Consider the following 57,671-nt stretch of genomic DNA (forward strand, 5'->3'; position numbering starts at 1 on the left):
CCAGCGTCTGAAATAGTCACGCTTGGACGGTCATCATCCGGATCAGGGCCCGGACCACTGCCGTCATCCACAATCGTTGCCGTACCGGTATCGCTGCCTTGTACTGCGCCAATGCCGGTTACCGTCACACTGAAATCTTCAGGGCCTTCGTACACCGCATCATCAATGGAAGCAATGCGCACATCAAACTCAGTTTGCCCTGCCGGCACGGTCACCACACCATCGTTTGGCACTGTCACCCAACCGCTTCCGGTGTTGTATTCTAAGGTGCCTAAGTCACCGGTTTCGGTGTCACCTAAGTTGAGGCCAAGCTCGACTTGAACTGTAGACTCGGAGGCATTCGATAGCGTCACTTTGAAGTTGGCTGTCTCACCCTCATTAATGGTGCCAGCATCTGAAATAGTCACGCTTGGACGGTCATCATCCGGATCGGGGCCCGGACCCGTACCATCATCCACTATCGTTGCCGTACCCGTATCGCTGCCTTGCACCGCCCCAATGCCAGTCACCGTCACGCTGAAATCTTCTGGACCTTCGTACACCGCATCATCAATAGAAGCAATGCGCACATCAAACTCAGTTTGCCCCTCTGGCACGGTCACCACACCATCGTTTGGCACTGCAACCCAACCGCTTCCGGTGTTGTATTCCAAGGTACCTAAGTCACCGGCTTCGGTATCGCCTAAGTTGAGGTCAAGCTCGACTTGAACTGTAGACTCGGAGGCGTTCGACAACGTCACTTTGAAATTCGCTGTATCCCCCTCATTGATGGTACCAGCATCGGTAATAGTCACATTCGGGCGGTCATCATCCGGATCGGGGCCCGGACCCGTACCATCATCCACTATCGTTGCCGTACCCGTATCGCTGCCTTGCACCGCCCCAATGCCAGTCACCGTCACGCTGAAATCTTCTGGACCTTCATAAACAGCATCATCAATGGAAGCGATACGCACATCAAACTCGGTTTGCCCCGCTGGCACCGTTACTACGCCATCGTTTGGCACTGCAACCCAACCGGAGCCTGTGTTGTATTCCAAGGTACCTAAGTCACCGGCTTCGGTATCGCCCAAGTTCAGGCCTAGCTCGACTTGAACAGTGGACTCGGAGGCATTCGACAACGTCACTTTGAAGTTGGCTGTCTCACCCTCATTGATGGTGCCAGCATCTGAAATAGTCACATTCGGGCGGTCATCATCCGGATCGGGGCCTGGCCCAGTGCCATCGTCCACGATCGTCGCCGTCCCCGTATCGCTGCCTTGTACTGCGCCAATGCCGGTTACTGTCACACTGAAATCTTCAGGGCCTTCGTAAACGGCGTCATCAACAGAAGCGATGCGCACATCAAACTCAGTTTGCCCTGCTGGCACCGTTACTACGCCATCGTTTGGCACTGCAACCCAACCACTTCCCGTGTTGTATTCTAGGGTGCCTAAGTCTCCAACTTCGGTGTCACCTAAGTTCAGGCCTAGCTCGACTTGAACAGTGGACTCGGAGGCATTCGACAGCGTCACTTTGAAGTTCGCTGTCTCACCCTCATTGATGGTGCCAGCATCTGAGATAGTCACGCTTGGACGGTCATCATCCGGATCAGGGCCCGGACCACTGCCGTCGTCCACGATCGTCGCCGTCCCCGTATCGCTGCCTTGCACTGCACCAATGCCAGTCACTGTCACACTGAAATCTTCAGGACCTTCATAAACGGCGTCATCAATGGAAGCGATACGCACATCAAACTCAGTTTGCCCCGCTGGCACCGTTACTACGCCATCGTTTGGCACTGCAACCCAACCGGAGCCTGTGTTGTATTCTAAGGTGCCTAAGTCTCCAACTTCGGTGTCACCTAAGTTCAGGCCTAGCTCGACTTGAACAGTGGACTCGGAGGCATTCGACAGCGTCACTTTGAAGTTCGCTGTCTCACCCTCATTAACCGTACCTGCATCACTCATCGTTACCGCTGGGCGATCATCATCAGGATTTGAGCCAGGTCCACTACCATCATCTAAAATAGTGGCAGTCCCAGTAACAGGTGTGCTTTGTTCTTCTGTCGTGCCAGAGAGCGTAAACGTTTCTGGGCCTTCAAATACAGAGTCGTCAATAGAGTCTATAGAGACCGTAAAGTCACTTTCACCCGGTGGGATCGAAATGGTAAAGGTTCCGCTTTCACCGACTGAAACTTCTTCTGTTGTACCATCAGAAAATGTTATGAGGACACGCTCATTGACGTAGTCACTCCCGTTCTCGTCAGCTGAGCCGCCTGTTGCGGTTCCATCAAGGAGAGAAAGAATGACATCAGTGTTGTCTTCAGTTGTTTGACTTAGAGTAATATCGAATACAACTTGGTCACCTTCGTTGATAGTCGGACTAGATATTTCTTGAACTAAGATAGTCGGTGGTACAGGGCCATTAATTACTCTGAAAAGATCCAACAAAGATAGTGCTTGAGTTGTAGATAGTCCGATTCCATCAATACCGACGGTCTCAAAATTCGTACTAGCCAACAATTCAGCGCCAGTACGATCTATTGCACCAGTATTTTGGGGGCTAGAACCACTTTCCTCACCTGCAGCTGGCTCAAAATCCTCACCAAGAGCAGTAGGGTCTTCTCCACTAGCGATAGCCTCGATTAGCGCAGTGACATCATCAGTAACGTTAATTGAACTACCTTGCGGTGTTACCTGTTGTACAATTAATTCTGATGTATCAGAAACTTCCTCAATAATTAATTCACCAGGCTGAGGTAGCTGACCACTTTCAAGACTTCTCAGGTTCCCATCAAGCCCTATAACCACGACATTGCTCATCAATGAACTTAACGCTACTCGATCCATGCTCTTCATCCTTGTATTAGTTTAATTAAAGGCTTGTTACTGCACTAAACACGTCTATAGTTTAGACAAAATATGAATTTTTCGTTTTATTCCAAGAGGATTTAGTTTTTTGAGAGTAATAAGGAAAATAACCGAAGAATTTGCCTTCATTTAAACCAGTTTCCGCTATGCTCTTAAGATAAAAAGGTTTTCTACGAAAAAATCGACCACTTACCAAGCAAGCTTTGCCTCGTATGCTAGAGTTTAGAGAGTAAGATTGTTGTTTTTTATTGAATTAAACATTTAAACATCAACAAGTTGATAATACGCACTAAGAAAATTCATTGTTTGTAACTTCTCGTCTCAAATATGAAACAGAATAAGAGCGACATGATTTTAGGAGAACTAACGTGAGATGGAATCGAGTACATATAGCCTGCTGTTGCTTAATAGTGTCTTCACCAGTTTTCGGTCAAACTCTAGAGCAAGCGGTTGCACAGACGCTACAAAATAACCCCGATATTAAGAGTGCATTTAACGAGTTTATGAGCCAGAAGTACATAAATGAAGCTTCATCAGGTGCTTACCTCCCCTCTGTTGATCTAGATGCTGGAATTGGATATGAAGGATTAGACCCGTCAGATGAAGTTGGTCGAGGAGACACGGATTACACTCGAAAGGAAGCTTCAGTGACACTGACCCAACTAATATGGGATGGTAGCGCTACATTAAATGATATTGATCGAACCGCAGCTGATGCTGAATCTGTTAGATTTCAACTCTTAGCAGATGCTTCAGATAAGGCACTTGAAGTGACTAAAGTGTACTTGGACGCTGTTAAAGCGTATGAAGTCCTAAAGCTTTCAGAAAACAACCTTGCTGTTCATAAAGATATTTACGATGACATTAAAAAACGAGTCAACTCGGGTATCGGCTCTACTGCTGACTTGACGCAGGTAGAAGCACGTTTGGCAAAAGCACACGGAAACTTAGCTGCTGCTCAAAATAACCTGTATGACTCTCACACGATGTTCACTCGTTTAGTCGGTCAAACACCACAAGGGTTAATCTTTCCGAGAGCGGACCAAAACTTTATCCCGTACACGGTTGATGAAGCGGTAGGCTTGGCATTTGAACTTCATCCCGTTATTCAAGTGGCGCTCGCAGACGTAGACTCGGCTAAGTTTCAATACAAACAGTCTAAAGGTGTTAATTACCCAACCATTTCAATTGAAGCTTCGCAAACATGGCGTGACGACGCTGATGGTTTAAAAGGTCGAAGTGATGAGACACTTGCCATGCTGCGTCTACGCTACAACCTATTCAATGGTGGCAGTGATGCAGCGAACTCAGAAAACTTTGCCTACCAGCTAAATAAAGCAAAAGACTTGCGTGAAGGTGCCTATCGCAATGTTGAAGAAGGGTTAAGGCTTTCTTGGAGTGCGCTTGATTTAACATTACAACAAAAAGAGTTTCTATCAGATCATGTAGACTCTGCGTCTGAAACCGTAATTGCTTACGAGAAGCAATATCGCATCGGTAAACGAACACTGCTTGATCTATTGAACACTGAAAACGAGCTCTTTGAGGCGCGTAAAGACTACTTAGATTCTAAATACGCAGAGCAGTACGCCAAATATCGAGTGATGAACGCAACTGGGCAACTGTTGAGTGCATTAAGGGTTGAAATGCCTAAAGAATGGCTAGAAGAAGTGGAGTATTAATTATGAAACACATAGCTTTTATTACACTCTCATTAATGCTCTCCGCATGCAGTTCATCAGATCGTGGTGATGAATATGATTACATAGATACCCCAATTGCCGATCAGTGGGCTGATCATATAGATGATGACTCTGACGGAGTCATTAACGAGCGAGATTTGTGCCCGGGTACACCTTTGGGTGCCGAAATAGACAACGACGGTTGCGGTTCGTACGTTGACTCCTCACAAGAAATGCAAATTCGAGTACTATTTGCGAACGATTCCGATGTGATCAACCCTATCTTTACGCAACAAATTCTTGAACTATCCGACTTTTTGAAAGAGTACCCGAACACGTCTATAGAGATTCAAGGTTATGCTAGTCGCACTGGTACTGCAGAACATAATCTTGACTTATCTAAGCGCCGCGCTGAAAACGTTAGAAAAGAGCTCATGAAGAACGGCATTAGTGGAGATAGAGTTACCATTGTCGGCTATGGAGACACAGTACTTGCGACACAAGGTACAGACCAAGTTAGTCACGCATTGAACCGTCGAGTAACCGCAACAGTGATTGGCCACAAGGGTGAAGTGAAGAAAGAATGGACCGTTTTCACAACACTTCCAAAAAGCTAGCACAACAATAAACAGACCGTAAAAATAAAAGGTCTAGCAAATTGCTAGACCTTTTTGATTTTAAATTTGACTACAGTTTAGCGCTACTACATGTCTTTGTACTGAGCTTCTAAACTCGCAATTAAGCTTTGAGTCACATCATCAACACTTGCACCGTCAAAATGGATGTCCAATGTCGAGCTCCCTTTTGTAATACTCAGGTTTGCCTCAGATCCCCCGTCTGGTGCCACTTCTACATGATACTCTCCGACATCACCAGTATGATCACCTGATTGAAGATCATTAAGAAGCTCTCCAATTTCATCTTTAGATAAGTCGTCAAACAGATCTGAGAAGTCTAGAGCGTCTTCATTTTTATTGAAGTCAGTGACAGTATCAACATCGTTAGTGACTTCACTCCACTTAAAGATGTCGGCCCCTTCTGACCCTGTTAAAGTATCACTACCTAAACCACCAATCAGAATATCATCCCCTTCACCGCCAACGAGTATGTCGTTGCCACCATGACCAAATAGTAAGTCATCACCAGCGCCGCCATATAAATTATCCGATTTATCTCCTTGGTGAGTTTGGTTGAATTCTTCCAAGTTATTTCTAACGTACTCATGTATATCTTCGCCGTCAACGGTAGACACATCCTGACCCGTTTGCTGCGCCACATGTGATTGAATCGCACTTAAGCCTTGTTCATTACCACCAAACTCAATTAAGTCACCTAACAAGATATCGTTACCTTCACCTCCTTGAATAGTGTCTGAACCTTGTTTGAGAGGTACATCTTGACCCAATATCGTTTCAGCAAGCTTAGTAACATCAATATCTGACTCTACCACACCATCAGTGTCATACTGCTTGAGTGTATGTTCATCAACGCCACTCCCAAGACCTATCGCTTCTATAGAGGACAATGCCGCTAGTACTTGATACATGTGTTGAGCTTGTGTCGAGCTATTCCCTTCATCGTAATAACGGATAGAGCCATAATATCTGTCGATATCGCCAAGGATTCTTCCTGTTAGCGGTGAATAAACCTTACCGTAACTATCTATAACGACATCACCTTTGTAGGTAACTGTTTGTCCGTATGAGTAATTGTTTTTACTCGCAATATCTTGCAGGGTAACAAGCTTGCCAGAATTATCGACGTCCAAAATCACTTTCGAGAATTCACTCGGTGCTACACCATAGAGGTATGTTGCTCTATTTGGTTGACCATCCGTAACAAAGTACGTGATATTTTGGCCATTAGGGTTAGGTTGACTGCTGAACCATTCAACGGCCGACTGTAAGCCCGCCTCATAGTTTGTGCCGCCAGAACCCTCATCATCAATTACACGATTCAACTCTTCTACAAACTCTTTTCTTGCTGTAAGAGAACTCAAGTCAACAGAAATCACCGCTGATGCACTTGAAGCAAATTCACTAAGGTGAATATTCACTGTCCCTGGCTTCTCTCCTTGATTTACCGCACTTAACAGCTCATCAAACACATCTAGCACTTCTTGCTTCGCAGTTCCTACCCAGTTACCCATGCTCCCTGAAGTGTCCAGAACAAATGCGATGTTGTAGTCCTGACCTGCAATGATCTCCAATCCTTGAACATCACCAACAATAATATCGTGATCGTCACTACCCGTTATCTGATCATTCCCATGCGATCCCGACTCCAACACATAGTCACGAGCTGTAAGCTCAACGGATTCAGTTGTTGAAGCTGCGTCATTATTTGATCCTTCAACAGACGTAGCAGTAACGCTTAGCGGGAACTCTAAGCTGCCTTCATAATCGAATGGCACTCTGATATCCAGGGAAAGCTTACCATCTGTACCAAGAGTGACAGGGTAATCTCCATTTGAATCTTGCTTAATTGCGACCCCATCAACATACACGTCAACACCGTCTGGTAGATCTTGTACAAGAGCAGTCTGCGCTAAATCCTCACTTCCATCGACATCAACTAGATCAACATCCACATCGACCGAAATCCAGCGATCTTGAAGCACTTCATAAGTGCCATCAGGTTTCAAATCAACAATTTTGTCTGCAAAAACAACGCGTTCAATTTCATATAAATGATCACCTCGGTCATCACTACCTGTATGATCGTTTACCGAATCGATAGAACGACTATCTAATAAAATCCAATATGGAACTTTACCTCCATGATCGTCTTTGAAGGTCATTTTGTAGTCATCAAAGTTCCCTGTTAAGTAGACTGTATCTTTACCATCATGCAGAGTAAGACTGGTCGCGTCATCACCATAAAACGTATCATTGTTACCACCGCCAACAAATACGTCATCGCCACCGCCACCATAGAATACATCGTTGAAATCTGTCCCAACAAACAAGCTGTCGGTGTCACTTAAGTCAGTATTGACTCCCAACACAACACCAGCGTGTGTATTAATTTTAGGTACTGCATTATCCAACCCAAGGTTGGCTGCGACAGCCTCATTTTCGGTATTGGTATTATTTATTGCCGATGTAGCTAAGTGATGGTTTGGATCAATAGCATCTCGTTTAACTAAGTCGCCAACATTGATCGTGATCGTAGGTGCATCTGCGATAGCAACAACATTGATATCAAGTGTATTTGTTACGCCAGTATTTGTGGTATAGCTAATTAATGGAACGTCACCTGACCAATGCTCAGCAGGTTCAAATATGTAACTACCATCTCGGTTTACTAGTAACGTACCACTAGTCAAAGAAACACTTTCGCCTACCTCGTAATCAGCACCATCGATAGTAAGATGATCTACCATCAGAATATTGTCGCCGTCAGAGTCATTAAGCAATACATTCCCTTGTAGAGTATTGTCTTCTATGGTTTCGCCCAAATCACTTTCCGTTTCCGTCGGTAAGTTCTCATGTACTACAACATTGATCGCCAAGTTAGATTCTGCTGAATCACCATTCGAGCTTTCTGTACTCGTTGCAGTCAAATTGATAGTGAAGTCATCATGGGAGCCCGCAGGTGGAGTCACAGTAAGTGCATCTAATGCCCAACTTGTCACGTCCAGTTCTTCATCAATAGTTGCGACAGTAATAGAACTATTTCCATCTGAAAGGATCGCACCTACAGGTAAGCCAGTTAGCGTGACTTTAAGTGATTCAGAGCCATCTGTATCATTTAAGCTTGCTTTAATTTCAGAGAGCGGTATCGCAGTATCTTGTAACCCTTCGTTCAGCTGGTATGTTTCGTAAAACGCAACACCATTAACTTCTTGTAGTTCAGACGTTCTGATATCAGTTGCTTCTAGTGCACTTTCATCACTAACTACGTAAAGACTACTATTGCTCAGGTTGACAGGCGCTTGTCCATTAATGGATACATCCACATTAAAGTTACCCGGACCACTTTGGTTATGGTGATAAATTTCAATTGGATAAAAGCCAGATACCGAAGGGGTAAAGCTAGCTCCCTTAATATCACCACTGTCGCTCCCCCAACGAGCTTGATCAAGTAACGTACCACCCAACTTAATTGCAAGGCTATCATCGGCTTGACCGACAAAGTCGTAACTCGAGCCAGCTTCGAGATAAACAAGAGATGTGACTAGAACGGCCTCATTTGCCAAGGTTGCATGAGTCCCTAAATCTTCCACATTTGCCCAACTCAATCGAGTACCATCGGCTTCATTAAGAGCGTTGATCGCTGAGATTAGAGTCTCTCCATTGACCCCCATACCATCACTAGAACCAACTTGAACATTACTCCATGTCGTAACGTTAAACTCTTGTTGAGGCAATGAGTTTAATGGCGTCACTGCAATTAAGTTCGGTTTGTCAGCTACAGGGTTCACGTCTATTGTCAGTGTCGACTCTTGACCAGAGCTCTGCCCATCTGTCGGTTTAAAACCAATTTGAGCGTAACTAGATTCCTGATCTCCGACTTGATTTCCGCCGAAGCTGTCACTGCCTGATTCATTTAATTCAGGTACAAAACAAACACCGTTTTCCTCAAAAAGCGATTTATCGAGGACTTGATCGATTTGTACAGACTGCCAATCGCCTTGCGAATCTCTGTACTCTAATGAGCCATCGCTAGGAAGCGTTGTAATTTGGACGGATAGATCTGATACATCAGAGTCCACATCGCTAATACCGAATGATGACCAATCAAGCATCACTTGAGTATCTTCATTCATCTCAACCACTGAAGGCGAAGATTCAGGAGCATCATTCACATTTACCAGAGAAACATTTACCTCGGCAGTATCAATCCCGCCAGTTCCATCGATAACCTCAACCTGAAGCGTATAATCGCCCAAGTCAACATCATCGATTGTCTTGTTCAATGAAATCTCTCCACTTGTCGGGTCGATATCAAAAATACCATTAGTGCTCGAGCCATCTGCAAAGCGGTATACAAGCACGTCATTATCGTGATCTTCAGCAACGACCGTGCCGATAACGGCCCCACTCACCGTGTTTTCGTTAACTGACCCGAAGTCGTAAACATCATCATTTGGTTTGTCACCAGCACTATCGCCGCCAGAAATAAACTCTGGAGCGTGCTGAGCATCTATAATAGAGACTGTTGCTTCATTCGAGTCACTTGCAAGCGTCGAATCTGCACCAACCGTATCAATTAGAGTCACGGTTAGGTTTTCAAGATCTTCGTAAATACCATCATCGAGAGTTTTTATATCAATCGGCGCCGACGTTTTACCCGCTGGAATCGTGACTGTGTACGTACTTGGAGCAATATAATCTTTGTCATCAACATTCCCTCCGATTGTGAATGTTACCAGTACATCTTCATCTGCTTTTTGGTCAATGTTGACGATAAATTTTGCATCACTACCTTCATCAACTGAGGATTGATCTGAGCTAATAGTCACTTTCGGTGCACTTTGGGCATCAACGATCACAACACTTGCGCTGTTATTTGAAGCAATGCTCGCATCAGCGCCATCCACCTCTTTAATGGTTACTGTGAAAGATTCTGCGCCCTCATAAATACCATCGGTGACCGTCAGTAAGTCAAGAGCAGCTGAAGATTGACCCGCAGGAACTTCAACACTCAGAACGCCAACAAAATCTTTTCCATCTTGGGCCACGCCACTATATTCGACATGAACCGTAACACTCTCATCTGCAACTTTATCAAGTGTCAGCGTAAAGCCTGCCGTTTCACCTTCATTTACGCTGTTTTGATCGGCACTAATACTAACTAAAGGTGCAGGATCAGAATCCACAATATTTGCGTTACCAGTTGCAATACCATTACTGGTGACACTACCGATTTCCGTAACCGTCAGACCAAAGCTCTCATCACCTTCATGGACATTATCTAGTTTGGTCGGGACTGCGACTTTAATTTCAGCGACACCTGGAGGTATGGTAACGTCTCCATTAGGCGCCATATCTAATGTTTGAGTTTGACCATGAGTATCCACATAGGTCACTACCATAGTGCCTAAATCAACATCTTCCGCAGTATAGCTATCATTTGTTGTTGACTTCAGATTGACGACAACGGCCTCTTGAACAGGGTTAGAGAGTAAAACGGTAAATATTGCGTCAGTTCCTTCAATGACATCGCCGGCATCTACTACGCTAAGTTTTGTACTGTCATTATCAAGAACTGTTGCCGTCCCCGTTTCACCGCCGATCTCAAGAACGATCGTTTCGCTGCTTTCCACAACCAAGTCATCAATAGTCGGAATCGATATTTCGAAGCTACTTATACCTGCAGGAACAATCAAGTAACCACCTAAGAAAACAACACCATTTGTATAGGTTGCATTTGATAGATTTACGTCATTCTTATCAACTGAAGAACCTTGAGCAAGCATATCAACTTGGTACTTAACGGCAGTGCTGGTGGTTTCATTTAGAACAACCGAGAACGTGACATTGTCACCCTCAGTCACGCTATCACCGACCACAGACAGGCTTGGCCCATTTTCAGCAATATTACCATCTAGCATTTCATTAACGATATTGACTGTAGATGGATCGCTAACGCCATTTTCAGAGTCGACTGCCACATATCCAAAGCTGTCTTCGGCAGGTACACCTTCTACATAACGTAACTCCCAGTTCCCTTCATTTTTCGTAGAAAAATCTAACTGAGTAATGACCGAACCTTCAGGAAGAGCTAGATCTTTCCCATAACCAACGCTTGTTTCTTGGAATAGCATGAAGTTGCCTTCAGGCTTCAAAAACTCGAACGTTTGAGTCTGTTGGACATTATTTGAATCTAAGTATGTAACCGTAATAAGTGCTGCGTTGTCATCACCGTAATCAAACAATCCACCTAATCCATCTAAGCCAAGGTTTACGCTGCCCACAGGGTTATTAGACAAATCGATCGTAATCGTTTCACCTTTCTCAATACCCTGCCCATCATTGTCAGCGATACCATTGCCGATGTGTGACACCTGGCGGTTGTACTGCGCAAGCTCACCGCTATCAGAAGAAATGGTGATAGAAGCTCCATTTGCTAAATGCTCAGTACGGGAGTGTGATGGACCTCCGTCCTCACTTAGCCCCCAATTATTGAAATCTGTTGTAGACTCGGAACTATTTGGTGTATCTGGGCGATCCTTGATACCTAATAAGAAACCCACATTATCAGCTTCATAGTAAAGGCTGTCTTTGTCATAAAGCGTATCGCTTACTTCTTTAATTTCGTGCAACTCACCATCACTATCTTTAAAGAACAACGTACCTGAGGTTGGCAGTTCAGTAATTCGGACATGTAGATCGTTGCCTTTTAAGTCGTCTTCAACATCCGCGATATGATCTTGAGAGTCACCGCGACCCAGAGGCTTCGTATCGGTATCAAACACAACGTGCGTAAGCTGATCATCGGCCACATGCGTAAAGTCTTCACTGTCAGGTTTGTCGTTTACTGGCGTGACATCGACGTTAACAATGGTGGATTCACTGACACCACCGGAGGTGACGATGTAGGTGAAGCTGTCTGCCCCGTGGTAGTTGTCGTTTGGTGTATAAGTGACGCTGCCATCCGAGTTGACCGAGACCGTGCCGTTCGCTGGACCGTTGTTGGTATCCAGCGACACCACTTTGTCGTCGCCTTCGAACGTGTCGTTATCTAAGACCTTGATGATGGTCGGCGTGTCTTCCACGACCGTCGCTTTGTCTGCCACGATGTCCGCCACAGGCGCTACTGTGAAGTTCACCGTTTGGCTAACGCTCTCGCCGCTTGGATCGGTAGCAGTAAACGTTAGGGTTTCTGAGCCGTTCCAGTCTGCCGTTGGGCTAATGGTCGCGATGCCATTTTCAATCGAAACCAACACGTTGCTGTTGCCAGAGACGCTAAACGTTAACTCACCATCAACGTTATCCACGTCGCTGAAAGCGGTATTCAGATCGATGGTGTATGGCGTAAAGTCTTCCGCCAAGGTTTGGTCTGCGATGTTGCTTTCAACCACAGGCGTGTCGTTCACCGCATTCACGGTGACGTTGACCGTCGCTTGGTCAGTCAGTGCACCATCGCTAACGGTGTAAGTGATTTCAGCGTCACCATGGAAGTTCTCAGCCGGTGTGAACACCAACTTGCCGTCAACAATCTCGACTGTACCTTGTGCTTCAGGTACAGACGCCGATTGGATAGACAGCGTATCACCATCAATGTCAGTATCGTTTGGCAGAACATCAATCGTCACTGGCGTGTCTTCGTCAGTAACGGCATTGTCATTGGTCGCCACTGGCGCGTCGTTCACTGGTGTGACATCGACGTTCACCGTGGTGAATTCCGATACCCCACCGGAGGTAACGATGTACGTGAAGCTGTCTGCCCCGTGGTAGTTGTCGTTTGGCGTGTAAGTGACGCTGCCATCCGGGTTGACTGAGACCGTGCCGTTGGCTGGACCGTGATTGGTATCCAGCGACACCACTTTGTCGTCGCCTTCGAACGTATCGTTATCTAAGACCTTGATGATGGTTGGCGTGTCTTCCACAACCGTCGCTTTGTCTGCCACGATGTCCGCCACAGGCGCAACCGTGAAGTTCACCGTTTGGCTAACGCTTTCACCGCTTGGATCGGTAGCAGTAAAGGTCAATGCTTCTGAGCCGTTCCAGTCCGCGGTTGGAGTGAACGTAGCAATACCGTTGACGATCGCCACTTGAATGTTGCTGTTGCCAGCAACGCTTAAGCTCAGATCGCCATCTACGTTATCCACATCACTGAAAGCGGTATTTAGATCGATGCTGTATGGCGTAAAGTCTTCCGCCAAGGTTTGGTCTGCAATGTTGCTTTCAACCACAGGCGTGTCGTTCACCGCATTCACGGTGACGTTGACCGTCGCTTGGTCAGTCAGCGAACCATCGGTGACGGTATAAGTGATTTCGACATCACCATTGAAGTTCTCGGCCGGTGTGAACACCAGTTTGCCGTCAACAATCTCGACTGTCCCTTGCTCACTCGGCACAGACGCCGATTGGATAGACAGCGTATCACCATCAATATCAGTGTCGTTTGGCAGGACATCAATCGTCACTGGCGTGTCTTCGTCAGTAACAGCGGTATCATCTTTTGCCACTGGCGCATCGTTCACTGGCGTGACATCGACGTTCACCGTGGTGGACTCCGATACCCCACCCGACGTGACGATGTACGTGAAGCTGTCTGTGCCGTGGAAGTTGTCGTTTGGCGTGTAAGTGACGCTGCCGTCCGGGTTGACCGAGACCGTACCGTTCGCTGGACCGTGATTGCTATCCAGCGACACCACTTTATCGTCGCCTTCGAACGTGTCGTTACCTAAGACCTTAATGATGGTCGGCGTGTCTTCCACAACCGTCGCTTTGTCTGCCACGATGTCCGCCACAGGGGCTACCGCGAAGTTCACCGTTTGGCTAACGCTTTCACCGCCTGGATCGGTCGCAGTAAAGGTCAACGCTTCAGAGCCGTTCCAGTCTGCCGTTGGGCTAATGGTCGCGATGCCATTTTCTATTGAGACATTGACATTACTGTTGCCTGAGACGCTAAACGTTAACTCGCCATCCACGTTATCCACATCGCTGAAAGCGGTATTCAGATCGATGGTGTATGGCGTAAAGTCTTCCGCCAAGGTTTGGTCTGCAATGTTGCTTTCAACCACAGGCGTGTCGTTCACCGCATTCACGGTGACGTTAACCGTCGCTTGGTCAGTCAGTGCACCATCGGTCACGGTGTAAGTGATTTCGGCGTCACCATGGAAGTTCTCAGCCGGTGTGAACACCAACTTGCCGTCAACAATTTCAACTGTACCTTGGTCACTCGGCACAGACGCCGAATCAATGCTTAACGTATCACCATCGATGTCAGTATCGTTTGGTAGGACATCAATCGTCACTGGCGTGTCTTCGTCAGTGACAGCGGTATCATCTTTTGCCACTGGCGCGTCATTCACTGGCGTCACATCGACGTTCACCGTGGTGGACTCTGACACCCCACCTGACGTAACGATGTAGGTGAAGCTGTCTGTGCCGTGGAAGTTGTCGTTTGGCGTGTAAGTGACGCTGCCATCCGGGTTGACCGAGACCGTGCCGTTAGCTGGACCGTTATTGGTATCCAGCGACACCACTTTGTCGTCGCCTTCGAACGTGTCGTTATCTAAGACCTTAATGATGGTTGGCGTATCTTCCACAACCGTCGCTTTATCTGCCACGATATCCGCCACTGGCGCTACTGTGAAGTTCACCGTTTGGCTGACGCTTTCACCGCTTGGATCGGTAGCCGTAAACGTCAGCGCTTCTGAGCCGTTCCAGTCTGCCGTTGGAGTGAACGTAGCAATCCCATTGACGATCGCCACTTGAATGTTGCTGTTGCCAGAGACACTAAACGTTAACTCACCATCGGCGTTATCCACATCACTGAAAGCGGTATTTAGATCGATGCTGTATGGCGTGAAGTCTTCCGCCAAGGTTTGGTCTGCAATGCTGCTTTCAACCACAGGCGTGTCGTTCACCGCATTCACGGTGACGTTGACCGTCGCTTGGTCAGTCAGTGAACCATCGGTCACGGTATAAGTGATTTCAGCGTCACCATGGAAGTTCTCAGCCGGTGTGAACACCAACTTGCCGTCAACAATTTCAACTGTACCTTGGTCACTCGGCACAGACGCCGAGTCAATACGTAATGTATCGCCATCAATGTCGGTGTCGTTTGGCAGGACATCAATCGTCACTGGCGTGTCTTCGTCAGTAACGGCATTGTCATTGGTCGCCACTGGCGCGTCATTCACTGGCGTCACATCGATGTTCACTGTGGTGGACTCGGATACCCCACCGGAGGTAACGATGTAGGTGAAGCTGTCTGTTCCGTGATAGTTGTCATTCGGCGTGTAAGTGACGCTGCCGTCCGAGTTGACCGAGACCGTGCCGTTAGCTGGGCCGTTATTGGTATCCAGCGACACCACTTTGTCGTTGCCTTCGAACGTGTCGTTACCTAAGACCTTGATGATGGTCGGCGTGTCTTCCACAACCGTCGCTTTATCTGCCACGATGTCCGCCACAGGCGCTACTGTGAAGTTCACCGTTTGGCTGACGCTTTCACCGCTTGGATCGGTGGCAGTAAAGGTTAACGCTTCTGAGCCGTTCCAGTCTGCGGTTCGAGTGAACGTAGCAATACCGTTGACGATCGCCACTTGAATGTTGCTATTACCAGAGACGCTAAACGTTAACTCGCCATCCACATTATCCACATCACTGAAAGCGGTGTTTAGATCGATGCTGTATGGCGTAAAGTCTTCTGCCAAGGTTTGGTCTGCGAGGTTGCTTTCAACCACAGGTGTGTCGTTCACCGCATTCACCGTGACGTTAACCGTCGCTTGGTCGGTCAGTGCACCATCGGTCACGGTGTAAGTAATTTCAGCATCGCCATGGAAGTTCTCAGCCGGTGTGAAGACCAGTTTGCCATCAACAATCTCGACTGTGCCTTGCGCTTCAGGTACGGACGCCGATTCAATCGACAGCGTATCGCCATCAATGTCGGTGTCGTTTGGCAGGACATCAATCGTTACTGAGCTATCTTCCTCTGTAATTGTTGTATCATTAGAGGCAATAGGCGCATCGTTAACTGAGTTTACTGTTACCGAAACTTGAGCTTCATCCTCTAACTCACCATCTGAGATGGTGTAGCTAATCGTTGCATTACCGTTGAAATTTTCAGCCGGAGTGAAAACAAGCTTACCATCGATAATCTCAACGATACCTTGCTCTTCTGGTACAGAAGCAGAGGTAATGATTAAATCATCACCTTCAATATCACTGTCGTTAGCGAGCACATCAATTACAACCTGGGAATCCTCGTCAGTTTGAATCGCATCATTAGTTGCTATTGGCGCGTCATTAACAGGCGTAATATCTAAGTTAGCAGTGCCATTAATAACACCGCCATCGTTATCAATAATGTCATAGGAGAATGACACTTCAGTGTCATCGTCAGCCTCTGGAATGTAAGTCCAAGATCCATCGCTGTTATCAATTAAGGTGCCATTCCCACTCTCAATAGTGACGTTTGTAATGACAAGAGTATCGGCATCATCAATATTGACGTTCGATAGTAATTCTTCAGTAGTTATCGTGATTGGATCGCTATCTTCCTCAACAGCGCTTAATGTCACTGGAGAATTAGTAAGTGGCTTACTTGAGCCATCCCCACTTGTCTCGATACCTGTTGTGAAGAAATCATTTAAGGTCAACGCTTGAGTTTCAGATAAGCCGAGGGATTCTAAGCCAATAGTTTCAAAGTTTGTTGAGGCTAGCACTTCAGTACCATCTCGTACAATCGTGGCACTATTTTGCAAACTGGAGCCACTATTTTCACCCGCTGCAGGTGCGAGTTCTTCATCAATAGCAGAAGGGTCTTGACCTTGCTCAATAGCACTAATAATCTGTGCTACATCGTCTGAAATATCTTTTAAACCTTGCTCTTGAGCAAGCTGAATTTTCAGGTCTTGAGGCGCAGCATCTGTCATTGCCACTATCACTTCACCTGGTAGAGGCTGCTGTCCTTCTGCAAGGACTCTCAGCTGCCCATCCAAACCTATTACGACGACTTGATTACCGAATGGCACTAATGCTGTACGATCCATATAAACCTTAACCCTAAATAACTGTCAAGTTTTTGACTAATAATACTAATTTGCTATATATTGCCCGAATATATAGTGCAATAACAGCAATTTGATGCTCAATGAAGTAATTATGTGTCATACATCAATAAGAATCCAGATGCATAAGTGTTTTATTTTATTAAAATCTGGACACTCGTTTCTAGCCATTACCTCCATCTTTAATTTGAGATCTTAATTCAAGTTTTAGGCAGATTTAGTAGGTTGATTTATCAAAATTGAAACAAATGAACAGCGAATCAACAGGTTACTTCATCGCATATTAATGTTATTGTGCGCTAAATTATTGACGCCCTTATAAGTATTCCACTTATAAGCCCTATCACCTCGAGAATTTTTACCATTATCTAGGAGAATCACAGTGAAGTGGACTCGTGCCAACGCCTTTTGTATTGGTATGTTCACCGCTAGTCATGCTTTTGGGCAAACGCTAGAGCAAGCGGTTGAAAACACATTAAAAACCAATCCTGACATCAAAAGTGCGTTCAATGAATTCGTTAGCAAGCAGTATGTGAATGAAGCATCTGGTGGTGCTTACCTCCCATCCGTAGACTTAGATGCCGGTATCGGTTACGAAGGAATCAAACCCGCAGAGTCAGGGCGAGATTCAACCGATCTGACAAGAAAAGAAGCCACCGTGACACTAACCCAGCTAATATGGGATGGCTCAGCGACACTTAATGATATGGATCGAACAGCAGCTGATGCTGAATCGGTCCGTTATCAACTTCTAGCTGATGCCCAAGACACCGCTCTAGAGGTCGCGAAAGTTTATTTAGACTCAGTAAAAGCTTATGAAATTCTTACACTTTCCGAGAATAACTTGAAAGTGCATAAGAAGATCTATGAAGACATTAAAAAGCGAGTTAACTCAGGTATCGGTTCTACAGCAGACCTAACCCAGGTAGAGGCTCGTTTAGCAAAGGCTCATGGTAACTTGGTGGCAGCTCAGAACAACTTATATGACAGCCACACCACCTTTACACGCCTTGTCGGACAGTCACCACAAGGATTGATTTTCCCAAGAGCGGACCAAAACTTTATTCCCTACACCATCGATGAAGCGATTGACTTGGCATTCGAGTCACATCCAGTCATCAAAATTTCGGTAGCTGATGTGGACTCTGCAAAGTTCCAATACAAGCAATCTAAGGGAACTTACTACCCAACGATATCGGTAGAAGCGGCTCAAACATGGCGTGATGATGCAAGCGGTATCGAAGGAAGCAGCGAAGAGACAACAGCAATGTTACGTATGCGTTACAACCTCTTTAACGGTGGTAGTGACGTAGCCAACGCTGAAAGTTTTGCCTACCAACTAAATAAAGCAAAAGACCTAAGAGAACGTGCATACCGCCAAGTAGAAGAAGGTCTTCGTCTATCTTGGAGTGCGTTAGATTTAACACTTCAACAAAAAGAGTTCCTAGCGGATCACGTAGATTCGGCCTCAGAAACTGTCATCGCCTACGAAAAGCAGTATCGCATTGGAAAACGCACTCTGCTGGACTTGTTAAATACTGAAAACGAACTTTTCGAAGCGAGAAAGAACTACTTGGATGCTCGATACTCAGAGCAGTACGCCAAGTACCGCGTTATGAACGCGACTGGCCAATTGTTAAATGCCTTGCGTGTCGATGTACCTACAGAATGGAATGAAAAGGTGGAGTACTGATCATGAAACCAGTGAAGATTCTATTTGCATTGGGTATGCTCGCCATCACTCAACACGTTGTTGCTGAAGACGAATATGAGTATCGTCCTGTACCAAATGCAGAACAAATAGCAGATTTGCAAGATGACGATAACGATGGTGTCATCAATGCTCGAGATATGTGCCCAGGTACACCTGAAGGCTCAGAGGTCGACAACGACGGTTGTGGAGAATACATTAAAGCATCAGATAACATGCAAGTGCGGATACTTTTTGCTAACGACTCTGATGAGATCAATCCAGTCTTCAGAAGACAAGTCCGAGAGCTTTCCGACTTTTTAAAAGAGTACCCTACTACTTCGATAGAGCTGCACGGCTATGCTAGTAAAGTTGGTGGTTCAAAGCATAACCAAGATCTTTCTGAAAGACGAGCACGCAATGTCCGTGAAGCCCTACTAAGCTACGACATCGAACCGAGTAGAGTCCGCATTGTTGGTTTTGGTGACACTCACTTAGCACAGCAAGGGACCGATGAAGTCAGCCATGCTTTAAATCGTCGAGTAACCGCATCAGTCGTTGGTTACAAAGGCGAGATAAAAAGAGAATGGACAATATTCACAACTCTTCCAGAAAGGTAAAGTACCTGTTTTTGTTTGCTCTGCAAGCACAAAGCAAACAAAAACGAGTGAATACTTAACCTCAGAAAAGGAGCTTCGGCTCCTTTATTTTTACTCATTTCGACAACCGTATTATGCTTTAGGAATCGGCACTTTAGTGTTACTCTAGCCACGTCATAACAACGAGAGTTTTGAAATGAGCAAACTTACATCAGATATCCAAGCGAACCTTGACCTTTTTGTTGCAGAAACGAAAGAAAACCAATTGGTTTGGGGTTTACGCAATGAAGAAGGTTGGCTATCTTGCGATTCAACTGAATTCGAAAACAGCGAAGTCATGCCTTTCTGGTCTTCTAAAGAAGATGCAGAAGCACATAATGTTGAAGAATGGGCAGATTTTACTGTACTAGAAATCCCATTAGATATCTTTGTTGAAGATTGGCTTTTGACTCTTGCTGAAGATGGTGTTCTTGTTGGAACTAACTGGAACGATCAGTTAGAAGGCAAAGAAATGGAGCCTCAAGATCTAGCAAAGCTTTACATTGATTAAAGATTTCTGACCTCAACTTTATGTTGAGGTCTTTCTTTTTTATGCCTCTTCTTTCAATATCTCGACCAAGTGCATAGTTTTACTACTCTTTTTCTTAGTACACCCAACTTAATCACAACGCTGATGCGTTAAAAGCGCTATGATAACTCAACTTTAAAGGCACCTTAAATTAAAGGCTCGTTTAAACATGCGCGTGCTCTATCCCTTGCTTGCGTCACTTTTGCTCACTCCAGTATATGCAAGCGACACTCAAGATATTGAACCAAACCAAAATATCACACAGTGGCACTCTGTCTACCAAACCACACTACGAAGCAACCCTGAGTCGGCATTGAGCATGCTTCAAGATCGCTACCATACAGCGAAATCGGACAGCGAAAAGCTCTACGTAAGTGGATTGATTTATGAATATATGTCAAACATAAATCAGCCTTACTACGGCAGCAGTCAAGTCTTAGACAACCATTTTTCTCAATTAGAATCAGAATATATTCTTGCCTTAAATGAACGTAAGCATGGTAGTTACGAGGCCTCAGTAGATAGCTTTTCTTCTTTGCGACAGACAATGAAGAAAATATCCGATTCCGAAGGCAAGGCTCTGATGAACTATCAACTTTGTTATACGCTGAATCAACAAGGTCGTTATCACAAAGCAAACTTTTATTGCTCATCCTTAGAGAGCCACTTAAATCATAAGCATCAAGAAAACTTCCCTGTTGATCTTGCTTTGCGCGTGGTAGCAAATAACTACAATTACCGCGGTGACTATGAAAAAGCCTTAAGTTTGTATCGACAGTTGATGGCCAACATGTCGACGCAAAGCGATCCTTCAGGGATTTACAATGACGTCGGCAATTTACTTGCAGAGCTGGGGCAATTTGAACAATCAGAGCAATATCTCATTCAAGCCTTACTGGTTCGCCAAGATGAAGGGACACCTCTTGAAGTTGCGCAAGTCGAACATAGTCTAGGAGCGATGTACAGAAAATCCAAAGAACTCGATAAGTCCATCAGCCACTACAAAAATGCATTAACGATTCTCGAACAACTTCATTACCCATACGGGCAAGGGTTGACCTATTTAGGGTTATCTGCTGCTTTGGCCGATTCTGGGCAATTGGATACCGCGGTAGATTACATTGGAAGAGCATTAAACATTGCCCAAACTTATGAGAATACGCACCTTGAAACAGAGGGTCATTTGGCTGCTGGATTGGCATATTTAAAGAACCATACACCCGAAAAATCGATTGAACACAGTACAATAGCGTTAAGATTAGCGGTAAAAAACGCTAGGCCCTTATTGCAAGCGCAAGCCCAATTACTCCTCTCAAAAGCATACCAAGCTCAAAATGATTACAAAAAGGCGCTGGAGCATCACAAGGCCTACTCGACGATTGAACTAACGAACCGAGACGCGAGTAATATCAAGGCGTTAGAGGCACTAGATCTCACTAAAAAAGAGTATGAATATGATCTACAAGTCGCGCAGTTGAACAACGAAACTCTTCTAAGTCAGTACCAGTTTGAAAAACTCACAGACCAACAACGCACTTATAATTTTGTTGTTTTCTGTTTATTGGTTCTCCTCGCTCTGGCATTGATGGTTCAGCGACAAACACGCTTAAAAGCCAAAATAGACAGCTTAACGTGTGCATTAAACAGAGCGGCAATTATAGAGACGATTAAAAGCCAAACCTCCAAAGCTGAAGGAGACTTCCGCTACGTTCTAGCATTAATCGATCTAGATGACTTTAAGGCGATTAATGATCAGTATGGTCATCCGACTGGCGACTTAGTACTACAACAGGTATGCAAAGCGCTTAAAGCTAAACTTAATAAGGGAGATTACTTGGGTCGTTTAGGTGGAGAAGAGTTTATCTTGCTATTGAAAAACGTCGATGAGATTGACGTTCCCTTTAGAATACAAAGTCTGCATAAAACAATTTCAGAAAAGAGTGTACATTCGCTTAATAACCATCAATTGAATATATCTGCGAGTCTGGCCTATCTATCAACCTCAATGCCACTCACCAACTTTGATGAGCTCTATTCGATATTAGACCAAGCGTTATACAATGCTAAGAAGCAAGGAAAAAACTCCCTTGTGGACGCATACAACGAGCCGATCAGTTTAAGTGCTGAGTATATTCTCTAATAAAACCAAACCACCAGCGTAGTGGTTTGTTATAGGTGGAAGCATCAGTAAGCCATTCAGATGCAACACCATCATCAAGGAGTCTTTGTGCCCAAGGCAAGAAAAAACATTCAGTCTCTAGAGCGAGGTTTTCTAATCCTCGAGTTGCTCTCGATGAGTGAGTCTCCCCTATCATTACAGACGATCAGTAATGCGATCCAGTTAAATAAGACGACTGTTCACGGGTTACTTGCGACTCTACACTCTCTTGGATATGTATCCAAACACAACCATAGCTACAGCCTAGGGTTTAGATGCTATGAACTGTCTAAGCCGATTGAACAAAAAAACGAAGCTATCCGACAACATTTTGTTCCATTGCTGAAAAAAATGGCCCAAATGACTAACAACACAGCTTACCTCGCTGTACAAAGTGGCGCTAAAGAGTACTTGTATATCGATGCTATAGAGCAGGATAACCCTCTTACTATCCGTAGCCCGAGAGGGAAACGAGAAGGACTCACAACATCTGCGATCGGCAAAGTTTTTCTTAGTTTTGATGATGAGCTTCGTCGAACATTACGCCTTGAAAACCAAATATCCCCCACGTTAGAAACTGAACTTAATCAGGTTGTATTATCAGGTTACGCACTCGATTTAGAAGAGGCAGAGCCAAACCTCAATTGCTTAGCGATCCCCCTTTACTTGGATGGTAAAGTCGTTGCTGTTGCAGGTGTTAGCGGTGCTGCCTCCGAACTGACGGTCACTAGGCTAAAACACTTTGCAAGAATCTTTCTCAAATTTTAAGATTTGACAATGTCGAATCCTAGGCCATTTTTATACTGTTTTGATTACATGCTTATACGTCGCCTCTAATATGGTCGTTGTTCAACTCAACAACGTAGGAGAAGCGATGTCTACTGTATTAATCACTGGCGCTAACCGTGGCTTAGGCTTGCAATTTGTCCGCCACTACCTTGGAAAAGGTTGGCAAGTTATCGCAACTTGTCGTTCACCAGAAAATGCTAAGCAGCTCAATGAACTAGTAACCCAATCCAATCAACTTCAACTGATGGCTCTAGACGTCACTAACCAACAAGATATCGATCAGTTAGCCACTCAATTAGCGGATCGTCCGCTCGATCATTTAGTTCTTAATGCAGGTGTATTAGGCGAAGAGTGTGCAAAGCTTGGCGAAATGACCCAGAAAAAATGGCTAGAAGTACTAAACATAAATACCGTCGCACCTGCCCTGCTAATTCAAGCCCTACAAGACAACGTTGCGAAAAGTCAGCACAAAACCATCGTGGGAATCTCAACCCGAGTTGCGAGTTTAAGCGATAACAGTTCAGGTAACATGTACAGTTATCGAGCATCTAAAGCAGCGCTTAATCAGGTTCTAGTATCAGCAGCACGCAATCTCGAATCGCGAGGAGTAAAAACTGTCGCAGTTCATCCCGGCTGGGTAAAAACCGATATGGGCGGTGAGGACGCAACCTTTTCTGCCGAGGAAAGTGTTGCAGGCATTGTTTCGGTCGCAGAACAGCTAACACTTAAGCTATCCGGAAGCTTCCGCGTATTTGATGGCTCTACAATCGAATGGTAACTGTTCTCTAAATGACGTCTCCCGGCCAAATTGAAGGCCGGGAGAATACAGTAAACTAATAGGCCAAAAAGATAAAAGCTCGCACTATCGTCAGACAAGCGAGCCGTTATCGTCTATGGTGTTGTACTACCGTCAAACGCTGAGGAAGTCAGCGATTGCAGAGGTGTCATTTAGACAATGATTTCCCATGAAACTCACTCAATCATCCCACTCAGGCGCTAGCCCTTCAGGGTTTACTTCGCGGCCATTTCTTTCCAACGCATCTATCTTTGCAATCGTCTCTTCACCCAGATTAAGTTCAAGTGCTTTCAGGTTACTTGCCAAATTCTCTCGTTTAGTTGAAGACGGGATCACCGCGTAACCTTTTGACAAAGCCCAAGCAAGCGCGACTTGAGCTGGCGTGGCCTGATAGTCCTCAGCAATACCTGCAATAGTTGGGTCCCCAAGTACTTTCCCATATGCCAAGGTCATGTAAGACGTTACCTGAATATCGTTTTCCTGCATGAAGCTGACCAACTTACGATTTTGCAAATAAGGGCTAAGCTCGATTTGGTTAGTAACAATATTCTCTTTACCGACCACTTCTATCGCTTGTTGCAACAAGTCAATATTAAAGTTGGATACGCCAATATTACGGGTTAACCCTTGCGATTTAGCTTCAAGTAATGAAGCCATGTATTCGTTCAAGTTATTGTTATTGCCAGGCCAATGGATCAAGGTCAAATCCACATAATCTGTATTTAGCTTTTCTAAGCTCTCTTTTAGACTTGGAATGAGTTGTTCCGTGTTCATGTTATCAACCCAGATCTTCGTCGTAATGAATAGCTCATCACGTGCAATACCGGACTGTGTCAATACTTCACCGATTTCTGCCTCATTACCGTAAATCTGTGCAGTATCAATTACGCGGTAACCCACTTCTAACGCATTACGGACTGAATCCTTAACTACTTCACCCTCTAAACGAAACGTGCCGACGCCAAATGATGGTACTTTCATCTAAATCTCCTGAATTATCGATTTTATAGTTGATTCGAAGCAAAACTTTACGCCGCAAGAAATTTTCCGTAAAGTTAACAATACTCAAATCTAATTTGAAATATATTCAACAATGAAAGCTACTCTAGATGAAATGCGCACCTTTATGGCCGTGGTCGATACGGGTTCAATCAGCTCTGCGGCTGAACTGTTATCGATGACCGTCTCGGCGGTGAGTCGATCGGTATCTCGGCTAGAAGCCAAACTCGAAACGACCTTGTTAAATCGCACAACCCGTAAGTTAGATGTTACTAATGAAGGAACGATATACCTCGATAAAGTCAGACATATTGTAGAAGCAGTAGAGAATGCCGAAGCACAACTGAAAAGCCAGAAATATAAGCCTTCTGGCCTCCTACGAATAAACGCAGCTACCCCCTTCTTACTGCACGTACTAACGCCGCACATTGCTAAATATCAGAGCTTGTATCCAGAAGTCGAAATCGATCTCAATTCCAATGAGGAAAATATTAGCCTTTTAGGAACAAAAACCGATATTGCTTTTCGTATCGGTGAGCTACAAAACTCAACCATGCGCGCGATATTTCTTGGTAAAAGTCGGATTCGAATCGTCGCGAGTCCAGAGTATTTAAGACAACATGGTACTCCAACCTCAATAGATCAGTTACTCAATCACAAGCTACTTGGATTCAACAAGCCGGAGTATCTTAAGGAATGGCCGATCATGGATGATAAGAACAAACTTCTGCGTATTATGAGTAGCCTAAGATCTGATAATGGCGAGACGCTAAGATGTTTAGCCTTACATGGTGCGGGGATAGCTTGCCTGTCTGACTTTATGACCTACTCTGACCGACAAGCTGGTCGCTTAGTGGGCGTGCTTAGTGAACACACGCATAATGTCGAACAGCCCGTTCATGCGGTGTATTACAAAAATGCCAGTACCTCACGCCGGATCAGCTCTTTTATTGACTTCATCAAGCAAGAAATCAAGGTAGAGAACCACCAGTTCCTTTAAAGACCACCGCTGTTTGTGGCAAAACACTTTTGTCTTTTTGCCGCTTTTTCTCACAACAAAAATCTCATAGTGTCCTGAATATCAGGGAGGCACCTTGCCTCCTAGTACTCAAAGTAATAGTCAGGCTTCATAATGCATAAAGATTTAAGTAACAGATTCACCATCGGTGTTGAGCTCCCCCTAGATAATGACTGGACCCAAGAAGGCCAGAAAAAACGGCTGCTCCAACGAAAACCGTTCGGCGTACCAGACATGAGTGCACATAAACAGCGTATTATGTTAGCCGATAAGTTAGGCTTTAACGTAGCGTGGGTGAGAGATGTCCCGTTGTACGACCCTAACTTTGGAGACGCGGCACAAATTTATGAACCGTTCAGTTATCTTGGCTATCTCTCTGCGTGCACCGACAACATTCTACTAGGGACAGCAGCGATAGTATTACCGTTAAGACAACCTTGGCTAGTGAAAAAAGCCGCTGCGACCATCAACGAGTTAAGTGGTGACCGCCTGATACTCGGTGTGGCTAGTGGAGACCGTCCTAGTGAATATCCCGTTTTTAACGCCAACTTTGACAGCCGTGGCTCAGCTTTTCGAGAAAGTGTAGAGATTTTGAAAGATACGCAAAATGATAAGCTGGGTAACGATCTACAGTTATTACCCGAGTTTGCTGATATTCCTATCTATGTCGCAGGGTTAGCGCAGCAAAGTCCACAATGGATAGGAGAAAACCTAGACGGCTGGCTCGCCTACCCAGGCACACCTGATGATCATGAACACCGCGTTGCACTTTGGCGCTCCGTAGCGGGAAACAAACCCTACGCCAGCTTTATTCATCTTGATTTAGTCGATAACCCAAATGCACCAGTCGTTCGGCATCATTTTGGTATCCGGGCCGGAGTCAATGGCTTGAGCGATGAGCTAGAAAAAATGCAAGAAGCAGGAGTCAATCACATCGGGTTGCATTTCCGTCGTAATAGCCAACCAATTGAGAAATCAATGGAACAGATCGCTCAGTACGTGTTGCCACGCTTTAACTAAGATCAAATAAAAATATGTGCCACCTTACTAAGGGGGTGGCACGCTAGGCTTGGCACTTGGAAAAACAAAAGCTGCAATAACGACAAAACTCTTTTGTTAAAACAACAATAATAGAGTTATTTTAAAGTAAGTCTTGGTTGAATAAAGTCGATGAACGCGGAAATACGTTTAGAGACTGAAGAAGATTTGTAGAAGACAGCATTGACCTGTTCTCGTCCAGTATTTGTGATTTTTTCCGATTCAAACAATGCCACTAACCGTCCAGAATCAAGATCATCTTTCACCATAAAGCCAGATAAACATGCAATGCCGTTCCCTGCCAGCACTAACTGTCTAACCGTTTCACCACTGCTGGATAGGGTATCAGGCTCTATCATCTCAAACCCTCGTAATGGCCACTGATTTAACACTTTAGCGCCAGAAAAACCGATCAAGTTATGACTGCGCAAATCGCTCACCGCTTCAGGGAAACCTCGTTTAGATAAATAACCAGGCGTGGCAACGATAAATAGTGGGCTTGTTCCTAAAGGTTTAGCATGCAGTGTTGAATCCGATAATCGTCCAATACGTATCGCCACATCGGTTCTTTTTTCCAATAGATCCACAAAACCCTCATTAGAGGTAAGATCGAGTTGAATATCAGGATAAGCCTCTTTAAATGGCTGAATTAACGGCACGAGTTGATGTAAAACAAATGGGCTAGCGGCATCAACTCTTAAGCGCCCCTTGGGTAATTCACCTCGTGTGATGATCTCTTCTTCAGCTTGCTGTATTTGTAGTAAACCTAACCGAACCGCTTCAACAAACTGATGCCCTTCCTCAGTAACTTCCACTCTGCGCGTCGTGCGATTCAGCAAGGTTACCCCCAACTGTGATTCAACTTTACTAACCGCACGAGACACCCTAGCGACTTGAATACCTAGTGCATCAGCAGCGGAAGAAAATCCACCACTATCCACAACTGCCATGAGAATCTCTAATTCATCTGATCGGGTTAACATTTCATCCCCTTTCTTAACTGCGCATTTTAATCATTTATAACAAAAGTATTTTGTAATAAACACCATTTTTCGCAACGAATAACTCTTTAATAATACACGACATGGAGACGGGCTATTCGTTTATCCATTCATATTCAATGATTTTAAGAGAGAGTTGTTATGCCTTTAGCTTTACTTGCATTGACGCTTAGCGCCTTTGCTATTGGAACCACGGAGTTTGTAATTGTCGGTCTGATACCGACTATGGCCTCCGACCTCAACGTATCATTACCTTCAGCGGGTCTTTTAGTTAGCCTGTACGCACTTGGTGTCGCGGTTGGTGCTCCCGTTTTAACAGCGCTGACTGGTAACTGGAAAAGAAAGTACGTTCTGCTTTCTGTGATGGCACTGTTTGTTCTTGGCAATCTGTTAGCCTGGCAAGCACCTGGATACAACACACTAGTTACAGCAAGGATACTGACCGGGCTTGCACACGGTGTGTTCTTTTCGATCGGCTCGACTATCGCCACTGGCCTAGTGTCAAAAGAAAAAGCCGCTAGCGCGATTGCTATTATGTTTACCGGTCTCACCGTAGCTCTAGTGACGGGCGTGCCACTTGGCACCTGGATTGGCCAGACATTTGGTTGGCAGGCAACCTTCCTAATCGTCGCGATCCTTGGAATCATCGCACTGATAGGAAGCGCTCTGCTAGTGCCGAGTAATCTGAAACAACCACCAGCAACCAAGCTGTCATCGCAAGTAAAAGTCTTGACTCAACCTCGTCTACTTTTGGTGTACGCAATCACCGCGCTCGGTTACGGTGGTACGTTCACAGCCTTCACTTACTTGGCTCCTATTTTGGAAGAAGTTTCGGGGTTTGGCTCTAGCGCTATCAGCCTAATTATGTTGGTTTATGGTGTATCAGTCGCATTCGGCAACATCTGGGGCGGAAAGATGGCCGACTCTATGGGGCCAATCAAAGCTCTGACAGCGATTTTCTCGGGCCTAATTGTGGTATTGCTCGTGTTTAGTGTCACAGCATTTAATCCAATTTCTGCAGTAGTGACCATTCTTGTCTGGGGTGCCTTTGCCTTTGGTAACGTTCCAGGACTTCAAGTTTATGTTGTCAAACTAGCAGAGAAATATTCACCTGATGCAGTCGACGTCGCTTCCGGCCTCAACATTGCTGCATTTAACGTAGGTATTGCACTGGGTTCTTGGGGCGGTGGCCTTATCGTGGCCAATGCTGGGCTGATGCACACACCTTGGATTGGCGCGATCGTAGTATTAGGTGCTCTACTACTAACCCGTTTCAGCGGAATGCTAGACAAGCGTGGAGAGCAGCACGCAACGGCACACTGATTCACGTTCCGAATCTATAAAAATCACTTAAATTAGCCCGGCATTACGTCGGGCTTTCAATACAGAGTTTAAATACACCATTGACTGAGGTAGAAAGTTTATTCTACCCTTGGGTAAAACAAACGTTCTACCTGGTATGTCAAATAGTGAAAGAAAAAATCGCAGCAAGCCTAGAAAAAGCATTTAGTCAGTATGGCTTCGCCGAGCCGAGCGTACCCCAACTCAAAAACGCCTGCGAAGTCAGCCTGAGAACCCTGTACAAATACTACCCCTCCAAGGAAGCGATGATTGTTGCAGCTCTCGAGCATCGCCATCAAAGGTATTTGAGTTTTTTGCTCGAAGACGCCCCTGCCAATGGAACACCGGCTGTATTACACCTATTCACTCGCCTCGAGGATTGGATGAAGGAGTTTACACCGAATGGCTGCATGTCCATCAATGCATTAGCAGCCTATCCAGAAAATCTATCGATTAATCAAGCAGTAAAACAACACAAATTGGCGGTTCGTCAGCTTATGGGCCAACTAAGTCAGCGAGAAGACCTCGCAACCACACTCTTCTTGTTACATGAAGGTCTATCCAACGCATGGCCGGTTCTCGGTCACGCTGCCTTTGCATCCGCTGAACACACTCTGCTAGAACTAATGAAGGAGAACAATCAATGACCACAATCCCGAAAGTCATGAAAGGCGTCCAACTTATCGGTCATGGTGGGCCAGATATGCTTCGTTACCGCGATGATCTACCTGTGCCAGTCCCCTCGCCTGATGATGTATTGATCCAAGTTGCCGCCGCCGGAGTCAATAACACCGACATCAATACCCGAACAGCATGGTATTCTAAAAACGACGCCAATAGCATGGATGCAAGTTGGTCAGGAGACGCGCTATCTCTCCCTCGAATCCAAGGTGCCGATGTATGCGGTACCATCGTCGCTGTTGGTGAGAATATCTGCCCATCACGAGTCGGCCAGCGCGTGCTCATCGAACCATGTATTACGCGCTTCCACAGTCAAGCACTTAGCTCGCCTTGGTACTTCGGTTCAGAATGTGATGGTGGCTTTGCTCAGTTCACTGTTGTTGACAGTAAACATGCATATGCAGTGAAGAGTAGTTTATCGGATATCGACTTGGCCTCCTTCCCTTGTTCTTATTCAACTGCCGAGAACATGCTTGTCCGCTCTAATGTCACAGCGAGCGATACCGTACTGATTTCAGGGGCATCCGGTGGTGTTGGCTCTGCCGCAATCCAACTGGCGAAGGCGCGTGGAGCATACGTCATTGCTATCGCCAGCCCAGAAAAGAAAGAACAGATCACGGCATTAGGAGCAAACCAAGTTATCCCTCGCGATGCAAATTTAACGGCGACTCTCGGAGAAAACAGCGTTGACGTAGTGATTGATCTGGTCGCAGGAGAGCAGTGGCCACAATTTCTTCAGGTACTAAAACCAGGATCAAGATACGCTGTTTCCGGCGCCATAGGCGGCCCAATTGTCGAGCTGGATGTAAGAACTCTTTACCTTAAAGACCTAGCGTTATTTGGTTGTACCGTTTTGGCACCAGAAGTATTCGGTAACTTGGTTCGCTATATCGAACAGAACGCAATTCGCCCCTTAGTCGCGGAGTCATTTCCCTTAAACCAGATAGGTCAAGCGCAAGAAGTATTTTCACGCAAGCAACATACTGGGAAACTGGTTTTGGAAATCACATAGCTTTTCGATTAACAGCGGCCTATACAAGTCGTTGTAATTTGAGAACACTTTAAGCATCCTAAAAAGTTCTCAATACTTAGAAGATCGCTACGGTTGGCTTAGCTTGTTATCCCTTTTCATCACGCTAAGCCAGCTTGTAAAAATATGTGTGTTTGCTTCTGAGTTATAAATGTTTAATACCAACATTATCTTACTTCTGGCGTTCATGAACAGAACCGAGATCTGAACGACTTCGGTGTTAAACCTACGATCCTATTAAATATTTTCCTGAACGCGCTCACATCTTGGTAACCCACTCTAAATGATATTGCGTCAAATGTTAGGGTTGTCGACTCAAGTAAATCACAAGCTTTTTGTACTCTTAAGCTTTGTATGTATTGGTTAACATTGAAACCTGTCGCCTTTTTAAAGCGTCGCTGCAATGTCCTTTCTGTTAAACAACTCAACTCTGCAAGCTCTTTATTGCTCAGTTTTCCTTGATAATGATCGTTTATATAGTGCTGTATTTGAACAATTACCTCATCACCATGTTGGAAGTTTGGAGTAAACTGTTGATAAAAGCGTTGCTCTCTCGGACCAGTATCAATAACCAACATTTTTCCTAACAGGCGCATTACTGCCGGTGACGCAAATAAGGAAACCAACTCCAAACCTAAATCCAACCATGACATCATACCCCCAGCCGTAATGATCGTTCCTTCGTTAATAAGGATGGCTTCTTGTCTTACGTGGATATCGGGAAACTGACTCGCTAATGAAGGAGCCAAGCCCCAGTGTGTCGTACAAGACTTATTGGTCAACAACTGGGTTTGAGCAAGAATAAAAGTACCAGCGCAGGCGGAGGCTAAAATCGCACCTTTACTATATTGGACTTTTAACCAGTCGAGTAGCTCTGGCTCTGGTTCTAAGTAATATTGACCAGTGCCGCTAGGCGGAATCATTACCGCTGTTTTCACATCGAAGTGCGTGTTTGACCAGTGATCCAATATCTCTACTTCAAAGTGTACATCAACGCCCAATTTAGCCGCCGCACGGTTTGCCATCTCGAAGAGTTCGCTTAAACCATATACGGAGGCTTGCGAGCTATCTGGGTAATTAACGAGTGCTATTTTCATTTATCTTCAAGTGTCGCTTTTTGACTCTTTTGTGTCATTTTAGACTCTAAAGAAGGTAGCTAAAAGTCTTTATATTATTCGTACCGCAATGATCCTCAATAAAAGGAAAAGAAAATGACTCAAAAAGCCCTACTTGTAATTGATTTGCAAAACGACTATTTCCCAGAAGGAAAGTTTCCTTTATGGAATACAGAATCGACTTTAGACAATGTTAAGAGAGCAATAACTAAAGCCAATGAGCAAAACATTCCTGTGATTCATATTCAGCATATTGCCGACCCTGCCATGGGTATTGCCCCATTCTTCAATGAAGGCAGCGACGGTGCCAATATTCACCCAGAAGTTCTTGCTTTAGCGCCGAATTCCGAAATCGTGGTAAAGCACTTCGCAGATAGCTTTGAAGGAACACGTTTAGAAGAAGTATTGGCAAGCAAAAATGTAACGGAGTTACTTGTATGCGGAATGATGACACAAAACTGCGTGACACATACTGCTATCTCAAAATCTGCGGACAAGTATGATGTTTCGATCTTAATGGATAGCTGTACCACGGTCGATGAAATGATTCACAACATTGCACTTCACGCTGTCTCAACGAGAGTTCCCCTCGTAACTATTGAAGATAAGCTGTAATACACGTAAAACCTTTCGCTCACACAATGCGGGCGAAAGGTCACACATATATGCACTTTCATTGATATTTACTTACTTTGTGTTAAACATTGGTTTCCAAACAGTTACAAGGAAACGTTTATGAAATGGATAGTCGTATTGTTTATTAGCTTATTTTCAGTTTTCAGCCATGCGAAAGAGTGGAAACAAATTCGCTTCACTGTTGAAGGGGCTTACCCTCCATTTAGCTGGACGACAAAAGAGGGAAAGCTAGAAGGGTTTGAAGTCGACCTCGCTAACGCGTTATGCAAAGAGTTAGAAGTAAAGTGCGTTATCTCAAAAATGGATTGGGATGGCATCATCCCTTCTCTCCTTAGTCGCAAGAACGATGCGATTATTGCTGCAATGACAATCACAGAAGAACGAGAAAAGAAAGTCGATTTCACCGTCCCTTATGCAAAAGTACCGACTCGTTTTGTAATGAAAAATGATAGAGAAATCAACATGGATGACGGCAGCCTAAATCGTTTATCTATTGGAGTTCAAAGAGCCACAATTGGTGATAAGTACCTTTCGGCCTTGTATCCAGATATTGATATTCGTCGTTATGGTACGTTCGATGAGGCATTTACCGATCTACTCAATGGACGGTTAGATGCTGTATTTGGCGGCTCAATCGGTTTAAGTGCTGGTTTTCTTGAAACTGCACAAGGTCAAGGCTATCACTTTACTGGACCAGCGTTTACTGAGGAAAAGTGGTTCGGTCGTGGCATTGGCGTAGCAGTGAGAAAACAAGACAAAGAATTAAAAGCATTACTCGATAGCGGAATACAAAAATTGATCCAGAGCGGTAAGCATAAAACCATCGCCAGCAAGTATTTCTCCTATAGTATTTACGAGTAACCTCTTTATCTTTTTATAGCCTGCGCGGTATAGGAAACTTCCCTTTCCCTATATGGCGACAAAAACGGAGCCCTCGAGCAGTCGCCCGAGGGTTATTTTTATAAAAAAGCCCACGTATATAAGTAACCCGCTCCCATGGCCATCGTTAAGATAACGATTAGGAAGGCAGCGATCATTTGGTTCTTAAAAATTGATTTCAACAAAATCACTTCTGTAAGACTTGCGCCAGCACTACCAATAATAAGCGCCATAACAGATCCAAGAGCCATACCTTTTTGTACTAGTGCCGCGCTAAGTGGAATGACCGCCTCTGCACGGATGTACAATGGAATACCAATGATTGCTGCGACCGGAATCGCGTACCACTTCGCTTCACCAGCGAACTCCGCAATGAACTCCGTCGGGATGAAGCCATAGATAAATGAACCAATCGCAATGCCCATCATGAGATAAGGGAACACTTGCTTAAAGTCTTTCCAAGTTGATTGCCAAATACGTACCCAGCGGCTAGGTTCTTTCTCTTCCACGACTGTCGCTGTTGCACTACCGTCTGATGAGCAGCAAGACACTTCCACTTTAGGTTCAGGTTTTGGTGCATCACCACAACAAGATGTTTTCGCCGCAACTGGCGTAGGTTCATTGCAGGCGCTGGTACCACAGATTGATGCTGGTCTCGCTTCTTCTTTTTTCTTGCTTGAATCGCCACAAGAAGTACCGCACGAAGAAGAACCTACCGCTTGATATGCTTCTGGTTTGACGTAACGTTCAAACCCTAGTTTTTCAAGTACATAGCCTGCTACCACTGATACTGACATCGCGATAGCAAAGTAAAATACCGCAACTTTCCAACCAAAAGTCACCACAAACAAACCAATAATCACTGGGTTAAGCAACGGGCTTGCAAATAAGAACACCATCATAGGTCCAAAACCAGCTCTTGCACGCAACAAGCCTTTTAAGAAAGGAATGGTCGAACACGAACAGAAAGGCGTAATCGAACCTAGCAACGCAGCAATGAAGTAACCTTTACCCTTTTTCGAGCTGAGAATAGATTGAATTTTTTCTGGCGTTAGAAAATCTTGCAACACACCGACAATGTAGCTAATTGCCAGAAATAAGATGATAAGTTCGGTTGCTAGAAACGCAAACATATCCAGCGCTTCTTTAGCCATAGTTATAATTTCTGTATTCACATTTACTCTCCTCGTCATTTTTCGCTAACAAGCTTACCTGATAGACAAGTCTTTATTTCGATATTTCTGGAATTATAGAATAACAAAACAAAAAATCAACAGAATATTTCCATAAAAATGGAATAATAAAACTAGTCATTACTTATCATAAAGTTACATGTCGTTAGCTATGCAGACTGGTTGTCTATGATAATTTCAGAGCATCTCGAATCCTTTTTATCAAACATAACCTAAAATTATCAAAATAAGAAAAAACCATAATTATTGCAGCGGCACCCTCTGAGTTAGTATGACTTTCGACCATTCTTAATAATAAGGAAAACCTATGAGAGCGATAACTTACCAACGAGATAACGATACTTTCTCTTTATCCGAATTACCTACACCAAAACTAGAAACCCAATTTGATGTATTGGTTAAAGTTAACGCTGTTGGTTTGAATCCTGTCGATGCAAAAATTCATTATTGGTCAGACATGGTCACTAACATGGATAACAATTTTGTTGGCGGGTTAGACGTATCAGGAGAAATAGTCTCTGTAGGCGATGCGGTCGTTGATTGGAAGGTTGGCGATAAAGTGTTGTATCACGGAAACATGAGACGCCATCACGGAGGATTCGCTGAATTTGCTATCCATGATTCAAGAACGCTTATAAAGCACCCTCAGGTTCCGGTTGAATTAGCAGCATCTACACCTTGCGCAGCCTGGACCGCATATCGCGCTTTGGTAGACAAGCTCGATATTTCAAATCGAAGCAGCATTTTTATCGCCGGAGGTGCTGGCGGCGTTGGAAGCTTTGCTATTCAGTTAGCAAAGACATTTGGTGTTGAACAGATCATTGCTACTAGTTCAGAAGCTAATCACGCATATTTGTCCTCGTTAGGAGCAACCCATATGATTGATTATCATCATGAAGATGTAGTTCAGCGAGTAATGGACATTACCGGAAATCATGGCGTTGAGGTTGCACTCGATTGTGTAGGCGGTGATAACGACCGAATTGCAGCCTCGGTGTTAACCTTTGAGGGAGAAATGGTGGAGCTCGTCAAGACTGTCGACCCTTCTCAATATCCAGATGCCTTCTTAAAAGGCTTGGGCTTCCACCAAATAAGTTTGGGCTCTGGTCATGTCTTTGGCGAGAGAGGGTTTGCAAGTATCGTTAATGCCGGAAAGGAAGTGTCTGAGCTATTAGAAAATGGAGAATTGGAAGTACCGAAACTGAAGATCATCGGCTTAGAGGATGTAGGTAACGCACTCTTGGACATGCGAAATCAGAGAACAGTTGGAAAGATTGTCGTTAATCTGAACCAAAAATAATTAATAAAGATCTCGAGGCAAACTGGCAAAGTAATGAGCAAGTTAAAGCATCTTGTTACTTTGCCAGATATGAAAGACCTTTATTTTGTCTATAACGATGAATGAAAAACAAAACCTCTTGCCATACTTCCCTGCGCTTCACCAAAATTAGGCGTTTTCGAGAGTGTCTCTCCAAGTCGCTAGCAATTTAATATGACGTGGTTCAATCCCACAGCAACCACCAATAATGCTTGCTCCCTGCACATGCCACTTTTTAGCATACTCAAGATATTCAGTCGGAGAGAAATGACGAACTTCCTGAATGGTCTCGTTGGCTTGGTGCGCTTGCTTTATCGGAGCAAAGCTATTTGCGAAAACACCTATCGTCAATTCTCTACCTGACTCACTCAATACTGCTTGTGTATCAATGATCGCTTGCTCGACAACTTCAGGAATAGAGCAATTGAAAAAGATACCTGAAACATTTGTTTTCAACAGCGTATTAACCGCGACTTTAAGAGATTCCCCTGAGCGAAGGCGAGGCAAAGAGTTAGGGTCATCCATTAAGGTGAAAGCAAGATAATTGGGCTTATCTGTTTTGGCTAAAATTATTGATAGAATTTCAACTTCAGCAAGGCTAGACACGGTCTCAGCTAACCAAATATCAACATATTGATCTTGAGCTTCAAATAACTCAGAAGCCACTTCCAGTGCCCTTTTCGGCTCGAATAATTCAGGCCTGTAAGACCCCATTACAGGAGGAAGAGACCCCGCAACGAGCACTCTATCGTTAGAGCTGGTGACTACATCTCTGGCAATTTTGGCTGCAGATTTTGCTAACTCAGCCCCTTGCTTTGCATAGAGTTCCTCTCCTAAGTGAAATGGAACACATGCATAACTGTTAACAGTGATAATCTCAGCGCCAGCGTCTATGAAATTCTCATGGGCCATTTTTACATATTGTGGTGATTCAATTAGCGCTTGTGCACTCCAAAGCGGCTGAGAAAAAGGGGCGCCAATACGTTTCAACTCTCGCCCCATGCCACCATCTAAAATTGTTACTTTCTTCATTTAGACATCCATACCGCCAAACATCCATAAGCTCTATTCAAACACAATTTTTATCAATTCAAAATGAAATTGTTATGTTTAAAGTGAACAAAGACTTAATGGCTGATTAAACACTCTAGTATTTACCAGACCTTTCATTCGGACCAAGCTAATGTTATCGCCATTAACTTCGAGTAAAAAGCCCATTATCTATGTCTCTCGGCGAGGCGGGCGTTACGAGCCACAATAGTGCATGAAGTGATTGAGGGACTAACCCTCAATCAAATTTTCTTTTTATTATAAGACCTTAGATAAAAACTTCTGTAATCTAGGATTGGAGGGGTTATCAAAAAATCGCTCAGGAGAGTCAGAAACCAAAAGCTCACCATCTTCCATAAACAACACCCTATCAGCGACCTCTTTTGCGAAACCCATTTCATGAGTAACCACGACCATGGTCATTCCGTCCTTGGCCAAATCTTTCATCACATCAAGAACTTCTCCAACCATTTCAGGGTCTAGTGCTGATGTGGGTTCATCAAACAACATAATGTTGGGCTTCATTGCTAACGCACGAGCGATTGCGACGCGCTGCTGCTGTCCGCCTGATAAATGATTAGGATAATTATCCATTCTCTCCGACAGACCAACTTTATAAAGCAAATCTTTTGCTTCTTTCTTCACCGATTCAGGGTCACGTTTAGAAACCTTTAAAGGTGCTAACATGACGTTCTCTATCGCCGTTTTATGTGGAAAAAGGTTGAAGCCTTGAAATACCATGCCCACATCAGCGCGTAGTTTATTGATATCCGTAGATTTGTGGTACATATCGATACCATCTACGATAATAGACCCACTATTTATTGTCTCTAATTGATTGATCGTCCGTAAGAATGTTGACTTACCAGAACCTGACGGTCCTACGATGACAATCACTTCCCCTTTTTCTACATTTACCGATACGTCCTTGAGCGCATGGCAGCCATTAGGGTAAATTTTATTAATTGTTTTTGCTGAAATAATGTATTCCATTAATGACTCCACCATTAATCACTTGCTGCCAATTTCTTTTCTAACGTTTGTATTGCCCAAGATAAGGTACTAGTCAGAAGCAAATAAAGGGCCGCTACGGTAAACCAAACTTCAAATGGGGCAAAACTACCACTTACGACTTCCCTGCCCGCTTTTGTCAGATCAGTAATCGAAATCACGGAGACAAGTGAGGAATCTTTTATCAGGTTGATAAACTGCCCGGCTAAGGGAGGTAATGTCTGCTTAAACGCTTGAGGTAAAATGACATAAATCATCGCTTTGGGATAATTCATTCCTAGTGAACGCGCCGCTTCCATTTGTCCTCTTGGGATTGACTGGATTCCTGACCGCACAATTTCTGCGACATAAGCGGCGGTAAACACGGAGAGCGCTATCACTCCCGCAGTAAAACGCTCAAGGTCAAGCACAGTACCAATAAAGAAGTAAACGATAAAAATCTGTACTAAAAGAGGCGTTCCACGAATGACCTCGACATACACAAGCGCCAGCTTTTTTAATGCCGGATTGCTGGATATACGCATTAGTCCGACAACTAAGCCCAACGCTAGAGCAATGATAAGTGACCAGAGCGAGATTTTAATGGTCGTCACAACACCATCTAAAATTGGGCCAGAGCGCCACTCTTTTATAGTTGCTAAGGTATCTCCTTCAAAAATAAGATCACCTTCATAGACGTCCACAGACTTATATTGGCTTAGTTCAAGAACAATATCACCATGAATACTCTCCAGAGCCAGTTGGTTATTCTCGTCGAGAATGATGTTCCCATCGACAGGCGCGGTAATGGATGAAGCAGCGTTAGTGGCAATATAAGGAAGGACACGCTCCCAATTCCAGCTGTAATCGATTCGCTTACCTGACAGATAGACAAGACCGCAAATTGATAGCAAAACAAGAACAAAAACAGCGTTCCACAATAGGGATTTAAAGTTATTTTGCATGTGATTCCGAGAATGACTTTGATTAAAGTTGGTTGGGTATTTGAATAAAGAAAAGCGTTAGCTTCACAGCGCGAACCGTTTGGTTGGCGATGAACCGAGCCAGAAGCTAGCCGCTCCTCTACAATAACAAAATGATTACTTAACTTGCTTTAACCATTTATCGTCGTTAAACCACTTATCGTAAATGCGATCGTAAGTTCCATCGCCCTTAATTTGACGTAAATAGTTGTTTAAGAAGTTAAGCGTATCTGGATTTCCTTGCGGCACAGCCCAACCCAAAGGCTCGTAAGTAAACGGTTTAGCCAAGTGCATTAACTGCCCTTTGTTTTCCGCCACATAAATAGAGTTGTAAGGAAAGTCATAAACAAACGCATCTACCTTTCCGTTGGCAACCTCAAGTACCGCTTCAGACTGAGTTTCGTATAGATTTATCTTAGCTTTCGGAAGGTATCGTTTTACCGCTTGCTCACCCGTTGTCCCAAGCTTAGTTGCAACAACATATTCTGGACTATTGAGATCTCGGTAACTAGACACTTTACCTTCATGTTTGAGATCTACGAGAATGGATTGACCAATAACCACATAGGGATCAGCGAAATTCACCTGAGTATTTCGCATAGGTGTGATAGTCATCCCGCCCATAATCATGTGACACTTACCAGTCAACAGTGTTGGGATAATGCCATCCCATGAAGTGTTTACCGGAACAAACTTAACATCCATGGCACGCGCCATTTGCTTACCCAAATCGATATCAAATCCGATGTACTGCCCATTTTTTGCTGTCATTTCAAAAGGCATATACCCAGAATCAAAGCAGACTTTTAGCTCCCCTGTACTTTTGATGTCGTCTAAAATTGGGTCTGCATTAACCGTCGTCGAAACAGCTAACCCCAGTGCAGCAAAACACAATAACTTTTTCATGGATATTCCTTTATCATTTGTTGTAAAGTTTTTTTATACACGACAAAAGAATAAAAAACCACAAATAATGACTTTTTAATCACTGGAATTTGTAGGATCGTTACTAAGCTGGAAGATCTGAATGAAAATCTATACCAAGCCATTGCAATTGAATTGCATGCATTAAGTGATTAAGTTGTAGGCAGGTCACTATAACGACAAGAAACATACGCTTTGACTGAATAGTCAGCGTTTCCGAGAGTGGTTTAATTATTAACGAAACCATACAGATATTCGCTTTTTCACATTGACCATAATGTCAAAAGTGCTTGAGTTTTATTGTTGACAATTCTTCCATAGTCAATGGTCACAAATGTGATGTACAGCACATTTCTATAATGGCACTATCACCTTTGTCGAGAGATATTAACAAGGATTCGTTGGACATCTTGACTTTGTAATACAAATAAAAAGGTGACTATATGAAAAAACTAATGACGCTCTCATCACTATTATTATTCAGTTTATCTGCTACTGCTGGTATTCATGTCGAACACTCTACAAACAAAGTTGTTCTCAATGACTTTACGACAAAAGATGCCGCTTATAGCTCTGCGTTTGATCTTGTCGATGAATACCAAACGCTATCAAAACATGAACTTAGAAATCGTCTAAACATCATTGGAAGCGGTTTCCCTCGTGATATTGCAATCGATGATAGTAAGGTGAGAGTTGAAGAATACGCACTTAACCGTGATGAAGTTAAATATCGTGCAATCATAAACTTCGATTATCACTTCAGAACAAGTGACGGCGGTAAAAACTAAAAAATCATCTGCACCTTTACTTTCTTAGAGCCCTTCCTATTTTAAGAAAGTAAAGGTGTCTAATCATATTGAAACGACTGCTTTTCATAAATCGCTCTCTCCTTACATAAACAGTATCAATCCCTACCTCTATCGTTTACATAAAAATAATTTTTCCAATCTTCATTGAGATACATTTCGTCGTTTGGCGCTTTATCATTCACTTGGTTCGCCATATGGATTCCACATCACTTAAATGAAAAAGACCCTTGAAATTGAGTTCACTTTTTTATGAAGATTAACTCAACCTAAGATTGACAATTTTCGTTATATTTTTCTCGTTTATAGCAATATAAAAAAACTCTTTTTGTTTTAATTAACCATAAGACGTAAAAAAAAGGCAACAAGATACTTCTTGTTGCCAAAGAAAAAAATCATTATTCAAAAAATATGAAAATGAAAACTAGCAGTGGACTAGCTAACAAAACAATTATATCCAAAACACTTTAACAAGTAACGATCAATATAATCCATTATATATGGATGAAAATCAGCACTTATAAAATTACACCGATAAATAAAAAATCCTGAAAATAGTTTCAGGCTTTTTATATTTATTATGTGCCGTCCTAAATAAGGTTGACACTTTCCACCCCCAAAATTGGAGAGTGTTATGAAATCAACAACTAAAAGAACTCAGCGCGATTACTCCCTCGCTTTTAAACTCACTGTAGTTGATGAGGTTGAAAAAGGAAGCCTCACTTACAAACAAGCCCAAGAGAAGTATGGCATCCAAGGTTGCTCTACGGTTTTGGTTTGGCTTCGTAAGCATGGTCGACTAGATTGGTCTAAAGGGACACCTAACTTTATGTCCAAAGGAGACTCTATGACCGAGTTCAACTCACCTCCTACACCAGAGCAACGTATTAAAGAGCTTGAAAAGCAGCTCGAAGATGCTCAACTCAAAGCCGACTTCTTTGAAGCTGTCGTGAACGTTATGGAACGTGACTATGGTGTTAGAGTGACAAAAAAGCACAAAGAAGCGTTGTCCAAGAGAAAACCATAGTAGGTTTGAGCGTTACGAAGTTTTGTCAGTTAGTACAAATCTCTCGCCAAGCTTATTATAAGCAATGCCAAACTCAATCTCGTTGTGAACATCATGAGCATACTGTCATTGGCTTTGTCCGTGAAGTCAGGCTGAAGCAGCCACGCATTGGCACGCGTAAACTGAAGTTCTTAGCAGCAACAAAGGGCATTCAAATAGGTCGCGATAAGCTCTTTGAACTTCTCAGAAAGCATCGGCTGTTAGTGAGAGCAAGACGAGCCTATCACCGAACGACTGACAGCCGTCATCGATTTTTCTGTCACCCAAACAAAGTGAAAGATGGGCTGACACCAACGAAGCCAGAACAACTGTGGGTTGCTGATATTACTTACTTGCCAACTCAAAATGGAGAGAGTTATCTCAGCTTGGTTACAGACGCTTATTCAAGGAAGATTGTTGGTTTTTATGTGGATGACAACATGAAAACTCAATCAGTTAAGCGGGCATTTATCTCAGCTCTCAGGCAACGGCAGAGTGAAGAAAAGCTAATACACCACTCAGATAGAGGCTCACAATACTGTTCGAAGGAATATCAAGATATCCATAAGAAACATAGAGTGACTTGCTCAATGACAGACGGGAATGACTGTTATCAGAATGCTTTAGCTGAGCGTGTAAATGGGATACTCAAAATGGAGCTCTTGCTGAAGAAACCGAAAGATCTGAAAGAAGCAAGGACGATGGTAGCAGAGTCCGTAGATATCTATAATCAAATGAGGCCTCATACGGCTTTAAAATACAAAACGCCCGATGAAGTACATCGAGCGTTTTAGTTAAAAAGTGCCAACCCATATCAGGACGGGTCAATTAATTTTTTAGAATGAATATCTCGCAGCTATTGCAAGAATATCGTCTTCATTGTCTACATCTGTAATTCTGTATTCTGCTAGTGCTTTAAAATTAGAAGTCAAATCGTACTCTGCACCTAGTGAGTAGTAATCGACGACATCTTCATCATCACGCTCTAGATTGTTATAGCCAACTAGTGCCCAAAGCTTATCTGTTACTTCATAAGTGGCAACTGCTTCAATACCGGTGTAATCAATATTACTTTCAGAACCATCTTTAGCCCAGTTTTCACCATCACTGTATAAAACAGAGGCATAAAACTTGTCGTATTCAAATGCAATAGCACCCGTTAGCAGCTCTGCATCTTCTGCACCCGATTGCCCTTCACCTTCGTTGTAACCAAGCGCAACTTTGAAGCCATATGGCAACTTGTAGTCCGCCGCCGCACCATAAGAGGCTGCATCTGTTGACACTTCATCGTTTTCAGCCTGATAGCTAACATGAATATTCAAACCTTCATAGCTTGTCGTTAGCTTAAATACTGAATCGGAGCGACCGGTACCATATAGATCCGCACTTACACCAGCAGCATCATTACCAAACTCCGGGAAAATATCCGTGTAGTCAGATACTAAAGTGACCGCACCGTATTGACGTCCATAACTTACTGTTCCGTAATCTGCACCAACTCCTACATAGCCTTTTCGGATATCAAATTCATCATCTTCAACCCCATCAGCATCTCTGCGATTAGACTTAAATTCCAACTCATATAAGCCGAATGCATAAAGATCTTCATTTATTTTAGACTCACCTGCAAGTCCTACACGAATGTAGCTATTATCTCCGTCTGCATTTTTATCATCAGAGAAATAATACATCCCTTGCGCTCGGCCATGAATATTTAACACTGATTCTTGATCTTCATAAACTACGGCTGAATTTGCAGCACTTGCAGAAAAAAGTGCTGCGATTGCGATCGACGTTCTTGTCATTTTCATTTAATTACCACTACTTATGTTGTTTGAATCGAGTGAGATTATGAACAGTGGCAATTATTTTTAAAGTGCAAATTCAACCATATTCTATGGATAAATATAAACAAGCCCTCAATCTAAAACATTATGTCCTAGTACTCATATTAGTCGAGATAATCCATCCAAACAGGAGGCGTTCCTATTATTTTTTGAACAGTATCAATGAACAGTTTGGCTAATGGTTGTTGATTTCGGTGAGTATACATTGCATATATTTCCCCTATTGCGGGAAGATTATAATCAGGAAGCAACTGGACAAGATCTTGTTTACTCAAACTCTCCTGAAGAAAGAACTGCCCTATTAAAGCATACCCTAGATCAGATTTTACGGCATCGAGCATTAACTCAGTTTCATTCACGAAGTACTGCCCGTTGATATTATACGTTCTAACGTCGCTTGATGACTGGCTTGGCGCTATACGTAGCTTATCCGCCTTAAAGTTAGCATTAGAGTATATTACTGCTGGCATTTTTATAAGCTCTTCTGGAGAGCTCGGAGTTCCATACTTGTCAATAAAACTCTTTGATGCAACCAGTGCCATATTATTGCTTGCCAACTTACGTACTATCATGTTGGACTCTCGGATTGGTCCGATACGAAACACAACGTCAAAACCTTCGTGGATAACATCGACTCGATTATCATCGAGCAGCAGCTCTACAGTAATGTTTGGGTACTGTTTTATAAACTCTTTAACTGCCTGATTTAAGTATGCTCTGCCAAAGAAAGTGGAGCTTGATATTTTCAAGTTACCCTTCGGTTCATCCTGAAATGTAGCAGCAATACTACGAGTTTCGGTTAGAACCTCTCTTACTTTCTTGGCTTGCGCCACCATCTCAACACCTGCATTGGTCAGGGATAGCGAACGCGTGGAACGGTTTAACAGCCGTAAGCCCAATTCATCCTCTAGCTTTTTGATCTGTTTTGACAAAGCTGAACGATCTATATGATTTCTGTCAGCAGCTTTAGCAAAAGTTCCGTATTCAGAGACATCCAGTAGTAATTCAAGTTGGCTTGCGAGATCCACTGCACAATTCCTTATTTAGTTTTTATTCTTTATGTGATGGGAAATGGATTTTACAAAATTAATTTCAATTTTTTATGGTTCAAATTGCATCAGTGAATTGCAAATAATGCACGAATTAAAAACGCTTTAATTTTCGTCGCTATCTTTAGCTTCTGTTTAGTTATTCCTATCTATTATGGCTTATTACATTTAACAATACTCCACGTCTTTAAAACCCTAAACTGACCTTTTTCAAACCAAAAAATGAGCATTTTGACCAATATTTAATCGTGCATTTTTATCACTACTCTATGTTCGCTGAGGGCCTATTTACCCATAGGTACAATGAATACAATGCCGTTCCTTTTAGTATGAACAGAATCATTTAGGGCGCGACAAATGTTAAAGAAAGTTTTCGGCATTGGCCTTTTATCCGTTTTAGCTGCTTGTGCAGACGAAGAGATAACCAAACAACCTAATACTCCCTTACCTACGATAGACGTCTCCAAAGTTATCTATGAGCCCGTTCAATCGTGGTTCACCTTTACAACAAGGCTTCAAGCCCCAGAGAAAGTTTCTTTAATGCCACGCGTTTCCGGAGTTATTGAAACGGTAGAGTTCAAAGACGGACAGAGTGTCAACAAAGGCGACTTACTCGTCACTCTTGATGATCGAACCTTCAAAGCTCAGGTCTCACGACTTGAAGCGCAAGTTAAGAGTGCTCGAGCTGCGCTAGAGCAAGCAGCAAACGAACAAAAGAGAGCCGCTCAACTTGTTAAGCGAAAGGCCATCTCAGCGGAACAAGCAGAGGCCCGAGATACCGCAGTAAAACAACGCTCTGCAGAACTAATGGCCTTGCGTGCTCAGTTAGAATCCGCAAAGTTAGATCTTGAGTTTACGAAGATATATGCCCCTATTAGCGGCACTATTTCAAGAGCATTCATTACTAAAGGAAACAATGTAAACGCAAATCAAAGCGTTATATCAAACATTGTCTCTAACGATCAGGTATATGCATACTTTGATGTCGATGAGCGAACTTGGAACCGTTACTTCTCGACAATCAATGCCGACTCTAACTTACCTACTCGTCTTGAACTATCTGGACAAAATGGGCAGGAGTTTTTTGGACGCGTTGACTTTGTCGACAACTCCATCAACGAAAACACCGGTACTTTGCAGGTTCGAGCGGTATTCGATGCAACAAAATCAAGCTTAAAAGTGGGATCGTTTGGCCGAGTTCAGATATCAACAACCAAACCAGTTGAACGAGTTCTCGTTCCAGAGCGTTCTATTGGCACAGATCTAGAAAACCGCTTTGTATTAACACTCAATGAAGAGAATACGTTGCAATACAGCATCGTAACCTTAGGCGAACGTTACGGAACATTTCGTGCCATCGAGAATGGCTTGAACGCCGACTCAGTTATTGCGGTAAATGGCCCAGCAAAAGTTGGCCCAAATAGCAAAATCTCACCAAAAAATGTCACGCTAGATATTAGCAACACCTCATTGATTATGGCTTCAAACTCAACATCGTTGCCAAATAAACGTTTAGCTCAAGACTAAGAAGACAACCGAATGAAATTTGCACACTTTTTTATTCAAAGACCCATATTTGCCTCTATGTTATCGCTATTGATATTAATAGTAGGCGCAATTTCACTTTTACAGTTGCCTGTGAGTGAATATCCAGAAGTTGTCCCTCCTACAGTCGTAGTTACAGCAAACTATCCTGGTGCGAACCCAAAAGTAATCGCAGAAACAGTTGCTACGCCTCTGGAGCAAGAAATTAATGGTACAGAAAACATGTTATATATGTTTTCACAGGCAACCAGTGACGGCAGAATGACATTGACCGTAACCTTTGCTTTAGGTACGGACTTGGACAAAGCTCAGGTTCAAATTCAAAATCGCGTCACTACAGCTTTGCCCCGATTACCAGAAGCCGTCCAACGGTTAGGAGTTGTTGCCGAAAAAGCCTCTCCTGATCTCACCATGGTTGTGCATATATATTCTCCAGATTCTAGCCGTGAAGTCAGTTATTTAGCTAACTACGCTAATTTAAACTTGAAAGATGAGATAGCTCGGCTCGGAGGCGTTGGTGATGTGCGCCTTTTCGGTGGTGACGAGTACTCAATGCGCTTGTGGTTAAATCCAGATGAGCTCGCTTCTAGAAATCTAACCGTAATGGACGTTGTCTCCGCCGTCCGATCTCAAAACCAACAGGTGGCAGCAGGCTCATTAGGTGCGCAACCAGCCGCTAATGAAAACCAATTCCAAGTTTTGTTGAACGTAAAAGGCCGCTTGGAGAATATTGATGAATTCAACGACATTGTAGTAAAAGTTGACGAAACAGGGGCTTTGACACGTCTTAAAGACGTTGCACGCGTAGAGCTAGGTCAAAACTCTTATGCACTGCGCGCCTTGTTAAATGGTAAACCAGCGGTGGCGATGCCCGTATTCCAGCGCCCTGGTGCTAATGCTATTGAGCTATCTAATCAGGTTCGTTCAACCATGGACCGTTTACAAACAGCCTTTCCAGCTGGAGTTTCATATGAAATAGCCTACGACCCGACCGTCTTTGTTCGTGGTTCGATAGACGCGGTGGTTCATACTCTGCTAGAGGCAATTGTACTTGTTGTTGTCGTAGTCATTTTGTTTTTGCAAACATGGCGCGCGTCTATCATCCCTATCATTGCGGTGCCTGTTTCATTAATCGGTACGTTCGCCGTAATGCAAATGCTTGGGGTATCGATTAACACGCTTTCGTTGTTTGGGCTTGTTCTCGCCATAGGCATCGTCGTCGATGACGCCATTGTCGTCGTCGAAAACGTGGAACGGAACATCCATAATGGACTTGCACCACTAGAAGCAACGAAACAAGCAATGACCGAAGTTACCGGGCCAATTATTGCAATTGCTTTAGTGTTATGTGCGGTGTTCATCCCGACGACCTTTATTACAGGGTTATCCGGTCAGTTTTATAAGCAGTTCGCACTAACAATTACGATCTCGACGATTATTTCAGCAATTAACTCGTTGACGTTATCGCCTGCTTTATCAGCACTGCTATTACAAGATAAGAACGCAAAACCCGATCGGCTAACCAAGCTCTTGGATGCGGTTTTTGGTAAGTATGTTTTTGCGCCATTCAATAGAATTTTTGAGTATAGCTCGAACCAATATCAAGCTCTGGTCAAGAAGCTGATTCGCTTTAGCCTTGTTGTTGTGGTGGTATACATTGCGTTACTCGGGGGAACGGCTTCTCTATTCAAAGCGGTTCCTGGAGGATTCATTCCTCAACAAGATAAGCAGTATTTAGTTGCGATCGCCCAACTTCCAGATGCAGCAAGTTTAGATCGAACAGAGTCCGTTATTAAAGAAATGGAAAACCTCGCGCTGGCAACACCTGGCGTAGCACAAACCATTTCTTTCCCAGGCTTATCGGTCAATGGTTTTACTAACAGTCCGAATAGTGGCATCGTTTTTGTTACGCTTGAGGACTTCGATAAACGAAATGATCCAACTCTCGGAGCAAATGCGATTGTTGCATCTTTGAATAAGAGCTTTTCAATCATTGATGAAGCCTTCGTTGCGATTTTTCCACCACCACCAATCCAAGGACTTGGCTCTACTGGCGGCTTTAAACTTCAAATCGAAGACCGTGCGAACAAGGGGTTTGATGAGCTCTTCAAGCAATTGAACTTGGTAATAAGTGAGGCATCAACAAGACCCGAGCTGATGGGATTATATTCCACATTTCGTATACAAGTGCCGCAGATGGACATCCAAATAGATCGTGAACAAGCGATGCTGCAAGGTGTTCCTCTAGAGCAGGTTTTTGATGCGCTTCAAGTTTATTTAGGATCATTATACGTCAATGACTTCAATATGTTTGGTAGAACATACAAAGTGAATGCCCAGGCAGACATGAACTATCGTCTCGAACCTGACCAAATACTTAATTACAAAGTAAGAAATGCTGCCGGAAAAATGGTTCCTCTCGGCGCTGTACTGGAGATCATACCCACGATTGGGCCTGACCGCGTGATGCACTATAACGGCTACCCTAGTGCAGAACTAAACGGCAGTCCTGCTTTTGGTTACAGCTCTGACCAAGCCCAAACGGCTATTGAGGAAGTACTGGATCAAAACCTAGCAGAGGGAATGGTTTATGAATGGACTGATGTAACCTACCAGCAGATTTTGGCTGGTAACACGATGGTGTATATATTCCCACTTGTTGTTTTGTTAGTTTTCATGGTGCTAGCTTCGCAGTACGAGAGTTTAAAACTGCCATTCGCTATCATTTTGATCGTTCCCATGACCATTTTTTCTGCACTAGCAGGTGTTTGGTTCATTGGTGGTGACAACAATATATTCACACAAATTGCTTTGATTGTCCTTGTGGCTCTAGCGTGTAAAAATGCCATCTTGATGGTGGAGTTCGCTAAAGAACTTAAAGACAATGGCCAAGATACCTTATCAGCGATTTTGGAAGCATGTCGTTTACGTCTTCGACCGATTCTAATGACATCAATTGCATTTACCGCTGGTGTTATTCCATTAATGATTGGTACAGGGGCCGGAGCGGAAATGCGACAAGCAATGGGTATTGCCGTATTCTCGGGTATGGTAGGCGTAACGGTATTTGGATTACTACTCACACCTGTTTTTTACATGTTAGTGAGTCGAAACAAAAAACGTCAAACACTATAACCATAATATAAATACTCATTTAAATTCATACTAAAGGGAGCTATTGCTCCCTTTTCTTTTGGTTATTAAGTATACTAATAATTTCTAGACAGAGCAGAAGTTATACATGAAACTAATACGCTAATATCTAACGTGGATAAACATTGTGGATTTAGCAAATAAACTACACCTGCTTTTAGAAGTCTCTAAAGCTGGATCTTTTGCAAAAGCAGCAGATGGGATGAATATCGACCGCTCTGTTTTGTCTAAACACATCAAGCAGTTAGAAGAGCACTTAGGCGTTAGGCTATTAAACAGAACGACTCGCTCTCTTTCATTAACACAAGTCGGCCAGCAAATAGTAGAAAAAGCAGACCAAATATCTCAACTCCTTGATGATACTCAACAAATAGCGGAGAACTTTCAGACTGAGCCTTCAGGGAAAGTACGAATTTCAAGCTCAACATTATTTGGAAAACTCTATCTACAACCTTCGATAGAGAAGTTTTTACATAAGTACCCAAAAGCAAGTGTTGAACTAATGCTAGATGATCTTCATGTAGACGTGATTAGAAGTAATTTTGATATTGCTTTTCGAATCGGACCTATGAGGGATTCATCAATGGTAGCAAGAAAATTAGCAAAAAATACGACTGCAATCATTGCTTCTCGAAATTTAATTGAAAAACATGGTAACCCAGAAACGCCGGATGAGTTAGTTAAGCTACCTTTTATTATTTATTCAAATGGTAATTTTATTGTCGATAAACTTAAATTCTACGACAAAGAAAAATCAGATGGTTTAGATACATACCCAATATCAGGGTCATACATGGTAAATGAAGCTGAGCTAATAATTGAAAGCGTAAAGTCAGGTCTGGGCGCAGCACTTATAGGTCAATTTATGCTTCCTAAAAACCTAGAGTCTTCTAATTTAGTCCAACTTTTACCAGAATATGAAACTCAAGATTTTGGTGATATTTATGCCATGTACTCACACCGTCAGCAATCACCATTGGTTAGGGCATTCATTGATATCGTTCAAGAAGAAATTGGCATACCACCAATATGGGAAAAGCATTTCAATAAAAGCTAGGCGATTCTATTTAACCAAAATTAACAGAAAATCAAATAAAATCAACAATTTAAAACAGAAATGTTTAAGATCCATCGAAGTTTAATGTTAGGTGAATTAAGTTCCATTCTAAATGGCGCTTAATTCACTAAATATAAAACACTCTTGATTTATAATACTAACAAATCCATCACCTATACAAGTTACGATGTATATTAAAGAAAAACACACCTCGGTCACTAGTTTGTTAGTATATAAAATATCTTATCTTATTTTTTTGGTTATTTATACGTTAGCAACGATTTATTTTAGCGTACAAATGGACAAAAGCACATCGGAGAACTCTCTTATAGAAATGACTCAAATAGCATTTGTGCTTTTTTCATCGTTAATGTGTTTGTATAAATCTAAGGAATATCTTGAACTCAAACACATATTAGTAATAATGTCTTCATTTTTTATGGTTATATTCGTTAGAGAAATGGACTACCACATAGAGCAGTATTTCTCTCACGGTTCATGGAAGTACCCTGCTTGGATTATAATAGTCTCGGTCTGTTATTTTTGTTTTAATAACATAGTTAACATAAAAAATGAGGTCAAACTTTTCATTTCTCATTCTAGCTTCACGACATTAACGATTGGCTTTTTCATTGTTTTCTTATTCTCACGCTTTGCAGGGTATGGTGATTTTTGGGTCGAGTTCATGGGGAACTCATACAATAGAGACGTGAAAAACTTGGTCGAAGAAAGCTTAGAGTTACTAGGTTACGCGATACTTTTAAACGGTGTTTTACTTATTAAAGTAGAAAACCACTAAGTATAAACAAAAGTTCAGAGCTTGTAGTTCAAGCTTTGAACTTTTTTTGGTTAAAAAAAAGCAGCAAATATAATTTGCTGCAAATGATGAAAAAAACAATATGCGTAAGTTAACTTCCTAGCAATGGATGCGTTAACGAGTTAATAATAACGAACCGTAACAATTAAGTCTCGTTGAAAATAATCCATAAAGAATGGCATTTATTACACTGTTAATTATGTAACCTTATCTAATCTAGTTATCACACGCCGTCGTTTTGATATCTTATCTCTTTCCGTCAATAAATAGCTCTTCACATCAGATCCCATTTATCATCCCACAACAGTCGGATTCACAACAAAGCAAAAAAAATCAATAAATTAGAAGTGGTCACTTAAAAAATAAAAAGGAGTAAAAACGAAACTATGTCAGATAGAACATATTAAAGATCACCGACTCTGAGTAGAAAACCGTTCATACTCGTTACGCATACAATCAATAAAGACTTCCATCGCCGGCGTCACACACTTCCCAGCATGATAAGCGCAGAGTGGCTCGATCATCTGTGAAAATTCGGTGAACTCAAGCTCTAGTAAACTGCCCTCTTGCAACTCTTTTTCAACCGTAAAACGAGGTAAGTAAGAGATACCAATATTACTCTCAACGCAATTTTTGATCGTATTAATACTGCTAAGTTCGATCATGTTGTCGATGCTAATATCACGCTCTTGAATAATGCTCTCAAACATCTGTCGAAAAAGGCACTTAGGGCCATTGCTTATAAACCCTAAATCAATATGTTGCTCTCTCTTCTTTAAATCTAGCCCTTTTAAAAGCGGTGAAGCAACTAATACCAGTGGCTCGTGCTCAAACTCGTGGACCTTGAGCGTATCGTCATTACCTACTCGATAAAACACACCTAAATCAGCTTTATCCGCTATCAACTCATCTCGAATCTGATAGCAATTTTGTGATTGCAGAGAGAGTCGGACATTGGGCGCTCTGATCCTGAACTCTTTTAAAACATTAGCCATCTTATAAGCAAGTTGAGTCTCAGCAATCAGCACTTTCAATTCACCGGTCGGCTCCGAGTTTTCTTGCTGTGCTGTTCCCTCAATATTTTCCATCACTCGCGCCAGTTCATAGACGTAAGGCAGTATCTTTTCTCCTGCTTGAGTCAAAACCATCTTACGCCCTATTTTTTCGAACAGCTGCAGAGACAGATCTTGTTCCAACTGCTTGATTTGAAAGGTGACGGTTGATTGCGTGCAATAAAGCTTCTGTGACGCTTTTAGAAACGATCCTTCTTCAACAATAGCTTTAAAAGTAAGAAAGCGTTTTAGATTCATGACTAGACTCCACAACCAACAGTTCAATAAATTAAAAGTCTAAGTTTTAATTTATTCAATTTTTTAATCAATTGTAGCGAAGTATAGTGCAGTAAAAACAGGAGAGATAGAGATGACAGCCATCTACACCGCATTTTTTACTTACGTAATCATTACTTCAATTACACCAGGGCCAAACAACATTTTATCGCTCAGCATCGCGACGCAATATGGACTAAAACGCTCAACAAAAGTGATTTCGGGGATGTTTTGTGGCTATGTTGTTTTGATGCTACTTTGTGGCGCTTTCACGTATAACATGATCAGCCTCTTGCCCGTGATTACACCTTGGCTAACATGGATTGGAGCAGCTTATATTGTTTGGTTGGCTTGGGGGCTTGCTACGAGTGAGATCAAAACTTCATCGGATAATTCTAAAGGTATCAGTTTCTTAACAGGTTTCGGTTTGCAGTTCGTTAATGTGAAAATCATTCTTTATGGAATTACCTCTATTTCTACGTTCGTACTGCCCCACACTCAGAATATCTACTGGATCTTAGCGACTAGCCTCATTCTTGCTTTGATCGCACTTCTTAGCAACGTAGTTTGGGCCGTTGCAGGAAAGCTACTTCAATCGCAATTCCAGAGATATGGCAAAGTCATCAATATGAGCTTAGCAGCAGCTCTGATCTATTGTGCGACACAGTTATTTACTTAAGTATATAGTTGATCATCAAGAACAATATTGCTCTTCAACTTAGACGACTACGTTTATGTGAAGAGCAAATTCTGCTCTACAAATCGCTGCGGTTTCTCCTGCCCTTACTCGCTCCTCCCGCGCCTCCATAGGGCAGTTTTTGAAGAAGTAGATTCAACGTAACTTAATCAACCTAAAGATACGAAATCTTGTTTAGCTATACATACACGGCCTTGGCGACCTCGGCAATAACTAAGTATTACTTAGTATACACAAATCAGAAAAACTAAGATAATCTTAGTCATCCAAGTCCTTCGTATGAACTTTAAGTGTTGTTTAATAACCCACTCCCAGCCCGCCTTAAGCATGCGCGTAAACAAGCGAATCTGTCCCAAAAAGCACTGGGCATCCGTATCGGCATGGATGATAGTTCTGCAAGTGCAAGGATGAATCAATACGAAAGGGAGCGCCATACTCCCGACGTAAAAACGCTCAAACTTATCGCAGATGAGCTAAACGTGCCTCTAAACTATTTTTTTTGTGAAGATGAAATCACCGCTGAACTTGCTGTGAATCTCCACAAGCTGTCAAATGATGACAAGCAAAGAGTGCTTGAGAGCACAGCCCAGCTGATTGCGGACGCAATCGCCACGAAGTCGAGTACGTAATTGGGATTAAACGCCTAAGAATACGTATCAATACCAAAGAATCAAAGAGCATAACTAAGGGTTCAACATGGCTACAACAAAAGCACTTGTGGTTTTTTCCGGTGGGCAGGACTCTACGACCTGCTTAATCGATGCATTAAATACATATGATGAGGTTCATGCTATAACGTTTGATTATGGCCAGCGTCATTCAGATGAAATAGATATCGCTATCGAATTAGGTAAGCAACTTAACATCAAAAGCCACAAAGTCCTGGATGTAAAATCAATTAATGAGTTAGCGATAAGCTCGCTGACAAGAGACAACATTCCGGTATCTAATGACTTAAGCGACGCTAACGTACCCAATACATTCGTTCCAGGGAGAAACATTCTCTTTCTTACTTACGCATGTATCCATGCTTACCAGCTTGGCATTCAAGACATCATTACGGGAGTCTGCGAAACAGACTTTAGTGGTTACCCTGACTGCCGAGACAACTTTATTCGCTCTCTAAATCTCTCTTGCAATTTAGGTATGGATAAAGCCTTCAACATTAAGACTCCTTTAATGTGGCTTACTAAAGCCGAGACCTGGGCTCTAGCTGATAAGCACAATATGTTGGAGTTTGTCCAAAACAATACTTTAACATGTTACAACGGAATCGTTGGTAAAGGCTGTGGTGAATGCCCAGCGTGCCTACTGCGACAAAGCGGCTTAGAAGAATACTTAGCGAGCAAATAGTCTTTGTTAGCGGTAATAGCGCTGGGATAAAACCTTTTGCGTTAGCTTCTAAACGTTTTATCTCAGCGTGAAACTCCAGCCAACAGAGCTTCATTTTGATGCCGCCAGATTGGTGGCATCAATTAAATGCGAAACGATTGTCGAACCAAAGATAGCACCACACCACAGCAGCCAACACTGCTTAGCTTTTACAACGCTATAAATTGTTTAGATATATCGACAATGTTTCGATAGCAAAGCTACCAACGGCATTACTCGCGAAACCGGAATTAGATAGAAAAGCTACCTCGAATGATGACGAGTCTCTCGTCTAAGCAATACTCAAATATTTATGAGTTTGAACAGACAAACGCCAATTGCGGGCAATGCACGTATCAATACACAATTGCGTAGCACGAGGCTTCTGGCTAATTGGTTGTAGTGCAATGATAGTCTCGGCCGCTACGTTCGCATTTGCTAAAAGGTCATCAAGGTGGTCGATGTCTTTCTGGGTGCCGACTGGATGCTTAATCTCATTTGCTCGCTCTAACGCGCTATTAAGCACTGGCAATTTACCTTTCATTGCCACTTTTGGTGACACTGTCACCCACGTATTTTCTGAAGTAATCACTTCTGATGTGCCACTGGTTTCAATTTGGCATTGGCACCCCATATCTTCAAACGCCTTTGTTAAAGGGCGTAGATCATAAATACAAGGCTCTCCACCAGTAATCACGATATGCTTAGCATTAAAGCCTTGCTGTTGATATTGCTCTACGATGTTCTCGGCAGATGCAACACACCACGTCGGAGAGTCTTCCGTTTTCACCAGAATATCGCCTATTTGACGTTGATCATTCTCATCTGCATACCACGTTTGTTTGGTATCGCACCATGAGCAACCAACCGGACACTCTTGAAGCCGAACAAAAACAGCAGGGACTCCAGTGAAAACCCCTTCCCCTTGGATGGTTTCAAACATCTCATTTAGCTTATACAACGCAGAACTCACTCAACTCATAACATTTCGAGGCGAAGACCATAATGGACACGCGTGTCTAGGTCAATTTAAACCAAAAATTAATTGTTAAAATAGACCATTTTGTAGTTTCATAGCGTAATGAATATAGGTTTCTGGTTAACGTTAAACCAAGCCTTATTCACTGACAGCTCCCAAAAAACTTTAAGGTAAGAAATGATGTATAAACTGATCGCACTAGATATGGATGGCACGCTACTCAATAGTGATAAAGCCATTTCTGAAGAAAACAAACAAGCGATCGCAAAAGCTCGAGAAGCAGGCGTTACTGTCGTTCTCGCTTCTGGTCGCCCATTAGAAGGAATGCAAGACAAGCTCGACGAACTGAATATCCATTCCGATCGAGATTTTGTTCTTTACTACAACGGTTCGATGGTCAAGAACGTAGGCACAAACGACATCATCCACCAGCAAATCATAGATGGTAAAGCTGCAAAATTGGTGGCGCGAAAAGCCGAAGAGCTAGGTGCGTACGTCCATGCTTTTAGTCAAGTTCATGGTTTAATCACCAACGAACACAACCCTTACACCGATATTGAAGCAAAGATAAATGGCTTAAATGTCACCGAGATGAACTTCGAATCACTAGAAGACGATCATCCAATCATCAAAGCTATGATGGTTGCAGAGCCAAGCAAACTAACAGAAGTTATAGCAGCACTGCCAGCTGAAATGCGCGAAGCGTTTACCGTTGTTCAAAGCGCTCCGTTTTTCCTTGAGTTTCTTAACCCTGCGAGCAACAAAGGTATTGGTGTTGCCGCAATTGCCGAGTATCTGGGAATTAAACCGGAAGAAGTTATCTGTATGGGTGACGCAGAAAATGACCACCACATGCTGAAATACGCTGGCCTTGGTATCGCGATGGCAAATGCAATGGAAGAAACCAAGCAAATCGCTGACTACATTACGGCAAGTAATGATGAGCACGGTGTCGCTAAAGCTATAGAAAAGTTCGTGCTCAATGCATAGCCCTTTCCGCCATGTCTGTTGCGTTAAGCTTCTTACGTTTAACATCCCTAGCCGTCCAAGATAGGCAAGCGGCGTTGTTCGTGGACTAAACGTGTAAAAGCCTTGCTGTAATGCAAGGCTTTGTTTTTACTTAAATACTAATAGATAACAAATACAGCCATCAATCTAGCAACGTTTTGCTCGGTTGGTTTTCACAAGTCAGCTTCCTTGCAAGCAGCATAAATAACAACATTAATAATGGATAATGTAACGTCGACAAGACTAATGACCACAAACCGCTAAACGATACGATATTAGCCGAGTACAAATAGAGTTGATCAACAAGCAACAATGCCAGCGTCACAAAGATCATCTGCCGAGTATCTAAATGTGCTTTCGACTCTTTAAATGTCATGACCAACGCTGATGCAGTGATTAAAATTGCTAGCCAGCGACCAAACACAGGTAATGGCCAGATGACGGAGATGACCGCTGTTGCCGCAGTCATAATGAACCAGACGCCTTTTGAGCTTAGAACTTGATCAACGTTCACATCTTGATTTGTTTCCAATCGAAGAACATGCCAAGCCACCAAGCTGCCTAACAGCGCGCCAAATAACATATCTAAAATAAAGGCACTGCCGAGGAAAAACTTACCTAACACCACTGTAAGAGTGATGAACACGAAGACTGCCGTTGTTCCATTCAAACCGAAATACTGGGTTCTATGAAACAAGAACGTCAGAACACAAAACCACACAGCGATAGGCAAGCTAGGAAAACTAAAGCCAAAGCTGTGCGTTAACTCCATCATTGGTATATAGACATGTGGGCGCGGTAACGAAAAGCCTTGTTGAGCGACAAGCACCATAAGCGACGTTGCACTAATTGCAAAAAAGAGTCGGTACACAAACCGGCTACCAAAGCGCATCATGGCAAAAGGAAATAGAAAGAGTAGTACCGTCGGTTCTGTCAGGTCTATAACCA

General features: G+C 43.3%; 40 protein-coding genes (1 of these 40 running past the window's edge). 25 read left to right on the forward strand and 15 right to left on the reverse strand.

Annotated elements, in window-relative coordinates:
• The coding region (locus R7041_RS01220) for a Calx-beta domain-containing protein (RefSeq protein WP_318114829.1) at positions 1–2,831 on the reverse strand (2,831 nt) is incomplete at its 3' end.
• A 389-nt stretch (positions 2,832–3,220) separates the two neighbouring features.
• On the opposite strand from R7041_RS01220, the gene R7041_RS01225 reads away from it, so the two are divergent.
• The gene (locus tag R7041_RS01225; protein ID WP_021707835.1) at positions 3,221–4,534 is read left to right on the forward strand and encodes a TolC family outer membrane protein; all 1,314 of its coding nucleotides are present in this window, start codon (positions 3,221–3,223) and stop codon (positions 4,532–4,534) included.
• A 2-nt stretch (positions 4,535–4,536) separates the two neighbouring features.
• Positions 4,537–5,151 (forward strand): OmpA family protein, encoded by a 615-nt coding sequence (locus R7041_RS01230; RefSeq protein WP_005377363.1) that lies wholly within the window; start codon positions 4,537–4,539, stop codon positions 5,149–5,151.
• Between the two features lie 86 nt (positions 5,152–5,237).
• Here the strand turns inward: R7041_RS01230 and R7041_RS01235 are convergent, their stop codons facing one another.
• Complete coding sequence (locus tag R7041_RS01235; RefSeq protein WP_318114827.1) at positions 5,238–17,207, reverse strand: tandem-95 repeat protein; 11,970 nt, start codon at positions 17,205–17,207, stop codon at positions 5,238–5,240.
• 400 nt (positions 17,208–17,607) lie between these two features.
• On the opposite strand from R7041_RS01235, the gene R7041_RS01240 reads away from it, so the two are divergent.
• From R7041_RS01240 to R7041_RS01265, 6 genes are all read left to right on the forward strand, one after another.
• Positions 17,608–18,918: a TolC family outer membrane protein gene (locus R7041_RS01240; RefSeq protein ID WP_017635971.1), complete on the forward strand. Its 1,311-nt coding sequence runs from the start codon at positions 17,608–17,610 to the stop codon at positions 18,916–18,918.
• Between the two features lie 2 nt (positions 18,919–18,920).
• Complete coding sequence (locus R7041_RS01245) at positions 18,921–19,535, forward strand: OmpA family protein (protein ID WP_005377354.1); 615 nt, start codon at positions 18,921–18,923, stop codon at positions 19,533–19,535.
• Between the two features lie 175 nt (positions 19,536–19,710).
• Positions 19,711–20,064: a DUF2750 domain-containing protein gene (locus tag R7041_RS01250; protein ID WP_005377352.1), complete on the forward strand. Its 354-nt coding sequence runs from the start codon at positions 19,711–19,713 to the stop codon at positions 20,062–20,064.
• Positions 20,065–20,251: 187 nt separating this feature from the next.
• Positions 20,252–22,222: a diguanylate cyclase domain-containing protein gene (locus R7041_RS01255; RefSeq protein WP_042523725.1), complete on the forward strand. Its 1,971-nt coding sequence runs from the start codon at positions 20,252–20,254 to the stop codon at positions 22,220–22,222.
• A gap of 87 nt (positions 22,223–22,309) precedes the next feature.
• Positions 22,310–23,008, forward strand: a complete 699-nt coding sequence (locus tag R7041_RS01260; protein WP_104979219.1) for an IclR family transcriptional regulator — start codon at positions 22,310–22,312, stop codon at positions 23,006–23,008.
• A gap of 106 nt (positions 23,009–23,114) precedes the next feature.
• Complete coding sequence (locus R7041_RS01265; protein WP_017821667.1) at positions 23,115–23,807, forward strand: SDR family oxidoreductase; 693 nt, start codon at positions 23,115–23,117, stop codon at positions 23,805–23,807.
• Between the two features lie 198 nt (positions 23,808–24,005).
• Here the strand turns inward: R7041_RS01265 and dkgB are convergent, their stop codons facing one another.
• Positions 24,006–24,806, reverse strand: coding sequence for a 2,5-didehydrogluconate reductase DkgB (dkgB, locus tag R7041_RS01270; protein ID WP_206949751.1), 801 nt, complete (start codon positions 24,804–24,806; stop codon positions 24,006–24,008).
• 112 nt (positions 24,807–24,918) lie between these two features.
• Here dkgB and R7041_RS01275 point away from each other — a divergent pair, with 112 nt between their 5' ends.
• On the forward strand, positions 24,919–25,824 hold the full coding sequence (locus R7041_RS01275) for a LysR family transcriptional regulator (RefSeq protein ID WP_005377343.1): 906 nt from the start codon (positions 24,919–24,921) through the stop codon (positions 25,822–25,824).
• Positions 25,825–25,956: 132 nt separating this feature from the next.
• A complete protein-coding gene (locus R7041_RS01280; RefSeq protein WP_064353954.1) occupies positions 25,957–26,862 on the forward strand; it encodes a TIGR03571 family LLM class oxidoreductase in 906 nt (301 codons plus the stop codon).
• A 116-nt stretch (positions 26,863–26,978) separates the two neighbouring features.
• On the opposite strand, the gene R7041_RS01285 is transcribed toward R7041_RS01280, so the two are convergent.
• The gene (locus R7041_RS01285; RefSeq protein ID WP_033906135.1) at positions 26,979–27,863 is read right to left on the reverse strand and encodes a LysR family transcriptional regulator; all 885 of its coding nucleotides are present in this window, start codon (positions 27,861–27,863) and stop codon (positions 26,979–26,981) included.
• 159 nt (positions 27,864–28,022) lie between these two features.
• Here R7041_RS01285 and R7041_RS01290 point away from each other — a divergent pair, with 159 nt between their 5' ends.
• The 3 genes from R7041_RS01290 (at position 28,023) to R7041_RS01300 (ending at position 30,915) form a co-directional block, all read left to right on the forward strand.
• The gene (locus tag R7041_RS01290; RefSeq protein WP_017635963.1) at positions 28,023–29,204 is read left to right on the forward strand and encodes an MFS transporter; all 1,182 of its coding nucleotides are present in this window, start codon (positions 28,023–28,025) and stop codon (positions 29,202–29,204) included.
• 143 nt (positions 29,205–29,347) lie between these two features.
• Complete coding sequence (locus tag R7041_RS01295; RefSeq protein ID WP_206949754.1) at positions 29,348–29,869, forward strand: TetR/AcrR family transcriptional regulator; 522 nt, start codon at positions 29,348–29,350, stop codon at positions 29,867–29,869.
• A complete protein-coding gene (locus tag R7041_RS01300; protein WP_206949752.1) occupies positions 29,866–30,915 on the forward strand; it encodes an alcohol dehydrogenase family protein in 1,050 nt (349 codons plus the stop codon). The genes R7041_RS01295 and R7041_RS01300 overlap by 4 nt, the downstream gene beginning before the upstream one ends.
• Positions 30,916–31,118: 203 nt before the next feature.
• Here the strand turns inward: R7041_RS01300 and R7041_RS01305 are convergent, their stop codons facing one another.
• Positions 31,119–32,030 carry a GlxA family transcriptional regulator gene (locus R7041_RS01305; RefSeq protein WP_005377334.1) on the reverse strand — a complete coding sequence of 304 codons (912 nt, stop codon included), beginning with the start codon at positions 32,028–32,030 and terminating at the stop codon, positions 31,119–31,121.
• Between the two features lie 114 nt (positions 32,031–32,144).
• Here R7041_RS01305 and R7041_RS01310 point away from each other — a divergent pair, with 114 nt between their 5' ends.
• Together R7041_RS01310 and R7041_RS01315 are read left to right on the forward strand one after the other, a co-directional pair.
• On the forward strand, positions 32,145–32,663 hold the full coding sequence (locus tag R7041_RS01310; protein ID WP_005377333.1) for a cysteine hydrolase family protein: 519 nt from the start codon (positions 32,145–32,147) through the stop codon (positions 32,661–32,663).
• 120 nt (positions 32,664–32,783) lie between these two features.
• Positions 32,784–33,545, forward strand: coding sequence for a transporter substrate-binding domain-containing protein (locus tag R7041_RS01315; protein ID WP_005377331.1), 762 nt, complete (start codon positions 32,784–32,786; stop codon positions 33,543–33,545).
• Positions 33,546–33,643: 98 nt separating this feature from the next.
• Here R7041_RS01315 and R7041_RS01320 read toward each other — a convergent pair whose 3' ends face one another.
• The gene (locus R7041_RS01320) at positions 33,644–34,717 is read right to left on the reverse strand and encodes a permease (RefSeq protein ID WP_005377329.1); all 1,074 of its coding nucleotides are present in this window, start codon (positions 34,715–34,717) and stop codon (positions 33,644–33,646) included.
• A gap of 346 nt (positions 34,718–35,063) precedes the next feature.
• Here R7041_RS01320 and R7041_RS01325 point away from each other — a divergent pair, with 346 nt between their 5' ends.
• Positions 35,064–36,056, forward strand: a complete 993-nt coding sequence (locus R7041_RS01325; RefSeq protein WP_258512466.1) for a zinc-binding dehydrogenase — start codon at positions 35,064–35,066, stop codon at positions 36,054–36,056.
• A gap of 147 nt (positions 36,057–36,203) precedes the next feature.
• Here R7041_RS01325 and R7041_RS01330 read toward each other — a convergent pair whose 3' ends face one another.
• The 4 genes from R7041_RS01330 to R7041_RS01345 all read right to left on the reverse strand — a co-directional run bounded on the left by R7041_RS01330 (position 36,204) and on the right by R7041_RS01345 (position 40,003).
• Positions 36,204–37,106, reverse strand: a complete 903-nt coding sequence (locus R7041_RS01330) for a homocysteine S-methyltransferase family protein (protein ID WP_206949753.1) — start codon at positions 37,104–37,106, stop codon at positions 36,204–36,206.
• A 276-nt stretch (positions 37,107–37,382) separates the two neighbouring features.
• Positions 37,383–38,117, reverse strand: a complete 735-nt coding sequence (locus R7041_RS01335) for an amino acid ABC transporter ATP-binding protein (RefSeq protein WP_005377326.1) — start codon at positions 38,115–38,117, stop codon at positions 37,383–37,385.
• Positions 38,118–38,131: 14 nt separating this feature from the next.
• Positions 38,132–39,079 carry an amino acid ABC transporter permease gene (locus R7041_RS01340; protein ID WP_005377325.1) on the reverse strand — a complete coding sequence of 316 codons (948 nt, stop codon included), beginning with the start codon at positions 39,077–39,079 and terminating at the stop codon, positions 38,132–38,134.
• A gap of 135 nt (positions 39,080–39,214) precedes the next feature.
• Positions 39,215–40,003 (reverse strand): transporter substrate-binding domain-containing protein, encoded by a 789-nt coding sequence (locus tag R7041_RS01345; protein WP_005377324.1) that lies wholly within the window; start codon positions 40,001–40,003, stop codon positions 39,215–39,217.
• A gap of 461 nt (positions 40,004–40,464) precedes the next feature.
• Between R7041_RS01345 and R7041_RS01350 the strand changes: the two genes are divergently transcribed.
• Both R7041_RS01350 and R7041_RS01355 read left to right on the forward strand, forming a co-directional pair.
• Positions 40,465–40,809, forward strand: a complete 345-nt coding sequence (locus tag R7041_RS01350; protein ID WP_005377323.1) for a DUF3316 domain-containing protein — start codon at positions 40,465–40,467, stop codon at positions 40,807–40,809.
• A 652-nt stretch (positions 40,810–41,461) separates the two neighbouring features.
• Positions 41,462–42,666 (forward strand): IS3 family transposase gene (locus R7041_RS01355; protein ID WP_086026666.1). Its coding sequence is split into 2 segments (ribosomal slippage): positions 41,462–41,813 and positions 41,813–42,666, totalling 1,206 coding nucleotides; the frame shifts between segments, so codons are not numbered across the junction.
• Positions 42,667–42,708: 42 nt separating this feature from the next.
• Here the strand turns inward: R7041_RS01355 and R7041_RS01360 are convergent.
• Both R7041_RS01360 and R7041_RS01365 read right to left on the reverse strand, forming a co-directional pair.
• Positions 42,709–43,683, reverse strand: a complete 975-nt coding sequence (locus R7041_RS01360; protein ID WP_206949678.1) for a porin — start codon at positions 43,681–43,683, stop codon at positions 42,709–42,711.
• Positions 43,684–43,823: 140 nt separating this feature from the next.
• A complete protein-coding gene (locus tag R7041_RS01365) occupies positions 43,824–44,747 on the reverse strand; it encodes a LysR family transcriptional regulator (protein ID WP_017821684.1) in 924 nt (307 codons plus the stop codon).
• A 378-nt stretch (positions 44,748–45,125) separates the two neighbouring features.
• Between R7041_RS01365 and R7041_RS01370 the strand changes: the two genes are divergently transcribed.
• The 3 genes from R7041_RS01370 to R7041_RS01380 all read left to right on the forward strand — a co-directional run bounded on the left by R7041_RS01370 (position 45,126) and on the right by R7041_RS01380 (position 50,523).
• Entirely contained in the window at positions 45,126–46,295 is a 1,170-nt protein-coding gene (locus tag R7041_RS01370) for an efflux RND transporter periplasmic adaptor subunit (protein WP_017821685.1), read from the forward strand.
• 12 nt (positions 46,296–46,307) lie between these two features.
• The gene (locus R7041_RS01375; RefSeq protein ID WP_170890262.1) at positions 46,308–49,448 is read left to right on the forward strand and encodes an efflux RND transporter permease subunit; all 3,141 of its coding nucleotides are present in this window, start codon (positions 46,308–46,310) and stop codon (positions 49,446–49,448) included.
• 145 nt (positions 49,449–49,593) lie between these two features.
• Positions 49,594–50,523 carry a LysR family transcriptional regulator gene (locus R7041_RS01380; RefSeq protein ID WP_017821687.1) on the forward strand — a complete coding sequence of 310 codons (930 nt, stop codon included), beginning with the start codon at positions 49,594–49,596 and terminating at the stop codon, positions 50,521–50,523.
• 1,227 nt (positions 50,524–51,750) lie between these two features.
• Here R7041_RS01380 and R7041_RS01385 read toward each other — a convergent pair.
• Positions 51,751–52,650 (reverse strand): LysR family transcriptional regulator, encoded by a 900-nt coding sequence (locus R7041_RS01385; RefSeq protein WP_206949677.1) that lies wholly within the window; start codon positions 52,648–52,650, stop codon positions 51,751–51,753.
• Positions 52,651–52,762: 112 nt separating this feature from the next.
• On the opposite strand from R7041_RS01385, the gene eamB reads away from it, so the two are divergent.
• The 3 genes from eamB to queC all read left to right on the forward strand — a co-directional run bounded on the left by eamB (position 52,763) and on the right by queC (position 54,718).
• On the forward strand, positions 52,763–53,347 hold the full coding sequence (eamB, locus tag R7041_RS01390; protein WP_005388201.1) for a cysteine/O-acetylserine transporter: 585 nt from the start codon (positions 52,763–52,765) through the stop codon (positions 53,345–53,347).
• 308 nt (positions 53,348–53,655) lie between these two features.
• The gene (locus tag R7041_RS01395) at positions 53,656–53,994 is read left to right on the forward strand and encodes a helix-turn-helix domain-containing protein (protein WP_005388200.1); all 339 of its coding nucleotides are present in this window, start codon (positions 53,656–53,658) and stop codon (positions 53,992–53,994) included.
• Positions 53,995–54,061: 67 nt separating this feature from the next.
• Entirely contained in the window at positions 54,062–54,718 is a 657-nt protein-coding gene (queC, locus tag R7041_RS01400) for a 7-cyano-7-deazaguanine synthase QueC (RefSeq protein WP_005377298.1), read from the forward strand.
• Between the two features lie 310 nt (positions 54,719–55,028).
• Here queC and queE read toward each other — a convergent pair whose 3' ends face one another.
• A complete protein-coding gene (gene queE, locus R7041_RS01405) occupies positions 55,029–55,679 on the reverse strand; it encodes a 7-carboxy-7-deazaguanine synthase QueE (RefSeq protein WP_005377296.1) in 651 nt (216 codons plus the stop codon).
• Between the two features lie 216 nt (positions 55,680–55,895).
• Between queE and R7041_RS01410 the strand changes: the two genes are divergently transcribed.
• Positions 55,896–56,705: a Cof-type HAD-IIB family hydrolase gene (locus R7041_RS01410; protein ID WP_017821691.1), complete on the forward strand. Its 810-nt coding sequence runs from the start codon at positions 55,896–55,898 to the stop codon at positions 56,703–56,705.
• 160 nt (positions 56,706–56,865) lie between these two features.
• Here R7041_RS01410 and R7041_RS01415 read toward each other — a convergent pair whose 3' ends face one another.
• Positions 56,866–57,671 carry the 3' portion of a bifunctional NUDIX hydrolase/phosphatase PAP2 family protein gene (locus R7041_RS01415; protein WP_206949676.1) on the reverse strand. 640 nt of this gene lie beyond the right edge of the window, so only the last 806 of its 1,446 coding nucleotides appear in the window; its start codon lies off the right edge, out of view; it ends in the stop codon at positions 56,866–56,868.

Origin of the sequence: Vibrio sp. 1751, assembly GCF_033339895.1 — a bacterium.
Taxonomy (GTDB): Bacteria; Pseudomonadota; Gammaproteobacteria; order Enterobacterales; family Vibrionaceae; genus Vibrio; species Vibrio alginolyticus.

Coding starts and splice junctions, on each gene's coding strand:
- R7041_RS01230 (WP_005377363.1), top strand. CDS start 4,537: ATGAAACACATAGCTTTTATTACACTCTCATTAATGCTCTCCGCATGC.
- R7041_RS01235 (WP_318114827.1), bottom strand. CDS start 17,207: ATGGATCGTACAGCATTAGTGCCATTCGGTAATCAAGTCGTCGTAATA.
- R7041_RS01245 (WP_005377354.1), top strand. CDS start 18,921: ATGAAACCAGTGAAGATTCTATTTGCATTGGGTATGCTCGCCATCACT.
- R7041_RS01250 (WP_005377352.1), top strand. CDS start 19,711: ATGAGCAAACTTACATCAGATATCCAAGCGAACCTTGACCTTTTTGTT.
- R7041_RS01255 (WP_042523725.1), top strand. CDS start 20,252: ATGCGCGTGCTCTATCCCTTGCTTGCGTCACTTTTGCTCACTCCAGTA.
- R7041_RS01265 (WP_017821667.1), top strand. CDS start 23,115: ATGTCTACTGTATTAATCACTGGCGCTAACCGTGGCTTAGGCTTGCAA.
- dkgB (WP_206949751.1), bottom strand. CDS start 24,806: ATGAAAGTACCATCATTTGGCGTCGGCACGTTTCGTTTAGAGGGTGAA.
- R7041_RS01275 (WP_005377343.1), top strand. CDS start 24,919: ATGAAAGCTACTCTAGATGAAATGCGCACCTTTATGGCCGTGGTCGAT.
- R7041_RS01280 (WP_064353954.1), top strand. CDS start 25,957: ATGCATAAAGATTTAAGTAACAGATTCACCATCGGTGTTGAGCTCCCC.
- R7041_RS01285 (WP_033906135.1), bottom strand. CDS start 27,863: ATGTTAACCCGATCAGATGAATTAGAGATTCTCATGGCAGTTGTGGAT.
- R7041_RS01290 (WP_017635963.1), top strand. CDS start 28,023: ATGCCTTTAGCTTTACTTGCATTGACGCTTAGCGCCTTTGCTATTGGA.
- R7041_RS01300 (WP_206949752.1), top strand. CDS start 29,866: ATGACCACAATCCCGAAAGTCATGAAAGGCGTCCAACTTATCGGTCAT.
- R7041_RS01305 (WP_005377334.1), bottom strand. CDS start 32,030: ATGAAAATAGCACTCGTTAATTACCCAGATAGCTCGCAAGCCTCCGTA.
- R7041_RS01310 (WP_005377333.1), top strand. CDS start 32,145: ATGACTCAAAAAGCCCTACTTGTAATTGATTTGCAAAACGACTATTTC.
- R7041_RS01315 (WP_005377331.1), top strand. CDS start 32,784: ATGAAATGGATAGTCGTATTGTTTATTAGCTTATTTTCAGTTTTCAGC.
- R7041_RS01320 (WP_005377329.1), bottom strand. CDS start 34,717: ATGGCTAAAGAAGCGCTGGATATGTTTGCGTTTCTAGCAACCGAACTT.
- R7041_RS01325 (WP_258512466.1), top strand. CDS start 35,064: ATGAGAGCGATAACTTACCAACGAGATAACGATACTTTCTCTTTATCC.
- R7041_RS01330 (WP_206949753.1), bottom strand. CDS start 37,106: ATGAAGAAAGTAACAATTTTAGATGGTGGCATGGGGCGAGAGTTGAAA.
- R7041_RS01335 (WP_005377326.1), bottom strand. CDS start 38,117: ATGGAATACATTATTTCAGCAAAAACAATTAATAAAATTTACCCTAAT.
- R7041_RS01340 (WP_005377325.1), bottom strand. CDS start 39,079: ATGCAAAATAACTTTAAATCCCTATTGTGGAACGCTGTTTTTGTTCTT.
- R7041_RS01345 (WP_005377324.1), bottom strand. CDS start 40,003: ATGAAAAAGTTATTGTGTTTTGCTGCACTGGGGTTAGCTGTTTCGACG.
- R7041_RS01350 (WP_005377323.1), top strand. CDS start 40,465: ATGAAAAAACTAATGACGCTCTCATCACTATTATTATTCAGTTTATCT.
- R7041_RS01360 (WP_206949678.1), bottom strand. CDS start 43,683: ATGAAAATGACAAGAACGTCGATCGCAATCGCAGCACTTTTTTCTGCA.
- R7041_RS01370 (WP_017821685.1), top strand. CDS start 45,126: ATGTTAAAGAAAGTTTTCGGCATTGGCCTTTTATCCGTTTTAGCTGCT.
- R7041_RS01375 (WP_170890262.1), top strand. CDS start 46,308: ATGAAATTTGCACACTTTTTTATTCAAAGACCCATATTTGCCTCTATG.
- R7041_RS01385 (WP_206949677.1), bottom strand. CDS start 52,650: ATGAATCTAAAACGCTTTCTTACTTTTAAAGCTATTGTTGAAGAAGGA.
- eamB (WP_005388201.1), top strand. CDS start 52,763: ATGACAGCCATCTACACCGCATTTTTTACTTACGTAATCATTACTTCA.
- queC (WP_005377298.1), top strand. CDS start 54,062: ATGGCTACAACAAAAGCACTTGTGGTTTTTTCCGGTGGGCAGGACTCT.
- queE (WP_005377296.1), bottom strand. CDS start 55,679: ATGTTTGAAACCATCCAAGGGGAAGGGGTTTTCACTGGAGTCCCTGCT.
- R7041_RS01410 (WP_017821691.1), top strand. CDS start 55,896: ATGTATAAACTGATCGCACTAGATATGGATGGCACGCTACTCAATAGT.